61 protein-coding genes and 1 tRNA gene (2 of these 62 cut by a window edge) are annotated in these 55,441 nt (G+C 55.6%); 31 read left to right on the top strand and 31 right to left on the bottom strand.

Annotated features, from left to right (window positions below):
- The 6 genes from MY069_RS10250 to MY069_RS10225 form a co-directional block, all read right to left on the bottom strand.
- Nucleotides 1–124, bottom strand: the 5' end (the start) of a protein-coding gene (locus tag MY069_RS10250) for a C40 family peptidase (protein ID WP_482793686.1). Its footprint begins 737 nt before the window's first position; only the first 124 of its 861 coding nucleotides appear in the window; it begins with the start codon at nt 122–124; its stop codon lies beyond the left edge, outside the window.
- Between the two features lie 55 nt (nt 125–179).
- On the bottom strand, nt 180–560 hold the full coding sequence (locus MY069_RS10245; RefSeq protein WP_482793685.1) for a MarR family transcriptional regulator: 381 nt from the start codon (nt 558–560) through the stop codon (nt 180–182).
- A gap of 184 nt (nt 561–744) precedes the next feature.
- On the bottom strand, nt 745–2,343 hold the full coding sequence (gene serA, locus MY069_RS10240; protein WP_482793684.1) for a phosphoglycerate dehydrogenase: 1,599 nt from the start codon (nt 2,341–2,343) through the stop codon (nt 745–747).
- A complete protein-coding gene (locus MY069_RS10235; protein WP_482793683.1) occupies nt 2,336–2,878 on the bottom strand; it encodes a GNAT family N-acetyltransferase in 543 nt (180 codons plus the stop codon). Before MY069_RS10235 ends, serA begins: the two co-directional genes overlap by 8 nt.
- 21 nt (nt 2,879–2,899) lie before the next feature.
- A complete protein-coding gene (locus tag MY069_RS10230; protein WP_482793682.1) occupies nt 2,900–4,063 on the bottom strand; it encodes a phosphoserine transaminase in 1,164 nt (387 codons plus the stop codon).
- A gap of 140 nt (nt 4,064–4,203) precedes the next feature.
- Entirely contained in the window at nt 4,204–4,638 is a 435-nt protein-coding gene (locus MY069_RS10225; protein ID WP_482793681.1) for a response regulator, read from the bottom strand.
- A 224-nt stretch (nt 4,639–4,862) separates the two neighbouring features.
- Between MY069_RS10225 and MY069_RS10220 the strand changes: the two genes are divergently transcribed.
- Nucleotides 4,863–5,762 (top strand): 1-acyl-sn-glycerol-3-phosphate acyltransferase, encoded by a 900-nt coding sequence (locus MY069_RS10220; RefSeq protein ID WP_482793680.1) that lies wholly within the window; start codon nt 4,863–4,865, stop codon nt 5,760–5,762.
- Nucleotides 5,763–5,835: 73 nt separating this feature from the next.
- Here MY069_RS10220 and secA read toward each other — a convergent pair whose 3' ends face one another.
- Nucleotides 5,836–8,589 (bottom strand): preprotein translocase subunit SecA, encoded by a 2,754-nt coding sequence (gene secA, locus MY069_RS10215; RefSeq protein WP_482793679.1) that lies wholly within the window; start codon nt 8,587–8,589, stop codon nt 5,836–5,838.
- Nucleotides 8,590–8,762: 173 nt separating this feature from the next.
- Between secA and MY069_RS10210 the strand changes: the two genes are divergently transcribed.
- The 5 genes from MY069_RS10210 (at nt 8,763) to MY069_RS10190 (ending at nt 12,765) form a co-directional block, all read left to right on the top strand.
- A complete protein-coding gene (locus tag MY069_RS10210) occupies nt 8,763–9,674 on the top strand; it encodes a peptidylprolyl isomerase (protein WP_482793678.1) in 912 nt (303 codons plus the stop codon).
- Nucleotides 9,671–10,921, top strand: coding sequence for a bifunctional glutamate N-acetyltransferase/amino-acid acetyltransferase ArgJ (argJ, locus tag MY069_RS10205; RefSeq protein ID WP_482793677.1), 1,251 nt, complete (start codon nt 9,671–9,673; stop codon nt 10,919–10,921). Before MY069_RS10210 ends, argJ begins: the two co-directional genes overlap by 4 nt.
- Complete coding sequence (mutT, locus tag MY069_RS10200) at nt 10,918–11,325, top strand: 8-oxo-dGTP diphosphatase MutT (protein ID WP_482793676.1); 408 nt, start codon at nt 10,918–10,920, stop codon at nt 11,323–11,325. The genes argJ and mutT overlap by 4 nt, the downstream gene beginning before the upstream one ends.
- A 3-nt stretch (nt 11,326–11,328) precedes the next feature.
- A complete protein-coding gene (locus MY069_RS10195) occupies nt 11,329–11,517 on the top strand; it encodes a Flp family type IVb pilin (RefSeq protein ID WP_482793675.1) in 189 nt (62 codons plus the stop codon).
- 78 nt (nt 11,518–11,595) lie between these two features.
- Entirely contained in the window at nt 11,596–12,765 is a 1,170-nt protein-coding gene (locus MY069_RS10190; RefSeq protein WP_482793674.1) for an epoxide hydrolase family protein, read from the top strand.
- Here MY069_RS10190 and MY069_RS10185 read toward each other — a convergent pair.
- Both MY069_RS10185 and MY069_RS10180 read right to left on the bottom strand, forming a co-directional pair.
- Nucleotides 12,762–14,918 (bottom strand): penicillin acylase family protein, encoded by a 2,157-nt coding sequence (locus tag MY069_RS10185; RefSeq protein WP_482793673.1) that lies wholly within the window; start codon nt 14,916–14,918, stop codon nt 12,762–12,764. The two genes, MY069_RS10190 and MY069_RS10185, sit on opposite strands and share 4 nt — an antisense overlap.
- Nucleotides 14,915–15,607 carry a VOC family protein gene (locus MY069_RS10180; protein ID WP_482793672.1) on the bottom strand — a complete coding sequence of 231 codons (693 nt, stop codon included), beginning with the start codon at nt 15,605–15,607 and terminating at the stop codon, nt 14,915–14,917. Before MY069_RS10180 ends, MY069_RS10185 begins: the two co-directional genes overlap by 4 nt.
- Nucleotides 15,608–15,697: 90 nt before the next feature.
- Between MY069_RS10180 and MY069_RS10175 the strand changes: the two genes are divergently transcribed.
- From MY069_RS10175 to panD, 4 genes are all read left to right on the top strand, one after another.
- Nucleotides 15,698–16,858: an alpha/beta hydrolase family protein gene (locus tag MY069_RS10175; protein WP_482793671.1), complete on the top strand. Its 1,161-nt coding sequence runs from the start codon at nt 15,698–15,700 to the stop codon at nt 16,856–16,858.
- Nucleotides 16,859–16,900: 42 nt separating this feature from the next.
- Nucleotides 16,901–17,659: an SIR2 family NAD-dependent protein deacylase gene (locus MY069_RS10170; protein WP_482793670.1), complete on the top strand. Its 759-nt coding sequence runs from the start codon at nt 16,901–16,903 to the stop codon at nt 17,657–17,659.
- On the top strand, nt 17,656–17,934 hold the full coding sequence (locus MY069_RS10165) for a hypothetical protein (protein WP_482793669.1): 279 nt from the start codon (nt 17,656–17,658) through the stop codon (nt 17,932–17,934). Before MY069_RS10170 ends, MY069_RS10165 begins: the two co-directional genes overlap by 4 nt.
- A gap of 187 nt (nt 17,935–18,121) precedes the next feature.
- A complete protein-coding gene (gene panD / locus MY069_RS10160; RefSeq protein ID WP_482793668.1) occupies nt 18,122–18,487 on the top strand; it encodes an aspartate 1-decarboxylase in 366 nt (121 codons plus the stop codon).
- A gap of 63 nt (nt 18,488–18,550) precedes the next feature.
- On the opposite strand, the gene MY069_RS10155 is transcribed toward panD, so the two are convergent.
- Entirely contained in the window at nt 18,551–19,381 is an 831-nt protein-coding gene (locus MY069_RS10155; RefSeq protein ID WP_482793667.1) for an SIMPL domain-containing protein, read from the bottom strand.
- Between the two features lie 106 nt (nt 19,382–19,487).
- On the opposite strand from MY069_RS10155, the gene MY069_RS10150 reads away from it, so the two are divergent.
- Nucleotides 19,488–19,564: transfer RNA gene (locus MY069_RS10150), tRNA-Ile, on the top strand.
- Between the two features lie 74 nt (nt 19,565–19,638).
- Here MY069_RS10150 and MY069_RS10145 read toward each other — a convergent pair.
- A complete protein-coding gene (locus MY069_RS10145; protein WP_482793666.1) occupies nt 19,639–25,569 on the bottom strand; it encodes an autotransporter domain-containing protein in 5,931 nt (1,976 codons plus the stop codon).
- A gap of 189 nt (nt 25,570–25,758) precedes the next feature.
- Nucleotides 25,759–26,226: a nucleoside deaminase gene (locus MY069_RS10140; RefSeq protein WP_482793665.1), complete on the bottom strand. Its 468-nt coding sequence runs from the start codon at nt 26,224–26,226 to the stop codon at nt 25,759–25,761.
- Between the two features lie 38 nt (nt 26,227–26,264).
- On the opposite strand from MY069_RS10140, the gene rsmD reads away from it, so the two are divergent.
- Nucleotides 26,265–26,825, top strand: coding sequence for a 16S rRNA (guanine(966)-N(2))-methyltransferase RsmD (rsmD, locus tag MY069_RS10135; RefSeq protein ID WP_482793664.1), 561 nt, complete (start codon nt 26,265–26,267; stop codon nt 26,823–26,825).
- Here rsmD and MY069_RS10130 read toward each other — a convergent pair.
- On the bottom strand, nt 26,822–27,847 hold the full coding sequence (locus MY069_RS10130) for a patatin-like phospholipase family protein (RefSeq protein WP_482793663.1): 1,026 nt from the start codon (nt 27,845–27,847) through the stop codon (nt 26,822–26,824). The two genes, rsmD and MY069_RS10130, sit on opposite strands and share 4 nt — an antisense overlap.
- Before the next feature lie 81 nt (nt 27,848–27,928).
- On the opposite strand from MY069_RS10130, the gene MY069_RS10125 reads away from it, so the two are divergent.
- The gene (locus MY069_RS10125; protein WP_482793662.1) at nt 27,929–28,393 is read left to right on the top strand and encodes an NUDIX hydrolase; all 465 of its coding nucleotides are present in this window, start codon (nt 27,929–27,931) and stop codon (nt 28,391–28,393) included.
- Complete coding sequence (locus tag MY069_RS10120; RefSeq protein WP_482793661.1) at nt 28,390–29,571, top strand: mechanosensitive ion channel family protein; 1,182 nt, start codon at nt 28,390–28,392, stop codon at nt 29,569–29,571. Before MY069_RS10125 ends, MY069_RS10120 begins: the two co-directional genes overlap by 4 nt.
- A gap of 3 nt (nt 29,572–29,574) precedes the next feature.
- Here MY069_RS10120 and MY069_RS10115 read toward each other — a convergent pair whose 3' ends face one another.
- Nucleotides 29,575–29,868, bottom strand: a complete 294-nt coding sequence (locus MY069_RS10115; protein ID WP_482793660.1) for a hypothetical protein — start codon at nt 29,866–29,868, stop codon at nt 29,575–29,577.
- 68 nt (nt 29,869–29,936) lie between these two features.
- A complete protein-coding gene (locus tag MY069_RS10110) occupies nt 29,937–30,638 on the bottom strand; it encodes a TerB family tellurite resistance protein (protein WP_482793659.1) in 702 nt (233 codons plus the stop codon).
- Between the two features lie 178 nt (nt 30,639–30,816).
- Between MY069_RS10110 and MY069_RS10105 the strand changes: the two genes are divergently transcribed.
- Complete coding sequence (locus MY069_RS10105) at nt 30,817–31,383, top strand: fasciclin domain-containing protein (protein WP_482793658.1); 567 nt, start codon at nt 30,817–30,819, stop codon at nt 31,381–31,383.
- 89 nt (nt 31,384–31,472) lie between these two features.
- Here MY069_RS10105 and MY069_RS10100 read toward each other — a convergent pair whose 3' ends face one another.
- From MY069_RS10100 to MY069_RS10090, 3 genes are all read right to left on the bottom strand, one after another.
- Entirely contained in the window at nt 31,473–32,357 is an 885-nt protein-coding gene (locus MY069_RS10100; protein ID WP_482793657.1) for an ion transporter, read from the bottom strand.
- A 72-nt stretch (nt 32,358–32,429) separates the two neighbouring features.
- Nucleotides 32,430–33,170 (bottom strand): VOC family protein, encoded by a 741-nt coding sequence (locus tag MY069_RS10095; protein WP_482793656.1) that lies wholly within the window; start codon nt 33,168–33,170, stop codon nt 32,430–32,432.
- A gap of 2 nt (nt 33,171–33,172) precedes the next feature.
- Nucleotides 33,173–33,649, bottom strand: coding sequence for a YybH family protein (locus MY069_RS10090; protein ID WP_482793655.1), 477 nt, complete (start codon nt 33,647–33,649; stop codon nt 33,173–33,175).
- Between the two features lie 105 nt (nt 33,650–33,754).
- On the opposite strand from MY069_RS10090, the gene MY069_RS10085 reads away from it, so the two are divergent.
- The 4 genes from MY069_RS10085 (at nt 33,755) to MY069_RS10070 (ending at nt 36,797) form a co-directional block, all read left to right on the top strand.
- Nucleotides 33,755–34,783 carry a calcium/sodium antiporter gene (locus tag MY069_RS10085; protein WP_482793654.1) on the top strand — a complete coding sequence of 343 codons (1,029 nt, stop codon included), beginning with the start codon at nt 33,755–33,757 and terminating at the stop codon, nt 34,781–34,783.
- A 2-nt stretch (nt 34,784–34,785) separates the two neighbouring features.
- The gene (gene queF, locus MY069_RS10080) at nt 34,786–35,253 is read left to right on the top strand and encodes a preQ(1) synthase (RefSeq protein ID WP_482793653.1); all 468 of its coding nucleotides are present in this window, start codon (nt 34,786–34,788) and stop codon (nt 35,251–35,253) included.
- Nucleotides 35,254–35,325: 72 nt separating this feature from the next.
- The gene (locus tag MY069_RS10075) at nt 35,326–36,063 is read left to right on the top strand and encodes a hypothetical protein (RefSeq protein WP_482793652.1); all 738 of its coding nucleotides are present in this window, start codon (nt 35,326–35,328) and stop codon (nt 36,061–36,063) included.
- Between the two features lie 23 nt (nt 36,064–36,086).
- Nucleotides 36,087–36,797 (top strand): DUF2270 domain-containing protein, encoded by a 711-nt coding sequence (locus MY069_RS10070; RefSeq protein ID WP_482793651.1) that lies wholly within the window; start codon nt 36,087–36,089, stop codon nt 36,795–36,797.
- 20 nt (nt 36,798–36,817) lie between these two features.
- On the opposite strand, the gene MY069_RS10065 is transcribed toward MY069_RS10070, so the two are convergent.
- The 7 genes from MY069_RS10065 to MY069_RS10035 all read right to left on the bottom strand — a co-directional run bounded on the left by MY069_RS10065 (nt 36,818) and on the right by MY069_RS10035 (nt 40,737).
- Entirely contained in the window at nt 36,818–37,333 is a 516-nt protein-coding gene (locus tag MY069_RS10065) for a hypothetical protein (protein ID WP_482793650.1), read from the bottom strand.
- A gap of 71 nt (nt 37,334–37,404) precedes the next feature.
- Nucleotides 37,405–37,932, bottom strand: coding sequence for a hypothetical protein (locus tag MY069_RS10060; protein WP_482793649.1), 528 nt, complete (start codon nt 37,930–37,932; stop codon nt 37,405–37,407).
- Between the two features lie 44 nt (nt 37,933–37,976).
- Nucleotides 37,977–38,492 (bottom strand): hypothetical protein, encoded by a 516-nt coding sequence (locus tag MY069_RS10055; protein ID WP_482793648.1) that lies wholly within the window; start codon nt 38,490–38,492, stop codon nt 37,977–37,979.
- A gap of 41 nt (nt 38,493–38,533) precedes the next feature.
- Nucleotides 38,534–39,046 carry a hypothetical protein gene (locus tag MY069_RS10050; protein ID WP_482793647.1) on the bottom strand — a complete coding sequence of 171 codons (513 nt, stop codon included), beginning with the start codon at nt 39,044–39,046 and terminating at the stop codon, nt 38,534–38,536.
- A 38-nt stretch (nt 39,047–39,084) separates the two neighbouring features.
- Nucleotides 39,085–39,597 (bottom strand): hypothetical protein, encoded by a 513-nt coding sequence (locus tag MY069_RS10045; RefSeq protein WP_482793646.1) that lies wholly within the window; start codon nt 39,595–39,597, stop codon nt 39,085–39,087.
- Between the two features lie 40 nt (nt 39,598–39,637).
- Nucleotides 39,638–40,165 carry a hypothetical protein gene (locus tag MY069_RS10040; RefSeq protein WP_482793645.1) on the bottom strand — a complete coding sequence of 176 codons (528 nt, stop codon included), beginning with the start codon at nt 40,163–40,165 and terminating at the stop codon, nt 39,638–39,640.
- Nucleotides 40,166–40,206: 41 nt separating this feature from the next.
- On the bottom strand, nt 40,207–40,737 hold the full coding sequence (locus tag MY069_RS10035; RefSeq protein ID WP_482793644.1) for a hypothetical protein: 531 nt from the start codon (nt 40,735–40,737) through the stop codon (nt 40,207–40,209).
- A gap of 200 nt (nt 40,738–40,937) precedes the next feature.
- Here MY069_RS10035 and rpmE point away from each other — a divergent pair, with 200 nt between their 5' ends.
- From rpmE to MY069_RS10020, 3 genes are all read left to right on the top strand, one after another.
- On the top strand, nt 40,938–41,156 hold the full coding sequence (gene rpmE, locus MY069_RS10030) for a 50S ribosomal protein L31 (protein WP_406681795.1): 219 nt from the start codon (nt 40,938–40,940) through the stop codon (nt 41,154–41,156).
- 112 nt (nt 41,157–41,268) lie between these two features.
- Entirely contained in the window at nt 41,269–42,399 is a 1,131-nt protein-coding gene (locus MY069_RS10025; protein ID WP_482793643.1) for a DUF3137 domain-containing protein, read from the top strand.
- Nucleotides 42,400–42,529: 130 nt separating this feature from the next.
- Nucleotides 42,530–43,225 (top strand): head GIN domain-containing protein, encoded by a 696-nt coding sequence (locus tag MY069_RS10020; RefSeq protein WP_482793642.1) that lies wholly within the window; start codon nt 42,530–42,532, stop codon nt 43,223–43,225.
- Between the two features lie 6 nt (nt 43,226–43,231).
- On the opposite strand, the gene MY069_RS10015 is transcribed toward MY069_RS10020, so the two are convergent.
- From MY069_RS10015 to MY069_RS10000, 4 genes are all read right to left on the bottom strand, one after another.
- A complete protein-coding gene (locus MY069_RS10015; RefSeq protein ID WP_482793641.1) occupies nt 43,232–44,059 on the bottom strand; it encodes a polyphosphate kinase 2 family protein in 828 nt (275 codons plus the stop codon).
- A 77-nt stretch (nt 44,060–44,136) separates the two neighbouring features.
- A complete protein-coding gene (locus MY069_RS10010) occupies nt 44,137–45,057 on the bottom strand; it encodes a hypothetical protein (protein WP_482793640.1) in 921 nt (306 codons plus the stop codon).
- A 132-nt stretch (nt 45,058–45,189) separates the two neighbouring features.
- Nucleotides 45,190–45,807, bottom strand: a complete 618-nt coding sequence (gene rpsD / locus MY069_RS10005) for a 30S ribosomal protein S4 (RefSeq protein WP_482793639.1) — start codon at nt 45,805–45,807, stop codon at nt 45,190–45,192.
- A 172-nt stretch (nt 45,808–45,979) separates the two neighbouring features.
- Nucleotides 45,980–46,354: a VOC family protein gene (locus MY069_RS10000; protein WP_482793638.1), complete on the bottom strand. Its 375-nt coding sequence runs from the start codon at nt 46,352–46,354 to the stop codon at nt 45,980–45,982.
- Nucleotides 46,355–46,544: 190 nt separating this feature from the next.
- On the opposite strand from MY069_RS10000, the gene MY069_RS09995 reads away from it, so the two are divergent.
- Nucleotides 46,545–47,432, top strand: coding sequence for an SDR family NAD(P)-dependent oxidoreductase (locus tag MY069_RS09995; RefSeq protein ID WP_482793637.1), 888 nt, complete (start codon nt 46,545–46,547; stop codon nt 47,430–47,432).
- Nucleotides 47,433–47,541: 109 nt separating this feature from the next.
- Here MY069_RS09995 and MY069_RS09990 read toward each other — a convergent pair whose 3' ends face one another.
- Nucleotides 47,542–47,814, bottom strand: coding sequence for a hypothetical protein (locus MY069_RS09990; protein ID WP_482796696.1), 273 nt, complete (start codon nt 47,812–47,814; stop codon nt 47,542–47,544).
- Between MY069_RS09990 and MY069_RS09985 the strand changes: the two genes are divergently transcribed.
- From MY069_RS09985 to MY069_RS09975, 3 genes are all read left to right on the top strand, one after another.
- Nucleotides 47,813–48,769, top strand: coding sequence for a DMT family transporter (locus MY069_RS09985; protein WP_482793636.1), 957 nt, complete (start codon nt 47,813–47,815; stop codon nt 48,767–48,769). The two genes, MY069_RS09990 and MY069_RS09985, sit on opposite strands and share 2 nt — an antisense overlap.
- A gap of 168 nt (nt 48,770–48,937) precedes the next feature.
- Nucleotides 48,938–50,323 (top strand): cysteine--tRNA ligase, encoded by a 1,386-nt coding sequence (gene cysS / locus MY069_RS09980; RefSeq protein WP_482793635.1) that lies wholly within the window; start codon nt 48,938–48,940, stop codon nt 50,321–50,323.
- An 85-nt stretch (nt 50,324–50,408) separates the two neighbouring features.
- Nucleotides 50,409–50,990: a class I SAM-dependent methyltransferase gene (locus MY069_RS09975; RefSeq protein ID WP_482793634.1), complete on the top strand. Its 582-nt coding sequence runs from the start codon at nt 50,409–50,411 to the stop codon at nt 50,988–50,990.
- Between the two features lie 7 nt (nt 50,991–50,997).
- Here MY069_RS09975 and MY069_RS09970 read toward each other — a convergent pair whose 3' ends face one another.
- Entirely contained in the window at nt 50,998–51,189 is a 192-nt protein-coding gene (locus MY069_RS09970; RefSeq protein ID WP_482793633.1) for a hypothetical protein, read from the bottom strand.
- Nucleotides 51,190–51,474: 285 nt separating this feature from the next.
- Here MY069_RS09970 and MY069_RS09965 point away from each other — a divergent pair, with 285 nt between their 5' ends.
- From MY069_RS09965 to MY069_RS09945, 5 genes are all read left to right on the top strand, one after another.
- Nucleotides 51,475–52,173 carry an exopolysaccharide biosynthesis protein gene (locus MY069_RS09965; protein WP_482793632.1) on the top strand — a complete coding sequence of 233 codons (699 nt, stop codon included), beginning with the start codon at nt 51,475–51,477 and terminating at the stop codon, nt 52,171–52,173.
- On the top strand, nt 52,107–52,571 hold the full coding sequence (locus tag MY069_RS09960; protein WP_482793631.1) for an iron-sulfur cluster assembly scaffold protein: 465 nt from the start codon (nt 52,107–52,109) through the stop codon (nt 52,569–52,571). The genes MY069_RS09965 and MY069_RS09960 overlap by 67 nt, the downstream gene beginning before the upstream one ends.
- Nucleotides 52,572–52,659: 88 nt before the next feature.
- Nucleotides 52,660–52,986 (top strand): membrane protein insertion efficiency factor YidD, encoded by a 327-nt coding sequence (yidD, locus tag MY069_RS09955; protein ID WP_482793630.1) that lies wholly within the window; start codon nt 52,660–52,662, stop codon nt 52,984–52,986.
- A gap of 13 nt (nt 52,987–52,999) precedes the next feature.
- Entirely contained in the window at nt 53,000–54,976 is a 1,977-nt protein-coding gene (gene thrS, locus MY069_RS09950; RefSeq protein WP_482793629.1) for a threonine--tRNA ligase, read from the top strand.
- Nucleotides 54,977–55,441, top strand: partial view of an O-antigen ligase family protein gene (locus MY069_RS09945; protein WP_482793628.1) — the 5' end (the start) only. 819 nt of this gene lie beyond the right edge of the window; only the first 465 of its 1,284 coding nucleotides appear in the window; the start codon lies at nt 54,977–54,979; its stop codon lies off the right edge, out of view.

Here is a 55,441-nt window from a genome sequence, read left to right as displayed (position 1 = left end):
GGCTCACCTGCGTGCTCTCTGACGCAGGGGCTTTGCGCAGCGCAGCAATACCAGCATTCACCTGCATCCGCTGCCGCGAACCGCCTTCGGGAAGGGTTAGTCTTGGGTCTTGATATGATAGCAAAGCGTATCTCCAACCGATTCAAGTTAGAGATATAGACCTAAAACCAAGGAAAAGTTTAGGCGACTGCGCGGCCAAGCTCTGATGTCTGATCACTGGTGATCTCGCCAGCTTCCGCAGCTTGAATCTGTCCACCAAAAGCGCGCAGCCAATCCATGCCTTTGGTCGTGCGCTCAATATGCACGCTGCGCAGATCGTTTTCGTCAGGAATGCGCTTAATCAAGTCGTTGCGTTCAAGCACATCAAGCGCCCGCGTAACCGCAGGTTTCGCAATGTTGAGGTGGCCAGATAGGCCCCGCACCGTGTGCGGTCCAGGTGTTAGCGCAACCGTCATCAAGACCGCTTGCTGCCGGGCCGTCATATCAGACTCGTCAGACCGCACATAAGCCGTCAAAGCGCAGCGCCAGAGATCCAGAGCCTGCCTTTGTGTCATCGCCATTTTCGCTCACCTTATTTCGTTTGGTAAGCGAATCAGAATCCGATTTGCGACTCGCGTAAAGAGTCCAGAGAAATTTTTGCTGCGAAGAAAAAGCCCTCATCCGGAGCGACGTCGACGGACGAGGGCTAGCCGTTTTAGAACCACATCCTTCGACTTCGCTCAGGATGAGGAGACCAAATACAAGTTAGAAATTCAACACTCTCGCATAGCGAACATGCGGCAGTGATTTGAGCTGTTTGACCAAATCGGTGGATGGCTCGCTATCAATTCCAATCAGCGCAATCGCCTCGCCGCCCGCATCGGTGCGTCCGAGATGGAAAGTCGCGATATTGATCTCTTCTTTGCCGAGCAGCGCCCCAAGTGAACCAATGAAGCCAGGCTTATCGAGATTGTTCACGTAGAGGACGCGCGAATTGAAATCGCCTTCTAGCGCCATGCCTTTGACTTCGACGATCCGCGGTTGGCCAGCGATCAGCGTGCCCGCGAGCGAACGCCAACCGGGTTCTGGGTCGTTTTCGGTCCGTTTGGTCAGGACTTTGATACGGATCAGACTGTCATAGACCGGGCTGTCTTCGGTCTTGGTCTCCGCCAGTTTCACACCGCTCTCATTCAGCACTTCTGGCGCCGACACCATGTTCACATCACCGCGCGATGGCCGCAGCAATCCCGCTAGCGCGGCGGCGGTGAGCGGCTTGCGATTGAGCTCAGCAACCTCGCCTTCATATTCGATAACGACTTCTTCAAAGCCATAATCGCTGATCTGACCGGCAAACAAGCCGAGCTTTTCCGCCAAGGCGGCGAAAGGCTTTAAACGCGGCGCTTCGTCTGCGGTGATGGAAGGCATGTTCAGCGCATTGGTCACCGCGCCCGTCAGCAGATAATCGCTCATCTGTTCGGCAACCTGCAGGGCAACATTTTCCTGCGCTTCGGTCGTCGCCGCGCCCAGGTGCGGGGTGGCGATAAAGTTCGGAGCGCCGAATAGGACGTTTTCTTTCGCTGGTTCTTCAGCAAATACATCAAAGGCAGCCGCGCCGATATGGCCGGACTTCAAACCTTCTGCGACCGCTGCCTCGTCGACTAGGCCGCCCCGCGCACAATTGACCAAGATCACACCCTTTTTGGTTTTTGCGAGCGCGTCAGCCGACAGGATATTGCGGGTCTGGTCGGTGAGGGGTGTGTGCAAAGTGATCGCGTCCGCACGGGCCAGCATGGCATCAAGATCCGCGGCCTTTTCTACACCAAGTTCTACCGCCCGCTCTTCTGTGAGGAACGGATCATAGGCGAGCACTTTCATCTGCAGGCCTTTGGCCCGCTCGGCGACGCGCGCACCAATATTGCCGCAACCGATCAGGCCGAGCGTTTTGTAAGAGAGTTCGGTGCCCATAAAGGCTTTTTTCGGCCACTCGCCGGCTTGGGTACCCGCATTCGCTGCTGGAATTTGCCGAGCGGCCGCAAACATCATCGCAATCGCATGCTCGGCCGTGGTCACAGCATTCCCGAACGGCGTGTTCATGACCACGACGCCTTTTCCCGTGGCGGCTTTGATATCGATATTATCGACCCCAATCCCGGCGCGGCCGATGACTTTCAAATTGTCCGCAGCAGCGATGATGTCAGCGTCTGGCTTGCACGCAGAGCGCACGACGAGGCCATCAAATTCAGGAATTTTCGCAATCAGCTCTTCCTTGCTGAGGCCAACAGCGGTTTCAGTTTCCAGGCCGCGATTTTTAAAAATATCAACGGCGGCTGGGGCGAGTTTATCTGCAATCAGAACTTTAGGCATCTGTGTCTCCAAGGCGCCAATCGGCGCGATCTAGTCTGTGAACAAGGCAGTCATCGTCTTTATCAAACAAACGACGACCGATCGGTCGGAAGCCCAGGCGCTGATAGAATCGATGGGCGTCCGTATTAGAATTCAGGGGGTCAATTAGGATGGCTTCGACAACCGGATCGGCAAAGGCGCGATTGACCGCGAGACGCATCATTTGCGTTCCATAGCCCTTGCCCAGGCAGTCTTTCTCGCCGATCCAAATATCCATGGCGCGCAAGTTTGGCGGACAGTCTGCCCCCCAATAATGTGTGCGCTCCAAAGCCGGATCGATGACCTGCATGGCGCCGATGGCCCGTCCGTTTAGTTCGGCAATGAAATAGGCGCTGGCCGGATCATCGCTGGTAATCTCTTCCAACCATTCCGCATCGTCAAAAGCCACATCAGCATTGGGATCGTCGCTGGTCGCAGCGATCACATGCGGTTCGTGATCCCATCGCTCAAGATGGGGCACGTCCGCTGGCAGAGCAGGTCGAAGCACGAGCGTCATGGCCGAAGCCTTCGGGAGCGACTACAGCGCAGCGAGTTCTTCGGCGAAGGTCCAGTCGAGCCACGGCGTCAGTTTCGCGACATCGTCCGGCTCAACGGTTGCACCGCACCAGATCCGTAATCCCGGAGGTGCTTTAGCATAGCCATTCGCATCGAAACACGCATCCTCATCTTCCAGACGCTTCATCATACGTTTGATGAAGTCGCGCTGGGTCGGCTCATCCATTTTGACAAAAGTCGGATGGACAATCGAGAAGGTCACGCCGGAATTCGAACGAACATCATCATCCGCGCAGAGGAACTCAATCCAATCGGTCTTGGCGACCCAATCCGTGAGGATCTTAAGCGAGCGATCAGAACGGGCTTTGAGGCCCTGATAACCGCCGCACTCTTCGGCCCAATCGAGGGCCTGAAGATAGTCTTCAGTACACAAAAGCGAAGGCGTATTGATCGTATTGCCTTCGAACAAGGATTCGTTGAGCTTGCCGCCTTTGGTCATGCGGAAAATCTTAGGCAGCGGGCGCTCTGGCTTACAGCTCTCGAGGCGGCGCACCGCATTCGGCGACAGGATCAGCATGCCATGGGCAGCTTCCCCGCCTAGCACTTTTTGCCAAGAATAAGTCACGACATCGAGCTTTTCCCACTCCATGTCCTGAGCAAAAACCGCTGACGTTGCATCACAGATCACAACGCGGTCTGGGTTCGGTTTGATCCAATCGGCATTCGGAACCCGAACGCCGGCCGTGGTCCCATTCCAAGTGAAAATAATGTCCGCATCGTCGCGGGCTTTTTCAAATGGCGGCAGCACGCCATAATCGCCAACATGGATGTTACAGTCGACGAGCTTCAGCTCGTTTACCGCATCGGTCACCCAATCTTTGCCGAAGCTTTCCCAGGCAAACACATCGACGGGACGCTGGCCCAACATCGACCACATGCACATTTCAACAGCGCCTGTATCAGACGCCGGCACAATCGCCACACGGTAATCCTCAGGCAGGCCGAGAATGTCTTTTGTGCGTTCAATCGCTTGTTTCAGCTTCGCTTTCGCGGTGGCTGAACGGTGCGAGCGCCCAAGCGCGGCAGATTCAAGTTTTTCGAGGGAAAATCCAGGACGCTTCGCGGTCGGCCCAGAAGAGAAAAGCGGACATGCAGGACGCACGTCGGGTTTGGCGACATCAGTCATCTGTTTGTACTCCTATCCTTACAGATAGGCTGACTCTCGTTGGGGAGAGCTGGCCCACCGCGCATATGGCGCAGGCCAGACCAGAGTGCAAGCTAAGAATACGGAATAAAGGAAAAGAGCGGATCCGCTACGGGAATTGCTTAAGCTGCAACCGCCACATCGCTCTTCGCGCCCGGCATTTGTTCGAGCAGGAAGTCGTGAAAAGATTCCGCCCGCTGGATAAAGCGGTTGAACGGAAGCTTGGCTTTAAAGATGGCAGAAGGCGCGACATTGGCTCCGCACTTTAAAGCTGTCATCACCGCTTGGTCGCGTTCTGGCTGAGCCGAACAGACGGCAATCCGGTGTTTGCCCATATTGGCGACGCGCGCGATCGTCATGTCGCCATCAAAGCTGTCTGGTAGGGTCAAGTCGAGTACAACAAGATCGAAACGTTCAAGACGCAGGCGGTTTTCCGCTTCCATCAGGGTCGTTGCCATAACGAGGTCAACCGGAACGCGCGCCCGCGCTGCTTTGTCGGCAGCCACCAACAATAACTCTCTTACCGGTTCGTGATCTTCGACCCAAAGAACTTTCATCAAAATACCCTTACGACTCTACCAGTGTTTCCCCGGCGATCCTCGCCTAGCCCTCTTCTGAAACCCACTTTGCCACCAACCGATTACAGGATGGTAAAGCGAAAGTGACCAAAGTGTTGACAATGCTACAGGTTCGGCCCCGCTGACCCCCGGCGTCGCCAAGCTGGCACGAACTGTGATAGAGTTCATATCAAGACGATGATTCCCAATGGAGACGGGACTTTATGACGAGCAAAACGCTACCAGCAGCGTCCACCCACGCGGCCTTTTTGGCTGAGCTGGAAGCGAGCGACGATCATATTGTTGATCGACTAATAAAAGAACGCTGCCCAAGTTTTGTCGATCATTGGTCCTGGCCCGTCATACGTCCCTTGCTGTATTCGGTACTCGGTTATGATCGCGCCTGCCGAACTTCAGATTATTTGCAGACACTAAATGGCGGCGACAGTTTCGACCATTTATCGACTGAACTGGCAGTTGATCTCTCTCTCAACGAGATCGAAAAAATGCCGAAAGAAGGCCGCTTGGTGGTCGCGGCCAACCATCCGACGGGATTGGCTGATGGCGTCGCGGTTTGGGACGCGTTGCGGCGCGTCCGCCGTGACATTGTATTCTTCGCCAATGCCGATGCCTTACGGGTCAATCCAGGATTTTCCGACGTTTTGATCCCGGTTGAATGGGTGATGGATAAACGCTCGCCCGCAAAAACGCGCGAAACCCTGCGGCTCGCCAAAGAAGCCTTCGCAGCTGAAAAATGCGTTGTCATCTTCCCGTCTGGAAAACTCGCCAAGAAAATTGACGGCGTCCTCACCGAACAAGACTGGATGCCGACCGTGGTCAGCCTAGCGCGGAAACACAAAGCGCCGGTCCAGCCGCTGAATTTAAAAGCCAAGAATTCGTGGCTCTATTATCTGTTCTCGCAAGTGAATGGTGAGCTGCGGGACATTACTTTGTTCCACGAGCTTCTCAATAAAAGCGGTAGCCCGTTTGAAATGACGTTCGGACCACTGATTTCGCCAGAGCGTTTAGAGGGCGATGCCAGCGCGCTCACACTGGCCCTGCGCGAATATGTGTCCGTCCATTTAGCGGACGGTCCGAAGATCGAGTTCGACCCCAACCTCTAAACACGAAAAAGGCCGCATCGTTCCGAGCGGCCTCTTCCAAACTTGTCTTCATTATTCCGGATTACGGCTCGGTTTATGCTTTTTGCGCATCCGCCGTGAGCGCTCCGTGACAATGTTTGTACTTTTTACCGGATCCGCATGGGCATGGCGCGTTGCGGGGCGTGTTGGCCCAGCTTTCTTCGGCTTGCGCCACCATGGAGTGCGGCGCTTGCTCGGCCACGTTTTGCGGTGTTCCAGGACGCTGATTGACGCCGGTATCTGGATCCAAGCTGGTTTCAAACGTTCGCTGTGGCGGGGTCGGAACAGGGCGTGGCTGTGGCGGCTGAACTTGCGCCGTCATGAGCCAACGGGTGACTTCCAAACGCATCTCTGACAGCATGTCATAGAACAGTTTGAACGCTTCTTCTTTAAACTCGTTGAGCGGGTTGCGCTGGCCGTAAGAGCGCAAGTGGATCACAGACCGCAATTGATCGATCTGCTGCAAGTGTTGGCGCCAACGGCCATCAAGGACTTGTAGCAAGATCTGTTTCTCGATCATCCGGAATTGGCCATCCGCGGCCAAGTCTGTCTTCTCATTATAGGCTTTGGTGGCAGCCTCTTCGATCCGTTGCCCGATCTCGACATTGGCCACGCCTTCTTCGCCAGCCCATTCTGCAATCGGCAGCTCGAGGCCAAGCAATTCTTTACAGCGCTCAGTGAGGCCTTCGGTATCCCAAAGCTCAGCATGCGCTTTTTCTGGCATGTGGTGCGCAACAATCCCGTCAATCACGGACTCGCGCATGCCTTCAATCTCGTCGAGCACGCTTTCGGCGCGCATGAAGTCGATGCGCTGCTCAAAGATCACTTTACGCTGATCATTGATGACATCATCATATTTCAGAACATTTTTCCGAATGTCGAAATTGCGGGTCTCGATTTTCTTTTGTGAGGTCTCGATCGCCTTGTTCATCCAAGGGTGAGTGATGCCCTCGTCTTCTTTGATGCCGAGGCCCTTCATGATTGAATTGAGACGTTCAGCCGCAAACACGCGCATCAGGTCATCATCCACCGCAATGAAGAATTTCGATTTGCCCGGGTCACCTTGGCGCCCAGTTCGGCCGCGCAGCTGATTGTCGATGCGGCGGCTTTCATGGCGCTCTGTCCCGAGGACATAGAGCCCGCCAGCTTCCAGCGCTTTTTTCTTCGCGACTTCAATCTCGGCTTTGATTTGATCGGTGATCAATTGCAGCTCGCCCTCAGATGGCTCGCTGCCGGTTTTCTCGACATGCTCGTGCACAGCTTTCGCAACGCGCATGTCCAAGTTTCCGCCGAGTTGAATATCGGTTCCGCGACCCGCCATATTGGTCGCCACAGTCACCGCGCCGGGCACACCCGCGTCGGCAACAATTTCAGCCTCTTGAGCGTGGTGTCGCGCGTTCAGGACTTTGTGCGGGATCTTCGCGGCGGTCAGATAGGTCGAGACAATCTCAGATTTTTCGATTGAGGCGGTACCAAGCAGAACTGGTTGCCCCTTGGCGCGCGCTTCACGAACTTCTTCGACAATGTCTTTATATTTCGCCGCAGCGACGCGGTAGACGACATCATCATCATCGATCCGCTGGATCGGCTTATTGGTCGGCAGCTCAAACGTCGCCAGCGAGTAGATATCGCCAAACTCGGACGCTTCAGTCATCGCCGTACCGGTCATCCCGGCCAGCTTTTCATAGAGACGGAAATAATTTTGGAATGTGATCGAGGCCAGCGTTTGGTTCTCTGGCTTAATGTCGACATTCTCTTTGGCTTCGATGGCTTGGTGCAGGCCTTCCGACAAGCGGCGGCCTTCCATCATCCGGCCAGTAAACTCGTCGATCAGCATCACCTGATCGTCTTTCACGATATAGTCTTTATCGCGATGGAACAGTTTGTGCGCTTTCAGCGCCTGGTTGGAATGGTGAACGATTGAAACGTTTGCCGGGTCCCAGAGCGAGCCGTCTAGAATGCCCTCTTCATTGAGGCGCTCTTCCATCTTTTCGAGGCCTTCCTCGGTGAAGACGACAGACCGCATCTTTTCATCGAGATCGATATCCTCATCGTCCAATTCAGGAATGAAGCGGTCAATGGAGCGATAAAGTTCAGACCGGTCATCGGTTGGGCCAGAGATAATCAGCGGCGTCCGCGCTTCGTCGATCAGGATCGAGTCAACTTCATCGACAATTGCAAAGGCGTGTCCGCGCTGAACCATCTGATCCAGCGAGTACTTCATATTATCGCGCAGATAATCGAAACCATACTCATTATTGGTGCCGTAAGTAATATCGCAAGCATACGCCGCGCGGCGATCTTCATCCGACATCCGGCCGCCGCCGGGCACTTCGCCGCGGATCACACCCGTGGTCAGACCTAGGAAACTATAGAGCTTGCCCATCCACTCCGCGTCGCGAGACGCAAGATAATCGTTCACGGTAACAACATGCACGCCTTCGCCGCGTAGCGCGTTGAGATAGACTGGAAGCGTCGCAACCAAGGTTTTGCCTTCGCCAGTCCGCATCTCTGCAATCGCGCCATTGTGCAAAACCATGCCGCCAAGCAGCTGCACATCGAAATGGCGCATGCCAAGCGCGCGTTTCGCGCCTTCACGCACAACCGCAAAAGCTTCGTCTAGAATGTCATCTAAAGTGGCGCCGTCGGCTAAACGCTTGCGAAACTCATCTGTTTTCGCGCGCAGGGCCTGATCCGAGAGCGCTTCAATCATTGGCTCAAGCGTGTTGATTTTCTGCACCCGGCGGCGCAGGGGCTTCAGTTGGCGATCATTTACAGAACCGAAAATCTTCTGAGCTAGGGACAACATCTAGGAAACTACCACGCTGTTTGAATTAACCCCAGAAATCATAAAAAACTTTCCGAGGTGTGGACGCGTCAACAAATGCATCCAAAACTGATCTCTCGACCATTGTCTCAAGCGGACTTAAGAACGCCACCGAGCTGTGTCAATTAGCCGAAAGCGGCAAAGGAATTCACATTATGCAAATGAACCGTCATTCGTTCGGCCTCGCCGGAATTATTGGCCTTGCACTGTTCAGCTTGACTGGCTGCGATCCACAATCGGACGTGCGAACCGCAACAGTTACGATTGATAGCGAAACCGCCGCGCTGGTGAATGGCGAGCCGATCTATATGATCGATGTCGAACTCGAAGCCGTCGCCCAAGGTCAAATCGAACCCAACTCGGATTTTGGTCCTGCCAATCCTGAGTTTCATCAGATCTTGGATCAGTTGATTGACCAACGTCTCTTGGCCCAAGAAGCCGAGCGGAGAACCCTCGATCAAAACCCTGAAGCCTCTCGCCGATTAGCCGCGGGACGGGAACGTCTTTTGGGAAATATTCTAGTTGAGAGCCTGGTCGCCAATGAGGTCACCGATGACGCGATCGACCGGATGTATGAAGAGCAGGTGAAGCTGCAACAGCTTGATGATCAAGTGCGGCTGCGGCAAATCATGGTCGAAACAGAAGCAGATGCCGCCTCGGTTTTTGCGGAGTTGTTGGCAGGACGCGATTTTGCTGAAGCGGCTTTGGAACATTCTCAAGACGTCCGCACTCGGCTCGAAGGTGGTGACCTTGGCTGGGTCAGCCCAAACGATTTGGCAGATCCCTTGCCGGCGCGGATTGGCGATACGGTGACCGGCGAAGCGTCCTCACCGTTTGAAACCGAAGACGGTTGGCTAATCCTAAAAGTCGATGAGCGCCGCACCACACCGCCAAAGACCAAAGCCGAAATGCGTCCGGAAATCATCACCTTCCTGACCTTCACTCAGATCAGTGACATTTTGAGAGAATTGCGCGCCCGAGCCGATATTCGCCGGCGTGACCCGGCTGAATATCTCGAGGACACCGAGCCCAATGACAGCGCAGCAGACGAAACAGAAACGCCATGAATTTGACCCCGTCCCCATTTGCGCCGGCTGAATTTCCGAACCTTCCAGCGGTCCTGGGCGTCCGTGCCGCGACCGGCTCGCGCGGATTCTATGCCAAACGCGGGGTCAACCGAGATGATGTCTTCTTATTTGAATTTACGCCAGGCACCACCTGCGCTGGCGTGTTTACTCAATCTGCGACCGCATCTGCAGACGTCCATTGGTGCCGTGATGCACTGGCGCGGGGCAAGGGCAAAGCGACTGCGCTGGTGGTAAACTCCGGGAATTCGAACGCATTTACCGGCCCCGAAGGTGTCTTGAAAAATGACGCCACACTAGCCGCGATGGTAACCGCGCTTTCGGCGGAAAAGAACCATTGTTTCCTCGGCGCCACCGGTGTGATCGGTGAACCACTCGAGGATGCCAATTATGTCGGCAGCATTGTTCCCGAACTTTCTGAGGCACTCGCCGCCCCAGACTGGGAAGCCTGCGCCAAAGCCTTCATGACCACCGACACCTATCCCAAAGGCGCCGGATTTATCCGCGACCTCGATGGCATCCCGACCGCCTTCTCGGGCATTGCCAAAGGCTCTGGTATGATCGCGCCAAATATGGCGACCATGTTGGCTTACGTCTTCACCGACGCCGCGATTGCACCAGCGCTTTTGGATGTCGCACTACGCGAGGCGTGCGGGTTGAGTTTCAATGCCATCACCGTTGATAGCGACACCTCGACCTCTGACAGTCTAATGGTGTTTGCAACCGGCGCGAATGGCGCCCCGCCAATCGAAACCGAATCCGATCCAAGGTTTGCTAGCTTCAAAACTGCCTTGAATGAGATCTGCCTCGACTTGGCCTTGTCGATTGTCAAAGACGGAGAAGGCGCGAGCAAGTTCATCACGATCGGGGTCGAGGGCGCAGACTCAGATCGATCGGCACGGACGATTGCGACCGATATCGCGAACTCTCCTTTGGTCAAAACTGCACTTGCGGCGAATGATGCCAATTGGGGCCGGGTGGTTATGGCAGCTGGAAAGTCGGGAGAACCAGTCGATCAAAACCAATTGTCGATTTGGTTCGGCGACGTTCAGGTCGCCGCACAAGGCGCGCGCGCTCAGGATTATGACGAAGCCCGCGCCACGGCCGCTGTTTCCGAGCCAGAAATCTCGATCCGCGTCAAAGTTGGAAACGGGCCGGGTAAGTCGCAGATCTATACGTGCGACCTCACCCACGCCTATGTCGACATAAACGGAGCCTATCGCACGTGAAGATCGTCTATGTCGCCGCCGCCGCGATCTTTAACCCAGAAGGCAAAATCCTCTTGGCCCAACGTCCAGAGGGAAAATCCATGGCGGGACTGTGGGAGTTCCCTGGTGGCAAGATAGAATCCGGCGAGACGCCAGAGCGTGCATTGGTGCGGGAGTTAACAGAGGAATTGGCCATTACGGTTAGCGAAGATGACCTCGAACCGATCACATTTGCCAGCCACGCTTACGAGAGTTTTCACCTTTTTATGCCACTTTATGCCGTGAAGAGATGGATAGGGACGCCGCGTCCAACTGAAGGACAAACACTCGCTTGGGTCGCACCGCAAGACTTGCACAGCTACCCAGCACCGGCCGCCGATATCCCACTTTTCGACGCGTTATTGTCTGGGGATAAAGAGCTATAAATCATGAGCACACTCTACAAAAAAACACGGGACCTGTTGCAAAATGAGTCCGGCGCGACTGCGGTAGAGTATGGTCTTCTTCTCGCGTTGATGACGCTTGCTTTAATCGGTGCCCTGAACGCGACTGGCGACGGCGCCGCCGGTAAATGGGATGATAATGCCGATCAAATCGGCACAGCGATGGACAACTAAGAGGCCAAGCTCTCGCGGCGTTCTCCCTTGACCTAAATCATTTGCGCGGCACCCTCCAAACAGACGCGGAGGGTTGAAATGAGCGCACCAACACCATTTAAAATCGATATCCCACAGGCAAAGCTCGATTCTATCCGAGCGCGCGTGGCGGCCTATCAGTGGTTTCCTGAACCTGCAGGCCTGCCCGAATGGGCGCTCGGCATGTCGACGCCAGTCCTAAAAGATATCCAATCCTACTGGCTCGACACTTATGATTGGCGAGCGGAAGAAGCGACGCTCAATCAATATCCGCAATTCATTGCCGAGATAGACGGCTTGCCGATCCACTTCCTTCACGTGGTCGGCGAGGCGCAAGGCAAGCGGCCTTTGCTACTGACCCATGGCTGGCCGGGATCTGTGTTTGAATTCTATGACTCGATTGGCCCTCTCGCCTATCCAAGCCAGCATGGCGGCAAAGCCGAAGACGCGTTTGACCTCATCATCCCATCTCTGCCCGGCTATGGTTTTTCCGGAAAACCGAAAGCCCCAATTGGACAGCGCGCCACCGCCAAGCTTTGGAACACGCTGATGTGCGACATGCTTGGCTATGACACTTATCTCGCGCAGGGCGGAGACTGGGGCGGCATGGTCACCTCTTGGCTCGGCCTCGACCATGGCACCGTAGATGGCAAAGGCGGGTGTGAGGCGATCCATCTCAATATGATCGGCCTGCGCCCGAATCCAACCCTCCCGCAATCAGACGAAGAGAGCGATTGGGTTCAGCGCGCGCAAGCGGCCATGCAAGCTGAGGGCAGCTATTTGATGCAGCAGGCGACCAAGCCGCAAACGCTCGCCATGGCACTGATGGACAGCCCGATGGGCACCGCCGCTTGGATCTTGGAGAAGTTCAACACTTGGACAGACCTCAAAGGCGGCAGCTTGTTTGATATCTATACGCGCGATCAATTGCTGACCAATTTGATGATCTATTTGGTCAATGACGCGATCGCCACCTCGGTTTGGTATTATGCCGCATTCTTCGCTGAGGGCGGTGCGACGCTGCCAGAAGGTGTGCGCTGTGAAACACCCACTGGCTTCGCGAATTTCCCAGGCGAAACGGTCTACTTTCCACCGCCTCGCTCATGGTGTGAGCGCGCTTATAATATCACGCACTGGTCCGAGATGCCGCATGGCGGTCATTTCGCCGCGATGGAAGCGCCGGACTTGTTTGTCGAAGAGATCCGCACCTGGGCGCGAACGCTAAGCTAGCGGCCAGGCCGATACGTCCGCGCTGCATTGGCCTCAACATCTTCGCGCGTCAGCAAAGCTGGGCGCCATTCTTCGGCCGCGAAGAGCGGCGCTTGATCGGCATAATGCGGGGACGATGCATCCAAAGTCGCGGCGCCATATTGGTGGATGACGTCGGCGCGCTGATTGCCCTCAGCGTCCCATTCCACCAAAGCGATCCAGGTATCGCCTGCGTTGGCCCTTAAGATCCCGTCTTCGCCAATCTCTACCGGATAAATCGCCCGCAAGATGTCCGGGCCGCCGCTGACCGGAAGGCTAACATCGCCGCGCACAAGGCGATTGATCTCACCCCATTCCGGATCGATCCGGCCATAATGCGTGTCGAGATAGGTCACCGCTTGGCGGAACGCATCGGCTGGTGTCGGCGCTGGAATACCGGTCAGTTTTTCAGTCACCGCATGGATGGTGGTGAGCACACCCAATGCTGCGTGTCGGTCGGTTTTGCCGGTTCCATAAGACCAAGCGGCCAAATGATCTGCGGCTGCCTGTAAGGCTGGATCGGCGCTCCAATCCTTCGCCAGGACAGCTTTAACCGTGCGGTCGGCAACCGACCCTTGCGCGTAGGTATTGTCGAACTTCAGTGCGAGCAGCGCCTCGCGCGTCATCGGCGTTGTGCCATCGGTCAGCTCCATGATCCGGAGCGAGCGATTGGTTTGATCGGTCTGCAAGCCCATTGAGCGTGCGAATTGTTCTGGGCGTAGATTGTCTGGCCCATCGGTGGCGCTAAACGGTTCATTATTCGCGTCAAAGACAAGCCCCGATTGCGGGTTTCGCAAAATCGGCACGCGATCATAGGGCAAATAGTCCTGCCAGATCACGTCCGAGCGATCGCCCGGCATATCTTTGGTCCAGTCCCAGCCCGCCGCGCGGTCTGGATATTGGCCATTATGGATGAGGGCCACGACGCCATCGCGATCGGCATAGACATAGTTCAGAGCCGGGACGGCATGGATCGCCATGGCGGCGTAAAACTCATCCCAATTGCGGGCTTTTGCCGTGCGCATACGCTGCTCAGTCTGGCGCATGGCGCCCATGCCCGCATAACGGATGGCATAGGTGCCGGTTTTGGTGCGGATGGCGGGGCCATGTTCAGAGGTCAGCACTTCACGCTTTGCCGGGAATGCAAACGGCCCCCAAAGTTTGACCGCCAGGTCCGCGGTTTCCACTTCCAGATCGCGCCACTCACCATCCAACCGGTACTGGTTCGGATCATCCGGATTGATGGTCAGCACATAGACATCCGCCAAATCTGGCTTGCTGACCGTGTTGGCCCAGCCGAGATAATTGTTGAAGCCGTGCAAGATACTCGGAGACCCCGGGAAAACCCCGCCATGAATGTCGAGGCCCTCTTCGGAGACCATATGCGCTTCCCACCAGGCCACGGGTCCCGTCATTGGTTGGTGCGAGTTGATGACCAGCCGTGTGGTGTCATCGCCTGAACGTTCTGGCGCAACCGCGAACGCGTTCGAGCCGCGCGGCGGCGCGGTTTTAGGTCCAATCAGCCAAGCCCCGCGCCCTGAACCCGGATCGAGGGAAATGCTCTGAACCCGCTCGTCATTATAGACGTCCAAGAGCGTTTCATCGAAGCCATAAAAGAAAGGCGTGCGAAACAGAGAGCCCGCGAAAATATCCTGCGGCTTAAACGGAAGCAGCCCTTGCCAAGTCTCGTCCAAATGCTCTGACGCATAGAGGTTCAATCCATCAGCATAGGCTTGCGCATAGGCTTTTACATCGGCCGGGACCTCGCTTTCATAGCGTTCATCAATCGTGTCCCAGACATTTAAAAGCTCGACCAGGTAATCAGTCCGGGCCGCATTCGCGCCTTTATATCGGCCAAGCACACCGCGGGTCGCGGCAACGGTTTCCTGGATTGTTTCATAATCATCTTCAGCATGCGCATAGGCCAAGCCGAAGGCCGCATCATTATCGGTTTTGCCGTAAATGTGCGGCACGCCCCAAGTGTCGCGAATGATCTCAACATCATACTGAGCCGCTGCTGTTGAGAGGTCCGCCGCGCTCGGATTTTTCGGCAGCGGGTCCCAGGTATAGACCCCAGCACCAATCACCAGGAGGCCAAACAGGGCGACAGCGCCTAACGCAATTTTTTTGATCATTGATTGTCTACTTTTACCGGAGGGTCAGCATAGGATGCGGTTTGCCAAATCACCTCATCGGGCGCTTGCAGCAGCTGCCTATACATCTCTTTCGGATAGGCTTGATGCGGCTTGTCTGGATCATAAGGCGGTTGTTTCACGCTGCCGCCTTCTCCCGCATAGGGGTCAGGCGCCATAGATTGCGCTGCTTCTTCAGCGCTGATGCCAACCTTCTCAAGAACCGACGGATCGACCCAAGCTTTTTGGTCAATCTCAGCGTCAGACGTTGCAACTTCCAAAGTCATGTTTTCAGGGCCGCCAAAATAGATCGATTGGCACATGCCATGATTGATCGGACCGATGACATTGACGCCTTTCTTTCGGATCCGGTCGCGGATCGCAAGCAATTGGTCCGGCGTGTCGACTTTGAAAGCAAGGTGCTGCATCGTGCCAGCCGCGCTCGGGCCAGCCCCAGTGCCCGAATGGGTGACGCCCATCTGCACCGGAATGTCATTCACCGCTGGCAATTCAACAATCGAGAAATAGCAATGGTCGTCTAAATGCATAAAGGCGTGGATCCCGCCGGGCACGCCATGCATGTCGAATATCGCTGAGAGTTTACACCCCAGAACATCGGAAAAGAATGCGATCTGGCTCTTAATGTCGGCTGACATGATTGCCAGGTGGTGGATACCGGTTGCTTTGATCATCCACTTGCTCCCTTGTCTTTGCGTCATACTGGACTCGTCGGTAGAAAGCGCCAAGTCTTCACCCTGCGGGAGGCCAGATGGAGGTAAGCCATGGTCGAAGTGATCCGAGAGCCCTATCTGGTGCTGCATCAAGAGACGTCTGGCTTCAAAGACGTGTATGGTGGCGCTGGCGGCACGGTGGTCGTCGAATGCATGCATATACGGCCCAAAGACGGCACGTCCAAAACCGTAATCGTGTTTTCGCACCCAATCGGTTCTGGGGCATTCCTGCCGTTAGTGTCTGCGCTGGCCTATGCCGGACATCATGTGATTTATTGCAATCCGCGCTATCGCGGCAATGACACTGCCCTGATTATGGAAAAATGCGTCGCCGACCTTGGCGCCTGTTTAAAGCATGCGCGCGAAAAGCTCGGCTATGAGGCGATCATCCTCGGCGGCTGGTCTGGCGGCGGGTCGCTGTCCCTCTTCTATCAAGACCAGGCTGAAACGCCGACCATCACCCACACGCCTGCGGGCGACGCGTATGATTTGGCCAGTATGGGCTTGCCGCCTGTGCAAGGCATCATGCTGCTCGCCGCCCACATTAGCCGCGCGATGACGCTCACTGAGTGGATCGATCCGTCCATCGCAGTCGAAGCGCGGCCCTTCGCGCGCAATCCAGAGCTCAATATTTACGACCCCAAAAATCCCAATCAGCCAGCCTATACGCCGGACTATGAAACCCGTTATCGCACCGAACAAATTGCTCGCAATCGCCGCATTACGGCCTGGGTTCAGCAAACACTAGAAGACCTCCGGAAAGCCGGCGAGGTGAACGCGGAACGCGCCTTTACGGTGCACGGCACGATGGCGGATTTGCGCTGGACCGACCCGACTCAAGACCCGTCCGATCGTCGCCCGAACACGTGTTATTTGGGCGAGCCAAAAGTCGCTAATGATGGCCCGGTTGGCCTCGCGCGGTTTTCCACGCTTCGCTCGTGGCTGAGCCAGTGGGGCTATGACACGACGAATGCGACAGGGCTTGGCAATGCGGCGCGGATCTCCTGCCCTGTGCTGGTCATCAACAATACCGCAGATCTCGCCTGTACGCCGAGCCATGCGCAGCGTCTGTTCGATGCCGTGGGACATGACGACAAAGAAACTCACGATATCAAAGACGCCGATCATTATTATATCGAACGGCCTGATCTGTTGCCGGAAGCGGTGCGGATCTGCTCGGATTGGTTGGAAAGAAAAGGCTTTGCAAATTGATTTTGAGTTGGCCTTTGCCTCCGCCTCAAGTAGCGTTCGGGTATGAATGAAGCTGCGATCTTAGCCAAACACATCGACGCCGCCGATCGCGTGGTCGTGTTCACGGGTGCGGGCATCTCGACGGAGAGCGGCATCCCCGATTTTCGCTCGCCTGGCGGGGTTTGGTCGAAAATGCAGCCAATCTATTTCCAAGATTTTGTGTCTGACCGTGAGGCCCGCCGGGAGGGTTGGCGGCGCGTGTTTGAACGCACCGCGGGCTGGGTCGGCGCAACCCCAAATGCCGGGCACCACGCAATCGCGAAACTGGTCGACATGGGCAAAGTCACATCCGTCGTGACCCAGAATGTCGACAATCTACACCAGGATGGCGGGGTGCCGGACGAGAATGTGATCGAGGTCCACGGCAACGCCTCATATGCCAAATGCCTGAATTGCGGGAAACGCTATGACTATGAAACCCTCCGCCCGCGCTGGGAAGCGGACGAAGATATTGTCTGCGATTTCTGCGCCGGGCTTTTAAAGTCGGCGACGATCTCTTTCGGCCAAGCCATGCCGGAAGACAAAATGGTGTTCGCTGAAAGTGAAGCCGTCTCTTGCGATTTGATGATCGCGATTGGGTCGTCTCTGGTCGTTTATCCCGCTGCGAATATCCCGCTTATCGCGAAACAGAATGGCGCGAAATATGTCATCATCAATCGCGAAGAGACCGAACATGACGTCTATGCAGATTTGGTGATCCATACCGAAATCGGGCCGCTTTTGCGCGAGACGATGATGGAATTAGGCACACCGCTGGAATGAGTGACGCTTGGCGAGACGCGCTCACATTCGCCGCCCTTCCTGGCGCTGCGCGGGTTCGCCTTGAACGGCGGTCTTATGTCGAAGATGGAACCCCAACCATTGACTACCGCCTCACCTCTTTCTCGGCGGACGGGGAAACGCTCGGAGATGATCGCGATTATGATCTCCTCAAAGCCGCCATGCGCCCCCTGGAAATTCTTGCGGAAAATCACGATCACAAAGATTTGAGGATCGAACTCGACTTGCAAACAGGGACCCTGTCCGGCTTCGATTAGGGTTAAAATACCCAATAATTTCAATTGCCTGCTGATGGTGCGATTAGCCCCCTTCCCCCGCTTCCACTTTTATGCTTTTTGCGCATTTCTTGCACTGCACAATAACCCTTTACCCAAGGGTAGGCAGTACCCATATATGCATAGCAGGCGGGGCCTGCCACGTAGATTTCGATAGGGAGGGCGAGCTTTGCTGGTCAACATGTTGAAAGGTAAATTGCACGCAGCGACCGTGACGCAGTGCGATGTATATTATGAAGGATCGGTCTCTATCGACCAGGATTTGCTCGACGCCGCGGGGATTTTGCCGCACGAGCGTGTCGACATTTGGAACATTACCAATGGCGAACGGATCTCCACCTATGCGATTGAAGCCCCACGCGGCTCTCGCACGATTGGGATCAATGGCGGCGCCGCCCGCAAATTTGCGCTGGGCGACCGCGTCGTCATCGCAGCTTTTGTCCAAATGGAAGCCGAACTTGCCCGCCAACATCAGCCGCAAGTCGCGCTGATGGACGAGCATAATGAGATCAAAACGCCAAGCGCCGCCTATTAAGCAGCGCCCGGTTTTGAGGGTAGAAATGTAGCGTTTGAAAGCCCGCCTATTTGGCGGGTTTTCTTATTCCGCGGTTTTGCGAAGCTCAAACGTCACATTCACACTGACCGAATAGCCAACTTCTCCGCTGGCAATCGGCGTCGAACTTTCCGCACTGCGCGCCTGTGCCATCATCGCCATGGGTTGCGGACTATAGCCGCCACTCTCAGAGATCGTGACCACACGCGCCACTTCATAGCCAGACGCCGCCGCATACAGTTCCGCGCGCGCAATCGCTTCTTTCATGGCGATATCGCGGGCCGCATTTTTCGCCGCCCGATCATCTTCAAGCGCAAAGCGGAGGCCGCTAAACGTGTTGCCACCCGCGCTCACCAGCGCATCCATCGTCTCACCCAACGTGTCCAGGTCGCGCACACGTACCGTGAGCTGGTTCGAGGCTTGATACCCGGTGAGGCGCGGCGGCTGGCCGGATTGACGGTTCGAATAATCATATTGCGGTTGCAGCGAGAAATTCGAAGTCTGCATATCCTTGCGGTCGACATTCGCTGCTTCGAGCGCTTCGAACACGCCATTCATGGCCGTCGCATTGGCCGACATCGCGGTCTGCGCGGTTTCGCCCTGGGTTTGTACGCCCGCATTCAAGAAGGCGATGTCCGGCTCGCGGTTGACCGAGCCTTCCGCTGAAATGCTCAGCGTGGTCTCGGGCTGGATGGAGTTCGGATGGCTTGTCTGAATGGGATCAGCATTTGGCGTCACGGTCGGCACGGGCGCAGCATCTGACCCGGTCAGTGACGTCCCGCCAACATCCTCTGGTCCGCCGCCGCAGGCCCCAAGCACAAGCATTGCTGCCACCATGGATCCGCCCACCAAATTGCGTTTCGATCTTATCTTCATCTGGTCCCTCCTTGAGACTGTTGAAAAACTTGCAGTCTCTATTCAATTGAGCCATTGCGACGAGAACAAGTCTAGCGTTTTATGCTAGCGTTCATGTTGAGAACATGGGCCTGTAGCTCAGTTGGTTAGAGCGGACCGCTCATAACGGTCTGGTCGGGGGTTCAAGTCCCTCCGGGCCCACCATTTCTTTTTCATCCAATCAAAAAGGCCGCAGAGGATTGCTCTGCGGCCTTTTGGTTTTTGCATCGCGCGCGGGGTTAGAACCTGAACGTTACCCCGGCCCAGCCAGCGTGTTCGGTGAAATTGTCGCTGCGTGTGGTGTCATAGCGGATGTGGCCGAATATGGAGTCGGTGAATTCTACTTTCGCATCGGCACCGACCACGACCCGGTCGCTGTCCAATTTGGCAGAGCCGGGGCGGAACACCGCGCCGGGGACGACCAAGCTGGCGGCACCCGTAATATCCGTGTCGCCAGAGACGTTCTCCCAGAGCACTCTGGCGCCGGTTTCGATTTGCATGTCGCCAAACAGGGTCGCGATATAGCTGCCTTGCGCGCCGGCCCCGAGCAGGATTTGCTGCGCGGTTTCGGCCTCATAGGTCAGGTTCAAGATCCCTGCCCCGCTCTCTTTGAACCGGTTATAGGTGCCGGTGGTCAAGTTTGCGGTGATCAGCGGGCCGAAACCGACGCCTTGCGGCGCCTCACCCGACCACATCAAGTCATAATAGGCTTCGGTCTTGAAGCTTGAGGCTTTGCCTTCGGTTTCTGCTACTGCGATGGCCGGGCCGCTTGGCATCACGAAGACGCGTTGCAGATCATAATCCTGCCAAGCGTGAGAGGCTGCAGCGGCGAGGAAGAGCGCGTTCAGCTCAGCGTTTACAAAGCCGCCCAGATGCACGCTATCGACTTCGCCGTGCGAGAAGCCGCTATCGAGATCGGCCTCGGTGAAGCCCGTCGACAGACCAAACAGGATCGGCATGCCATTCTGCACAAACAGGTGCTGGGCGCCGAAGCTGAATCCAGACGTGCCGCCATCCCAACCATATTGGTCATCGGAATTGCCGACATCATATTGGCCGCCCAGTCCGGTGGTCCAGAAGCTCCAATCACCATTCGTCATGCCATTATGGCGTCGCTGCATGAGATTGTCGGCGAACAAGTCGCTGGCAAACATGCCGGCCATCAAGGCTGACGGCGCGAGCTCTTTTGGCGACAGGAGCGGCTCTTCAGGCTCTGCCGGCTCGACCGGGTCGACTGGTTCTTCGCCACCAGGGTCAGGATTTGGTTCAGGTTCAGGCGTTGGCTCGGGCTCGGGCTCAGGCTCGGGCTCGGGGTCGGGCTCTGGCTCGGGCTCGGGCTCGGGCGTAGGATCGGGGTCCGGCGTTGGGTCTGGATTAGGATCCGGGGTGGGATCTGGTCCGGGCGGAGTTGGCGAGACGGGCGCCGCTGGGATGTTCACAATCGTCGCTGTGTTGCCGCTCACATTGACCGCAAAGTCTACGTCCATCATGTTATCTGTAATGGTTGCGAATTTGCCTGTGACGCCCATTTGCGCGTTTAGGAATTCATAATCTGTCGCTGTGTTTGGCAAGGAGAGAATAATGATCTCCAAGGTGCCGCCAAGGGAGGCGGTTCCGGAGATATCGAAAAAGTCGCCACGGCCGCGCTGGCCATCATATTCAATCGGGAGTGCCCCGGTCGAGCCTTGGGTGAAATTCCCGGTGAGATTGAACCGGCCTGGCGACGAGCCGATATTCAGCGTGCCATCATTGACGAGATTGCCGGTAAAGAACGACCCATCTCGAGCATTCAGCACAGCACCCATGGCGATCATGCCGGTGGCCGCCTCAAGCGTGGCGTTCTCGGCCAGGATGGTCGTGCCCGTGTTGAAATTGGCATTGCTCCAGCCGGTATGCGTGCCAGCCAAAGTGAAATTGTCGCCATCGAAATTGATGATCTCAAATTCTTGGATCGAGTCATTCGTGCCGCCAGAATTGGTCAGCGTTTTGGCCGTCATGCTGGTAATTTTGACCGTATCGGTATTATCGCCGCCAAACACGGTCGCGCCTGGGCCAATCGTGCCGCCAAAACTGAACGTGTCATTGCCGGTGCCCATCAAGACATCGGCCAAGACTGAGCCGTCGAGCTTCAGTGTGTCTGCGGTTATTGCCCGTTCCGTAACGTTGGGAAGAGGGTTCGTATCAACGCCTTCAAATACGATCGCACCGCCGGCGGTCGCAGAAACCGAGCCGTCACTGGTAATCGTAACATTGGCGCCTGCGCGCGTCATGATCTCAACGGTGGGTTCATGCGAGTTGGTCGATTGACCATCCACAGCCCCGGTTATTGTCAGATTTGTGGCTTCGGTTCCTTCGTTACGGAGCTCCACCGTGGAATAATAACCGACAGTTGCGCCTGTGACATCGTTCACCGTGACGTCGATCGCACCAGCGCTTGCGCCCTTGGATGTGATTTCCAGCCCTTTATATCCCGCTGTAATTGCGCCGGTGACGTTTATATCAATCACGCCCCCTTCGCTGTGTGCAGCAATCCCGGTTGTGCCCGATGTAATGTCGCCAGCGCTTCGGATGGTGATATTTCCGGCGCCGCTGTCAGCATCAACACCGCGCGCCGCAGTCGACTCGACGGCGCCCACAAGATTGAGATTGATCGATCCGCCGTCACTTTCAGCACGGATGGCGGTGTTTTTCGCGCTGACATCGCCGATTGCGGTGCCCTCTATCGTCCCGCCCATATTGATGTCTCCGTCGCCGCTATAGGCATACAGACCCGCATAGTTTGGGCGTGGACCATAAAGAGGATTATTCGGGTCCGTATATAAAGTCTGCCGAGGGGCAGACACATTTTCAATTGTGATATTGCCGCCACCGCTTTTGGCATAGAGCGCTTTTCCAACAAAATCGTCCAGCGCACCGGGGGGAAGGCTCTCAAGGGCGCCAGCCCCGCTGACAGTCCCAATGTTTCGAATCTCAATATTCCCACCAGCGGATTGCGTCACGAGGCCCGCTAATACGTTTCCAGACACCTGCGCTAAGTCTTGAACGGTGATATCGCCATTATTGGTTTTCAGAAGCGCACCGACGCCCCGTGAACCGACACCTCCGCTGCTGGCGCCAGACAGCGTAATCGTTTCGCCATCCTCCGTCGTTTCTAGGGTCGCACCGATGGCCCCCCCTGAAATTGAATAGCCGGCCTCGACATTGACCAGGATGGACCCTGCACCTTTATGTTCGACGTCGAGCCCTGTTTCCCGTGCTTGAACAGACTTGTTTGCGTTAATGGTGACATTCCCGCTACCATTGGCCTCCACATCAATGCCGGTTTTACCGACGCGAATGCGATCATTCGCTGTAATATTGATGGCCCCGCTCATGTCGCCGCCAAAAGCTTTGATTCCAGTTGTGGTGTTGCTTCCGTATGGGAGGGTTTGATCGAACTCATCTGAAACAATCGATGCCGTTTGTGGGGCAGCAGGATCGAATGGCAGCGCCTCGGTCGTGATCGTCAAATCGCCGGTGTAATTCTTAGCGTCTATCCCGGTGTCGGCGTCGACGATGCGGCCGCGTAAAGTAATGTCGAGACCAGACCCGCCATCATTCTTGCCATAGATGCCGCGCGTACTGCCCCCATTGAGCACGCCATCAGCTTCAATCGTCGCGGCGCCCGTGCCATAGTGTTTTAAGTGGATGCCATCTGTCTTTGCCGTGATGTTTCCAGCCGCCTTGATCGTAGACGTTCCGGTCCCGCCTTTATTCTCGGCGAAGATGCCCGAGCCACCCGCATTAATATTGCCGTTCGCCGTGATGGTGAGATTTGTGGTGGAGGCGGCATTATTAACTTTGATCCCATCCTTATTCATGCCTTTGGTGGCATTGACCGCTCCTGCGGTAATCGTCGTCTCGCCAGCGCCGTCATTCTTGGCGTAAATAGCATGGTCGCCAGCATCGACTGTGCCGGTCGCTGTGATACTAATGTCTGTGCCGGACGAGGTATTGGCGGCATAGATCCCATATCCATATGTGGTCGTGACCGCAGCCGCGTTGATGGTCGTCTTGCCGCTGCCCTGATTCCAGGCGAAAATGCCCCGGTCGGCAGCGTCAACAAGGTCCGTCGTGGTGATGCTGAGATCTGTGGCATTTGCGTAATTGCGGGCATATAGGCCGTCTTTGCCGGAGGATCTGATGGCTGCGGCGTTAATCGTGGTGGCGCCTGTGCCGCGATTCTTACTGTTAATCCCAACAACGCCCGCCTCGATCGCACCGGCGACCCGGATATTGACCGCCCCGCCATCGCTACTTGCATCGATGCCGGTACCGGTGGTGAAGATATCGCCAATCGCACTGTTCGGGTTGGTGTCGTCGGCGCCGATATTGATGCTGCCCGTGCCGCTAATCGCGCGGATGCCATTGGCGCTGCGGATATTTGCCGTGGTCGCGTCATTATCGTGATCAAACTCAGGAATAGCGACATTCTGGATCGAGATATCATTGCCGTCGCCAGTATACGTGTAACTGCCGGTTGGATCACTAGTGTTTGAATCGAGAATTGGTTGACGCTGCCGCGCATCGGCATCAATCGCCCAGCTGCCTTCGCTGGTGACGCTGTCTATGTTCTGGATCGTAATCGTGCCGCCGGATGAGCGCGCATAAATGCCCTGCTCTGAACCGCCGGCGACATTGGCCAGGTTCTGAATCACGATCGGGCCGTTATTGGCGATCTCTTCGATGCCCTTCGCCGAGCCAGAGATACTGCCATAGAGTTTGCCGGTCGTCTGATCGACATAGCCCTGGATGGTCGAGCCAACGCCATCCGCCGTGGTGATTAGCGAGACCGCATCATAGGCGTAGAATGCGCTATAGTTGTCGGTAATGCCATTGCTGATGATCGAGCCATTTTTGCCGAGCGTGATCGAGGCGCCTTGCCGACCGCTATGCGCAGCCAGGATGCTTTCTTGTCCTGTTTCCACCGCGCCGTTGACGGTGATATTAAGCTCTGACGTGCTGGCGGCGGTTTTCGCATCTATGCTGGTGCCCTTCACGGCAGAAATATCGGTAACCGTGATGTCGGTTTTGCCCGTGCCATCATGGCGCGACTCGATCGCCGCTCCGCCACCACCAATCGTTATCCCCATAATATCAAGTGGCAGGGAGGTAATTTTACCCGAAGCGGTGATGATTTGATCGGTGGTATTGGCGCCGTTGCTGACCGCAATAAGAGGCGTGTTCGAAACACTTTGCCTTGTGATCGGTCCGTTAAGTGTGACCAAGGTTTGTCCCGCAGCCGGGTTGTTGGCCAGGTCCAAAGTCTGGCCATCATTTATAATCTCGGCAAGCCTAGCCTTATTCCCATATACTTCGCCCAGGGTCACTTTGACGCCATTTACATTGGCTTGACCGTCAACGACGAGCGGTCCTTGGGCGAGCTTCGCAATATCGACATCGATTATGCCCGTACTATTACTCACAGCACTGACCGTTCCCGTGATCGACCCCGTCGACGTGATCTTCAAATCGCCATTACCGCCTACAATATTTGCACGCACTGCATTGTCGGTGGCGTTTGGGTCGTCTGGATCATAGTCTCCAGCTTTGATCGCGCCACTATTGGAGAGGGTGAGGTTCCCATCGGTCGTTTTTAGATAAACAGCCTGGCCGCGATTGTCGTAATTGCCACCATACGGAATACCAATCGTGCCATCTGCGGGCGTTTGAACTTGCGAACCCGCATTAATGGTCAGGCTTTGATGACCAGCTCCATTCAGGCTGATCGCTGGGGTCTGGCGGTTACCCGACGCTGGCAGCGATGCAGAGACATGCGTCTGGGTCGTGCCATCGCCGATGATGACGCTGGCATTGCTTGCGGTTGAGTCGATCGGATCGATAACGCCTTGCATGTAGTCCTGCACGCAGGTGACGGTTTCGTCATCGTCGAAGTTTCCATTGCCGCTGGTCGTTGGATCGTTGGGATTGTCATCCATACAGCCATTCGGCGGCAAAGCTTGCGCCTCGGCGCGTACGCCATAGAAGCCTCCAGGCGCGACTAAAGCAATGATCCCGGCCGAGGCAGCGAGCATTAATTTATTGCGCAGGGGCGCCTTGGGTGACTCGGCCAATGGCTGGGTGTCAGACTCCGCGGGTGACGCCGGATGACGCTTAAGTGACTTCTCCATGAGACCCCTCTTTCCAGGCAATTTCTTGTCTGGGGCGAATAGAGAAGAAGAAATTCGCGCTGTCTTTCTCGCAGCGTCTCAATCTCAGAAAGATTGGCGAAAATGGGTGCTTTTTTCGGGGCTGATGTTGCGCAACGGCAGAGAAAATTATCTCAGTGTCTCAAGGTTTACGGCCTGTTAAGGTCCGACTCAGGCTTTGCCGCGACGTGCCTTGAAGAAGCCGCGAAGCAGGGCGCCGGACGCCTCTGCATGGGTGTGATCTTGGACAATGTCCGGACGCCAATGGCAGGTTGGCTGATCAAAGAATTTTGGGCCGTGCAGCACCGCGCCGCCCTTCGGATCATCAGCCGCGAAGACCAGTTTTTCGATCCGCGCAAAACTGATCGCTCCGGCACACATCGCGCAAGGTTCGAGCGTCACATAGAGATGTAGTCCAGGCAGCCGATAATTGCTCAAGCGCGCCGCCGCCGCCCGCAAAGCTCTGATTTCGGCATGCGCGGTTGGGTCATGATCAGCAATCGGCTGATTGTGCGCTTCGGCAATGATCGTGTCACTCTCAGGATCATAGATCACCGCGCCGACGGGCACTTCGCCCAACTTTGCGGCCTGCTCAGCCAGCTCTAAAGCGCGCTGCATGGGATCTTGTATGGACGTCATCTCTTTCCCATCGCGCCGCAAGCGCCTAAAGGCAAGCCATGCGGATCGTAGCAGGACAGTTTAAAGGGCGACCGATCCAGGCGCCAAAGAGTGATGCAACGCGGCCAACATCTGATCGTGCGCGCGAAAGCCTATTCAATATCCTAGCTCATGCCGACTGGGCGCCGGAGCTGGATGGTGCTCGTGTGATCGACCTGTTTGCGGGCTCCGGCGCGCTCGGATTAGAGGCGCTGTCCCGCGGCGCCGGCTATTGTCTTTTCGTCGAAACCGCCCATGCCGCACGCGGCGCCATTCGGCAGAATATTGAAGCGCTGGGCCTGTTTGGCGCGACGCGTATTCATCGTCGCAGCGCTACAGAATTGGGCGAGCGCCCGGCAGGGATTGGCGCCCCATTTGACGTGGTTTTTATCGACCCGCCGTACAAGAAAGGGCTGGTTACGCCGTGTTTACAGGCGCTCAAAACGGGCGATTGGTTGTCCGAACGTGCCTTGGCGGTGGTCGAAACCGCTGCGGATGAGACGCAAGAACTCGACGGCTGGACCTGCGTTTCTGAGCGCAGCATCGGTGCAGCTAAGCTCTGGTTCTTGCAGCCAGCTTAGTCCTGCAAGAATTCCTTTTGGAGATCGACACTCGACTCGCCACTGCCGAGATAATGCGCGCAGGAGCCGAGCCAGCGCTCTGCCTCTGCCCGGCCCTTGTCGCGTAAATCCGTGAGGAAGGTCCAACTCGTATCATATTTGGTTTGCAGTGAGAGGTCCCGCAGCACCTGGCCGCCGCGTAGGGCATGAATGGTGAGGCGGCGATACTGCTTCATCATCGTCTCTTTCAGCATGCCATCATCGAGAAGCTTCTGAACAAAAGCGATGGCGCGCAGCTCGCCGATGAGCGAGGCGTTAAAGCTGATCTCGTTCAGCCGGTCCATAATTTCCGGCACGCGCTTTGGCACGCCGAGGCGCGAGATCGGGTTGAGCAAAACGAGCAAGACATCACGCGGCGCCTTGGCATAGATCAGCGGGAACAGGCTGGGATTGCCCAGATAGCCGCCATCCCAATAGGCCTGACCATTGATTTCAACCGCCCGAAAAGTTTGCGGCAAACAGGCGGAGGCCAGCACCGCATCGCGCGAGATCTCACCATCTTGGAAGACTTTGACTCGGCCCGTTTCGACATTGGTCGCCGATAAAAAGAGATCAAGCGGCGCCGCATGGACCGCGTCGAAATCGACCGCTTCATCCAAAGCATCGCGCAGAGGATTAATGTCGAAGGGATTGAACTCGTAGGGGCTCGCAATGCTGGTAAACGCCATCGCGGCCTGGAAAGGTCCGAACGGTAAAGCCGTAAAGGGCGAGTTGGCCCAAGAGAAAGCCGAAAAGGGCGCGCCCTTTTGCGAGACAGTGCGCCAATAGCGCTCCAGATTCTCTTTTGCGCCATCCGCGCCGCCTTGGGTGAGGCCCGCCGCGAACGCCACCGCATTGGTCGCGCCTGCCGAGGTCGCTGTGATTGCTTTAATCGTCAGCCCAGACTCTTCGACAAGGCGATCGAGGACGCCCCAGGTGAAGGCGCCATGAGCCCCGCCGCCCTGTAAGGCCAGGCTAATTGCTGTGTCTTTTTGTTTTGCCATCACGCGCCTTCGATCATTAGCGACCCCTTTGGCACAAACTGTTTACGAGGTCTTCAAGACAATCTGTGCAATCTGCCTGCCATGCGAACCCCTGCCACTCCTGTTCACGACCTTCGTCCCGTTCCGGCCGTAGGCGTCGTTTGTTTTCGGGATAACCAGGTTTTGCTGATCCGCCGCGGCACGCCACCTAAACAAGGCGAATGGTCTCTGCCCGGTGGCCGGGTTGAGCCTGGCGAGCCGGTCCGCGACGCTGCCTTGCGCGAGTTGAAAGAAGAAACGGGTGTCGACGCTGAGTTGTTAGATCTGATCGATGTGGTGGACGCGATCTTTGAGAACCGCAGCGGCGACCTCATCACACGCCATTATGTTTTGATTGATTTCGTCGCCACTTGGCGCAGTGGCGAGCCAATCGCTGGAGATGACGCCGCAGACGCACGGTTTTTTCACCTTTCTGATCTAAGCTCGCTCGACATGTGGGACGAGACGCTGCGCGTTATCGACGCCGCAGCGTCACGGCTCGGACTTGAGCGTGAGGGCAGACAATGAGCTTCTGGCACTTGATGACATTCCCAATCTTGCAACAGATGCAAGAGACTGCGCCGGATGAGAGCGGTGATCCGATTGAAGCGATCACTGAAACCACTGCCCAAGCCACTGAAGCGGCGACTGAATTTGTCGATTGGATCGGATCTGGCGAACTTGAAGCCCTGATCGCGCTCGGGCTCGTGGTGTCGCTCACCTTCGCACAGATTTGCGCGCGTTGGGCGATCCTGAAAGGCATTGTCCGTCTGCCGCAAAGTGATGAGTTCTCCTTCACCGCCCTTCTTCAGCGCGTGGTGAAAAGCTTCCATACCTATTTCATGGTGATGATCGCCTTCGCGCTGACAGATGCGATGCTTGGGCTGCCGCAAGCCGTCTCAGTGATTGTCAAAGTTTTCTTTGTGCTCGCGGCGATCTTGCAGATTGCTGAATGGGTACAGGAATTTGCCGTCTCGTTTATCCGCCGCAACGTGGCGCGCTCGAGCGGCGATGCACGGGCGCTCGCCTCCGCATTCAATATCATTAAGTGGTTTATCTCAGTTGCGGTCTGGTCGGTCGCGCTGCTGCTCATTCTCGACAATGTCGGCGCCGATGTCACCGCGCTGCTCGCCGGTCTCGGTATTGGTGGTATCGCCATAGGTATTGCCGCCCAAGGTACATTCCGGGACCTGTTCTCGTCTCTGTCGATTGTCATCGATAAACCATTTCAGGTTGGCGACACAGTTCGCTATGGAGAGAGCTGGGGGATCATCGAAGATATTGGCCTCAAGACCACTCGCATCCGCGCCAAGTCTGGCGAGCAAATGATTATTTCAAACACCAATCTCTTGAATTATGAGATCCACAATATGCAGCGCATGTCCCGCCGTCGGATCGAAACTGTGTTTGGGGTGATCTATCAAACCGATCCGGAGCTTGCAGACCAGGTGCCTGAGATTGTTGCCGAGATTGTGAAAAACGTGCCGGCGGTCGATTTTGAATATTGCGGCATGGCGGCGTTCGGACCGAGCTCGCTCGATTATGAGCTCGTCTTCTATTCGCTACATCCTGAGTTTAATCGCTCAATGGCGGCGCGATCACGCGTCTTGCTAGCTCTGTTTCGCGAGTTGCAGAATCACGGATTGGAATTCGCTTATCCAACGCAAACATTGTTTGTTGAAGGTTTGGCAGAGAAAGCCGCTTAGGCCCTATTCGACGGTCCAGCCGCGCGGTGTCTTTTTGGCCTCTAGCGTAACCGTGCCATTGTCTGCCGTTTCCTGATAACGCGTCTGCGTCCGGTCAGTCCGGGAGCCAGATAGCCGAAGCATGAGCGCATAAGCTGCCAGCGCAATGCCAGCAGCGGCAGTTGCCACGGCGAGAATGCCAGCCATAATCACGATCGCGATTGCCAGCAGCCCCTTTACGCACAGGTTTCCCATTCGGCGCAGCAGCGCGAAGAGATTATTCGGAAATCCGAAAGGCGCAGTATGTGTAGCGGTCATAGCTTCCTCGTTAGCCAATAGATGGCGTGCAAGAGCGGTGCCGTCAATGTTTAGATTATGACCGTTGATCAATTTGCCGCGATGAGACCGCGTTCTGCTCGAATGCGAGCATAGGCGCTCGTAATGGTTGCAGCTTTCTCATGCGCCGCGTGTTCAAACTCGCGCGGGGCGCCATTTTGAATGACGCGGTCTGGGTGATTGTCAGCCATGAGGCGTCGATAGACGCGCCGGATTTCATCAAACTCCGCATCATGCGCGACCCCGAGCACATGATAAGGGTCGTTACGGTCTGGCCCCATGTGGCCCGCTTTGATCCGCCGAAACGTCGCTTCGCTAAACCCGAACGCGGTTGCAACGGTCTGCAAATAGGTCATCTCATCTTCAGTCACCACGCCATCGGCCGTGGCAATCATAAACAAACCATCAAGGACACCTTCGAGCAGACACGGTCGCGCCGCGTATTTGCGGCCAATCTTGCGGGCATAAGACTCATAGCCTTTGACCGTTTGTTGGGCGAGGTTGAATACTCGGCGAACGGCGGCCGCATCCTTAGGCGCGGTTTGAAATACCCGCGAGAACACCATGATCTCATCATCGGTGACCCGGCCATCAGCTTTCGCCATTTTCGCGCCAAGGCCGACAACAGCCGCGGTGAAGCCGACATCATTCGGATCTGGCGCGCATTCCAGGTCAGCCGGGACGGGCTCATCGACCACGTCCACGTCAAATAAGCGCTTACCGCTTTCAATCAGACGCTGCCACAAGTTCATGAGCACACCTATAACGCGTATTTCAGGAAAGTGTGAATGAGCGAAACTGACACGCCCCTTAAGCGGTCTGAATACGATTCATTAAATTCGAGTCATCAATAATCTATTTTATATACGATAGCGTATCTTATATGACACCGAAATGGTTCGGGTCTTTATTCATAACGGAGGCTTCCCCGTGAAACTCGCTACTCTCGTAATCTCAGCTGGCCTGCTCGCTGCCCCAGCATTCGCCGACACCTGTTCTTCTAAAACCGCGACGCATCGCGTTGATGCAAGCTACACAACGGCGGTCGCTGGTGAAGGATATACAAAAGCCAAGTCAGACATTGTCGACACCGCCGCGGCGGCTGGCTCATTCACGACTCTACTCGCGGCGGCCGAGGCTGCTGGCTTGGTTGACGCGCTGAAAGGTGACGGCCCGCTGACCGTATTCGCACCTACAGATGACGCTTTCGCGGCTCTGCCAGCTGGTACCGTCGAAACCCTTCTACTGCCAGAAAACAAAGACGCGCTTGCCGACGTTCTGAAGCTCCACGTGATCGCGGGCTCGAAAGTCAAATCAGCGGATCTTGCCGGTCAGCAGATCACAGCGACCACACTGAATGGTGATTTGAGTGTTGATGGAACTGATGGTGTTGTCCTGACTGCACCCGGTTCAACGGCGACCGTTGTTGCGGCAGATGTCGGCGCCTCAAACGGCGTGATCCATGTGATCGATACGGTTCTGCTGCCAGCAAGCTAAGCTGCCAGCCGGTTAAAAATGGGAAGCGCTGCGTCCCCCCCATCCTACGCTTCCCATCGTCCCGCCAGACTTGCACTGGCGGGACACTTTTATTTGGGCGGCAGGTTTGCCTTTTCGGCCCGCAATTCCGCAACTTCTGCTTTCAGCTCTTGCAGCAAGACCAGAATTTCATCGCGCTCTTTGTCGGCCGAGCCAAATTCCTCATCCATCTCTTCTTCGATTTCCTCGAGATGCTCTTCGGTCGCAGCACGCTGCTCAGCCGCCAATGCATCGACGATAAGCGCGATAAACAAGTTCAAGACCGCGAAACTGGCAATGAAGATGAAAATCAGAAAGAAGAATGGCGCATAGGGATTGCCGTCATCGACAACTTTTTGAACGACTTCGAACCGCCAGCCATCCATGGTCATAACTTGGAACAGGGAATAGGCCGAGCTTGGGAGGTCTCCAAACAATTGCACCACTTCTGGATTATCTGTGTCGCCAAACAGGTTGGTCGCCATGACCGCACCGACGTAGGTTAGCAGCGCAAGCACGGCGAGGATGGCGCCCATACCGGGCAGGGCGTTGAGCAAAGCTTCAGTGATCCGGCGCATCATTGGAACGATGTGCAGCAGCCGCAAAATTCGTAAGACCCGCATCGCGCGCAGCACCGAGAAGGCCGCCCCGCCGGGAACAAGAGAAATGCCGACCACCAAAAAGTCGAACCAGTTCCACCCGGACTTGAAGAAATTCAGCCGATAGACGGACAGCTTGAGAGCGATTTCGACACAAAACACAATCGTCACGGCTTGGTCGAACCAACTGAGCGAAGACACAAATTCTGGCGACAAGATTCGGTCATAGGTCAGGATGCCGAGGATGATCGCATTGACGATGATCAATGTGGTGATGAAATTCCGGAACAGCTTCCCTTCAATGAAGGATTCCACGCGCGAATTGCTGGTCTCAAGATCAAGCGTACCTTGTTTCATACCGAAACCCTTTATCGCGCTCGCCGCCGGGCGATTCTCTGCCCTCGCGTTTTAGCGTCCCTTGCGAGAGGATCAATCTGTCAGAATCTCAACCTGCACACCAGCGAACAGAAAGCTTGATCCGTCGACAGCAAACCCGGTGCTTTGCGCCCGTTTCAGACAGGCCTCCGGGTCAGGATGGATCAACGTGTATTTGCTTAAATAGTCCCGATCGCCCGGCACAATGCGAACCGCGCCGTCTAGGAGCGCAATCTCCCAAATACCATGCCCAACAGATGTCGGCGCAACGCCCAGTACACCACCCCAGCGCGCGGCTAAGTCTTGCGGATTTGATGCTGTCACTTCCAGAAGTTTCAACGCACCTGGGCGCACGGCGCTCTGCCAATTTGGTCCGCCCCAACGCCAAGACCCTGCAGGCCGCGCCTCATCAATCGAAACAATTGCCGCGCCAATATCCGCGGGGTGCAGATGGGTCGCCGAGATATCTTTCAGGTCAACATCCCAGACGCGGCGAATGCCATTCGCATCGACGTGTTCTCTGACCCGCTCAAGATTGTCCGTCTGAAAGATCGCCATGTAGCCGCCGCGGCCTTGGCTGCGATCGATGAAGCGTCCAGCGGCGGTCTTTTCCTCAACCGGGACGACCACTTCCAAAAATTGGTCTCCCAGCGCGAATACGCCATTGGTGAGGCCAAACTCGCTGACGCCTGGGTCAACGAACCCTGTACCCAGATCCAGGATTTGGCGCAGCTGCTCAATATCGTCGGCATCATAGGACGCGAATACGAGTTGCCGGAGTCGAGGAAAGGTCATGGTCAATCTGCCGAAGTTGTTGTGTCGCTGACAATTTTCCAACCGCCATCCATATCTCTGAACACGAGCGTGAACAGACCGGAAGGATTGTCGTCCCCGCGCGCTAATGCCCAGCCGCCATGCACCACAGCCGCATCATCGCTGAGCATGTTCACTTCTAGCCCTGAAAAGGTCAGTTCCCCCATCAAAGCGCGGTTAGAGTAATTGGTGTGATAGCGATCGCGGGTTTCTTGCCAGCCTCTTGTGACGGTGCCCCCAGACGCAAAGCGCAGATCAGGAGATTGCCAATAATCCTGCATAAAGGCATCGATGTCGCCCGCATTCCAAGCCGCTTGCTGACGGGTGAGTACATCAATGATGGCCGTTTCATCGGTCGCTTCGCTACCGATCAATTGCGTATCATTGACGTTTACGTTGACGGCGCAGGCCGGGAGCGCACACGCCATCAGCATCGCCGCCACACATGATCTAAACTGCATTCGGACCTCCCTCAGGACTATCTCTCCGTGGCGAAATCATTTACCCGCTTGGACATCTTGGCAAGTGCGTCCATATCAAAGCCTAGAATTTCGGAGCCATATTCCATGATGATGATCCTCTTGATCCTTGGCGGGTTCGTTCTCCTATTCATTGGAGGCGAGGCACTGGTCAGGGGGTCGGTTGGCATTGCGCGCAAAGTTGGCATGTCCGAATTGGTGATCGGCCTGACATTGGTTGGCTTCGGCACCAGCCTGCCGGAGCTGGTGACCAGCTTGCAAGCGCTTAGCGAAGGCGCCACAGGCCTTTCGATTGGCAATGTGATCGGATCAAACGTCGCCAATATCATGCTGGTGATTGGCGCCGCAGCCTTTGTCCGTGCGATCACCACCAATCCAGCGGCCCTAGCGCGAGATGGCGCTTTTATGGTTGGGGTGACCGTCTTGTTCGCGGTGATCGTTTGGATTGACGGGTTCACCCGCACTACCGGGATCGCCTTTACCGCTTTGCTGGTCGTTTATCTCGTTGTGTCTGTAATCTTGGATCGCAGGGCAAACAGCGCCGCTGGCAACATGCATAGCGGCGAAGCAGAAGAGTTTGAACATGACGACCCGACCTGGCTGTCTATCGTTATGACCATTGGCGGCATTGCCGGTGTCATCATTGGCGCCCGGTTCTTGGTCTCTGGCGGCTCTGATGCGGCCCGCCTATTCGGCGTTTCAGAAACCGTGATCGGCATCTCAATCGTCGCGATTGGCACCAGCCTGCCAGAGCTCGTGACCTCCATCGTCGCCGCCCGCAAAGGCAAAGCCGACGTCGCGCTTGGCAATGTGCTGGGCTCAAATGTGTTCAACATTCTCGGCATTCTCGGCGTTTCCGCTATCGTCTTCCCGTTCACGCTCATCGAGACAAGTGCAGTTGGCGTGCCGCTTGAAGTTGCGGCGATGCAATTTGGTCAGGCCGCAAGCATCGTAACTTGGACAGATATGGGCGCACTCTTCCTGTCTGTGTTCTTGTTATTCGTCTTCGCTTTCACGGGCCGCAAGCTCGCCCGCTGGGAAGGCGGCGTCCTTTTGGCCGCTTACTTCCTCTATATCGGCATGCGGTTTGACCTCATTCCAACCATTGCGGGGTGACCATGTCTGACAAGTCGATTTATGACGGTCTTGATCAACTCGGACAGCAAACGGGCGCGCCTGCCTCGCCTGACGAAGCCAAGCTTGAACGTGTGCCCAATCCGCACGCGGATACGCTTTATCTGGCGCGCTTTGTTGCCCCAGAATTCACCTCGCTTTGCCCCGTGACGAACCAGCCGGACTTTGCCCACTTGGTCATCGATTATGCGCCGGGCGATTGGCTGGTTGAGAGCAAGAGCTTGAAGCTCTTCCTGACCAGTTTCCGTAATCATGGCGGCTTTCATGAAGACTGCACACTGCGCGTCGGCAAAGAGATTGCGACCCTGCTGGATCCACGCTGGCTACGGATCAGCGGCTATTGGTATCCACGCGGCGGCATTCCAATTGATGTGTTCTGGCAAACCGGCCCCGTTCCCGAGGGCCTTTATGTTCCCGACACCGGCGTCGCGCCTTATCGCGGCCGCGGCTAAATCTCTGAAATCTTTCCATTACTCAGCTTCCGTTCAGCCTTCGCGCTGTACCGGTTGCGTATGAAATGGCTGATGGCATTCTTCTTAGGGATCTCGCTCGGCGTGCCGCTGGCAGCTGCGGAGCCGCCTGAGTGCGCTCAATCTGAAACCGCTTGTGTGCTTGATGCCGCTTGGAGCGCTGCGCTCATTCTCGATGAAGACAAGCGCCTGCGTTTGGCGCCAGCCTTCTTGGAGATCGCCGCACTTTCAGGCGAGGCAGAGGTGATCGAGAAATGGGAATCGCGGTTTGAACGCCAGATCAGTGACGCCCCAACCTATCCAGATTATGGATGGCAGGTGGCTGAACCAATCCTCGAGGCAAAGGGTGTTGACGCTCTGCTATCTCTGGCCAAACGCCGTGCGGATCCACTCAATTTCGGGCGCGCTGATGTCTTGCTATCGGCAGGCACCCATTATCAATCCACCAAGCCGAAGACCGCTTTGCAGATCAATCAGGCGATGCTCGAGATGATGGCGACAGCCTCCTCCTTCGAAAAACCAAACCTCGCCCATGCCGCCGCAGAGCTTGCCATGGTGCGCTGTGACGCAGATCTCATGCAGGATGCATTGCGATCAACCGATGCACCAGATAATTTGCGATACGCGTTTTGGCGGTCACGCATTTCTGGCAATGCAATGCGCCTGGTAAGCGAAGTTCGGGCGATTAAAAACGAAGATGATACTCGCGACATTCGACGCGTTTTGGATGGCTACCGCGCCATTTTAGAACATGGTTACTGCGATCAACAGAAAAGCGAGATTGGCGGCTGAGCGATTCAGCTTATACTTTCAGCATGATAGACGCCGATCAGGATCCACCAGAAGCCATTTGCGGCAGCGCCGAAGTCGGCGCGCTTGCACACTTATATCGCGCTGAAGTCTATCGCTCGACGATTTGGCGTCAGCGTTTGGACATGACAACCAATTGGGCTGTCGTGTCGACGGGTATCGCGTTCTCTGTGAGTTTCGCGAATGAGCAAGCCTCGCCTTTGCCGATCGTCTTGGTCGGCTTGCTGTCGGCCATGTTCCTCATCCTAGAAGCGCGCCGCTATCGTTATTTCTATGTCTGGAAATTCCGCGCGCGGATGATCGAGATCACAAATTATGTGCCAATCCTGCGAGGTGATGGCGCGCAAATCGCGATGGATAAAGGCACGGCCCTGTCCGACGATTATATGCGCCCGCGTCACCGCATATCGGCGATGCGCGCCATCGGCCGACGCCTACGCCGCAACTATGGCTGGCTCTTTCTGATCCAAGGCGTTGCCTATTATGCAAAAATTGGCATGCACCCGAGCGATGTCAGCTCGTGGTCAGAGTTCCTGTATCGTGCGCATATTGGCCCTATCCCAGGCTGGCTCGCGCTCGTTGCTGGCATAGTATTCCATGCCGGATGGATCACGTTTGCCCTTTACACTTGGCGTTTAGACAAAGCGGACAAGCGGATCACAGCCGATTATCTCGACCCTGAATTGGCGTCTGGCGTCGCCGAGGATGGCGTTTAGGCTGCTTGGCGGCTTGGACGCTATTTAGGCCCGGCCACCCGGCCGCTATCGCATTCATAGCCGAGCGCATATTTCGAAGTGGTGCCTTTCTTGCGACCATGGAAGATCTTGCATGAGCCGGTGCCATTTAAAATGGTTTTGATCTCTTCGCAGCTTATTCTGGCCGGATCGACGGGCCCGTTCTTTTCTTGGACCATGGCTTTAATCGACTCAAAGCCATTTTCCTTCTTGGCTTTTTTACTCAAATTCATCGTCGCATTCTCGCCAAGCCCGAGCGAGAGCTTATTGCCGACACGGTCGCCATTATCGTCGCGGGCTGAGATCCACAGATAGCTCGCCATCGTGGTCTGGTCGAGCGACGTGCCGCCCGAAGACCCACTCGCCTCGCCTGTTTTGTTGCGAAACTTGATGTTACATTTGTTGCCATTCACCGCACATTTGGTTTCAGAGATATCACATTCAGCACTGGCCATGGGGACCGCCAAGCTTCCTGCTATGAGAAAGGCTGTGCTGGCTAAGAGGGTTTGCGCTTTCATGGATAACTCCCTGAGCGTGTTGATTCCGAATGGAGGATGACGTGGCCGGCGGGCGCAGCGATTGAACCGCGCTATCTCACATGAGCTTCTGTTGGACCGCCAACATTTCCGCCATCACATTGATAACCAAGGAAGTAATTCACCGTGGCGCCTTTGGTTTTCTGACCGTGGAAGACTTTGCAGGTGCCATTGCCGTTCAAAACGGCTTTGACGTCCTCACAGGACATGGTGGCGGGATAAACCACACCGCCATAGGCATCTGATGCCAGTTGCACATCGTGAAAATTCTTGTTGGCCTTCTTGTCGATATTCATCGTATTGCTGGCGCCTGCAACAATGGTCAGTTTATTGCCGGCTTTGCTGCCATCGCGTTTGCGGGCTTTGACCACCACGGTTTGAGCCGAAGAGGTTTGGTTGATATTCGAGCTGCCATCAGACCCGCTCGTATCGCTGGTGCGGTTCTTAAACTTGATATTACACTTGCCACCATTCACTGCGCATTTGGTGTCAGAGATATCGCACGCGGCGCTGGCGAGCGGAGCAGCAAATGCGCTGGCCATGAGGATTACGGCGCTCGTCAAAACGGCTTTATGTTTCATGAGAGACTCCAGGTTTTTTTCTGAAATAAAAGTTTGAGACTGGCTCAGTCTTTTGGACCGGCGACATTGCTGCCATCGCATTGATAGCCGAGCTGATATTCCATGCTTTCGGCGCCATAAGCTGGCTCGCCATGGAATATCTTGCAGGTGCCATTGCCATTCAGGACCGCTTGAATGTCGGTGCAGCTCATGGTGACGCCATCGACCCGGGCCATGGCGGGGGATGTGATGCGGATTTTGGTGAAATTCTTTTTCGCCTTCTTATCCATATTCATCGTATTGCTGGCACCGGCATCAATGGTCAGCGCATTGCCAGCCGTGTTGCCATTATCTTTGACCGCTTTGACTTTCACAGTCTGCGCCGAGGAGGTTTGTTTGAGATCCGTGCCGGCCGACGATCCGCTCGAAACGCCGGTTTGATTGCGGAACTTAATATTACATTTTCCGCCATTCACGGCGCATTTGGTTTGCGAGATATCGCAAGTGGCGCTTGCCAAAGGCACCGCCAAAAGGCTGGAAACACCGAGAACGAGGACACTGCTGAATATGCGAGAATTCATTGGATACTCCACTATTGAAAAAATCGGGACGCGGACGGGGATTAGAACGAGCCGTTGACCTTCCCGCCATCGCACTGATAGCCAAGGCCAAGCTGCAAACGACCCTGTTCTTGCTTTGCGCCGTGAAAGACTTTGCAGGTGCCATTGCCGTTCAAAACGGCTTTGACGGCCGCACAGGACATGCCGACAGAATCGACGGATCCAACTAAGTCTTTGGACGAGATGCCAATGAATTCGAAATTCTTCTTGGCTTTCTTTTCGATATTCATCGTGTTGCTCGCGCCAGCGGTAATGGACAGCGTATTTCCTGCTTTAGAGTCATCCGCTCTGATCGCCCTGACCAAAATGGTTTGGGCCGAAGAGGTTTGTTTAATATTCGAGCCGTCACCGGAACCGCTTGCATCGCCGGTGCGGTTCTTGAACTTGATATTACACTTACCACCATTCACCGCGCATTTGGTGTCAGAGATATCGCACGCTGCGTTTGCCATAGGGGCCGCAACCATGCCGGATAGGCCAAGCGCGAGCGCGCCTAATAGGAATCGATGGGTCATTCGAAGCTCCGTTCGTTTGAGATGAAAAATGCCCCGGCTCAATCTGGCCCACCGACATCGCCGCCATCGCATTGATAGCCAATGATGCCCTCGACCTCGCCGCCTTGCTTGCGGGTGCCGTGGAAGAGTTTGCAAATGCCCGTGCCGTTCAGCGTCTCGATAATGTCGGCGCAGTTCATATAACTGCCATCGTACATGACCGGGGCATTGTCTGAGGTGATGCGGATGCCATCGAAGCCTTTCTTGGCTTTCTTGGCGACATTCATGGTCTTCTCGTCCCAAGCCTGAATGATCAGCTTATTGCCGACTCTATTATTGTTCTTGTCGACGGCTTTGACTGAAACAGCTTGCGCGGCGGAATTTTGGGTCAACGAAGAGCTGCCATCCGAGCCACCCGTATCGCCGCTTCGGTTCTTGAAGTGTATATTACACTTACCGCCATTCTGGGCGCATTTGGTTTCAGAGATGTCGCAATCCGCGCTCGCCACCGGCGCGACGAGCGCGCCAGCCGTTTGAAAAAAAGCGCTGGCCAAAACAGTTTTCTGTTTCATGATGAGCATCAGAGTCCTTCGATTAGGCCTGAAAAACGGGTTAGGTGGCGTTTGGATCAATTGGACCACCGACATCGCCGCCGTCGCACTGATAGCCGAGTCTACCTTGCGTATCGCCGCCAGGTGTCCAGAGGCCTTGGAAGACTTTGCAGGTACCGGTGCCGTTGAGTGTTTCGATAATCTCGGCGCAGCTCATCCGAACGCCTTCATACATTTTCGGGGCATTGTGAGAGGTGATCCGGATCCCGTCGAAGCCTTTCTTGGCCTTTTTTTCCATATTCATGGTCTTGGAAGAGCTGACCGGAATGCTGAGCTTATTGCCGACTTTATTATTCTTCTCGTCGACGGCTTTAACTTCGATGGTCTGGGCGGCCGATCTTTGATCTAGACTGGAACTCCCATCCGAGCCCCCTGTGTCGCCCGTGCGGTTCTTGAAGTGGATATTGCACTTGCCGCCATTCAGCGCGCATTTGGTCTGAGAGATGTCACACTCAGCGCTTGCCAAGGGCGCGGCTAAAAGGCTTGAGAGGCCGAACGCGATGCCGCTAATGAGGGTTCGAGAGATCATCAAAAACTCCGATCTTGAGAAAGCCATTTGGAAACCAGGCCTTAGTCCGGCCCCCCGACATCACCGCCATCGCATTGGTACCCAAGATGCGTTGAACCCAGGTTGAGGCCGCGATCTCCTTCGTCATGGGCATAATCGCCTTGGAAGATTTTGCAGATGCCGGTGCCGTTCAGGGTTTCGATAATATCGTCGCAACCCATCTTAACGCCTTCATACCACCCCCCAGCATTGCCAGACGTGATTTTGATCGCATGGAAGCCTTTCTTGGCCTTTTTATCGATGTTCATCGTCTTCTTGGCGCCCGCCTGAATGGTCAGCTTATTGCCGACTTTATCATTCTTCTTATCAACCGCTTTAACCTGAACAGATTGAGCGGCGGAACTTTGCTTCATGGCAGAACTCCCATCCGAGCCCCCTGAATCGCCCGTGCGGTTCTTGAAGTGAATGTTGCACTTGCCGCCATTCAGCGCGCATTTTGTCTGAGAGATATCGCACTCTGCCGTCGCGGCGGGCGCGATCGTGCCAATGGCGAGTGCGCACAGGGCAGAGCTTATCAGGGTCGGCAGTCGCATAGATCAGGTCCTCCAGGCTTCGCCCCAAGACATCAAACCCTGCCGCGGCGTTCTACTGTCAGATCCGCCAGCCGCCTGAGAACACCGCGCCCTGACTCAATTGCCTTGCGCTTGCCCGTCCCTTCCTGTATGTCCGCGCTTTCGAGAATTCAGGGCCGGTCAGTAATCGTCCCATAACAGACTCTAAGAGGCACCCCGCGATGAAAGCCGAAGGCCATCCAGATTATCACTTCATCACCGTCGTTATGACTGACGGGACGGAGTATCAGACCCGCTCTACATGGGGCAAAGAAGGCGATCGACTCGTCCTCGATATTGACTCAAGCTCACACCCTGCTTGGACCGGCGATCGCAATGCGAACCTGGACCGCGGCGGCCGCGTGTCTCGCTTCAAAGACAAGTTCAAAGGCTTTATGTAAGCCGTTCGCCTATTGGCGATTTTGACAATGAAAAGCTCGCATCCTCGGATGCGGGCTTTTTTTTCGCGACCAGCGCCATACACTATCCGCAAAGGATATGAGGGACGCAAATATGGCGGGACGCAAAACGCAGATCGAGCCCAAGTCTTGGGACGATTTGGAACAACGTCCCGGTTTTTCTGGCCTGCGCAATATTGCCGAGCGGGATACGCTCCCGAAGCTCAATGACGCCATCCCGCGGCGCGCCGAAACCAGCCCCATCAATGCCCTGTATGGCGGCGGCTGTTTTGTGGCGGCGATTGGGCTCGTCCTATTGGTTGCCCTCAGCTCAACCTTCGGACCGCTCGGATTTATCGCGGCCATCATTATCGGGTTTTTCCTCGCGCGGCCGAGCATCGAGAAAATCGCGCGTATCCAAATCGATCGAATGATCAAAGACCTTGCCTTTCGCGATGCCGTTTTTACGCCTTTGGCCGGTCATCTCGGCCTCACCTATATTGCGGCACCGGGCGGCGGGCAGAGCATTGTCGCGCAGCAAAGCAAGGAAGGTCTGTTCCAAGCCAGTTTCAAAAAACTCCATGCCGCACTCGAAGAATATCGCGGGCAAGACGAGGCTGTCGCCGCGGCGCGGGCGTCAGGCTTGGTTGAACTCGCGACCGTGATCCATATTGGCGGCGCAGATGAAGCGACTAAGAAAGCCCGCGAGACCGGCCTCACCCGACTTGAGGACGGCTTCTCCGGCGAACATACCGGACTGCATTTTGATGCGTTTGAAGTGGTTCGGTCTCCACGCCGCACCGATGACGGAACCGTATATGAGGCTGAGCATGCGCTTTTGATTGTACTTAAACTTCCGCGACCTTTGCAAAGCACAACGCAAGTTCGGTCCAGGAAAATCGGCTGGCACAAGCCGGGCGACGCGGAACGCCTCGAACATGTTCGCCTTGAATCGAATGAGTTTGAAGACGATTTTAGAGTCCGTTCAAATGATCAAGTCGAAGCGCGCTTTGTCTTCACTCCCGATGTGATGCAACGCATCCTCGAACTCGCCCATGGCGAACCGATCCGCGCTACCGCTCAAGGCGACCATTTGGTCGTCGCCTTTGAAGGCCCGAACCGATTTGATCTGACCAGCGAAGACACCGGCCTTGAAGGCGATGCCGCGATCCGCCTCGCTATCGGACAAATCGGTGAAATGTTGGACTTGGTCGAGGCGGTCGGCGATCTCTTCGGCATTGAGTGAACGGCAAATTCGAGTAACCAACAGAACAAAGACCACATTTGTAGTCAAAATCGATTGACTTATTGTTTTTCGATATATACATGAGGGAGGCGTTCAGGATCCCAAACCCTGTTTAATGGAGCGAACCCTCATGATCCGCACTTTTACTGTCGCCAGCCTTTTTGCGCTGGGCTTTGCTGGCGCTGCCAGTGCCGAAACCCGTACTTATGATGTCGGGTCGTTTACAAATATCGATATCTCTGCCGGCCTCGATCTCAGTTTTGAGCAAGGTGCAGCCGGTCCGGTTACCGTCGAAAACAAGAAAGGCGATTTCAGCGATATCGAAGTCGAGGTCAGAGGCGACACGCTGGTGCTGAAGCGCAAGAAGAACAATTGGGGCTGGGGCCGGAAACGCGAGCGTTATGGCATCACAGTTAGCGCGCCGGTGATTAGCGGCGTAGAAGCCTCATCCGGCTCTGATGTGATGGGTCGGGGGATGAGCGGCTCGACCGTTTCGATTGATGTTTCTTCTGGCGCAGATGTCACTATTACCGGCGTTGATGGCGGCACCGTCATTATTGAAACCTCAAGCGGCTCAGACGCTTCAATCTCCGGCACCTGCGAAACGGTACGTGCCGATTCTTCTTCCGGTTCAGACATCGAAGCGCGTGATCTGATTTGCCAAAATGGCGAGGCCGATGCGTCCAGCGGATCTGACATCTCGATCCATGTCACCGGCAGCGTCAATGCTGACGCTTCGAGTGGTGCGGATGTCAATGTCTATGGCGGCCCGACCGATGTCACCAGCGACAAATCGAGCGGCGGATCTGTCTCCATCAGAGGCTAAGTGCGCTTAGTCGAACTGAAAATCGTCTGCCTTATAGCCCGGATCAGGCCAAGAGAGGTTCATATCCTCCAGCGCGCCACGAACGATCCGGGCAATCATTGCATTGCGCCGCGTGCGGCTGTCAGCGGGCACCACATACCAAGGCGCGTGCTCGGTTGAACAGCGCTGTACCGCGGTTTCATAAGCGCCCATAAAGTCAGGCCAGAGCTTACGGTCTTCCAAATCACCTGGATTGAACTTCCACAATTTGTGAGGCTCTTCCAGACGCTCACGAAGCCGAATGCCTTGCTCTTCATAGCCAACATTCAGCATGAACTTTAGCACCGTCACGCCGTTCTCGCTGAGGTGTTTTTCGAACGCGTTGATCTGCTCATAACGCTGCTCGACTTTTTCCGCCGGGGCGAAGTTGCGGACCTTTACGACCAGCACATCTTCATAATGTGAGCGATCGAAGACCCCAATCCGGCCTTTACGTGGTACGGCATCATGAATGCGCCAGAGATAATCATGCGCGAGTTCAGTTTTGCTCGGCGCTTTAAAGGCACGCACCTGCATGCCGAGCGGACTGGTATCGGCAAAGACATTACGGATAACGCCGCTTTTGCCGGCCGTATCCATGCCCTGTAACACGACCAACAAGGCCCGGTCTCGATTGGCATAGAGCCTATCTTGCAGCTCATTAATCGCCTTAGCATCGTCTTTCAGACTGTCTTTGGCATCATCCTTGTCTTCGAACAGAGAGCGATCGCCGGAATCGCGTTTTGAGAGGTCAAAGGATTTGCCGGGCGCGGCGATGAGGGCCGCTTTGACATCAGATATCTTAGGTTGGGGCACTCGCTATCCTCCTGACGAGATGACACAAAAAAGCTGCGGCATGACAGCGTGGCTTTGAAGTTTCCGCAAGTGCTGGCTTACTCTTCTTTTTTCAATTCATACACAACGACGCCGAAAAAGCAGGGTTCGCTTGAGCATTCTGTCATTGTCACTTCAAGCTCGTGGTCGCTGAGGGGACGAGCTGAGAACTCGAACCCTGCCACTGCCGTTCGCTCGGTCTCTTCTTCAACGGTCTCCATATTCGACGAGAACATGGCTGCATTGAGCTTTAAACCAATCGCATCGCAATCCTGATCGCACATCGCATACGCGGCATAGTGCTCGAAATCGACGAGATCTTTCAATTCAATCGTTTGGCTTGCGCCTGCCATGAGCATTCCTTTTTGCTCATTCACTTTCTCAACCACATAATTGTTATTGCGCGCAGTCTCGAGCATAGCCGCGTGCACATTTTCGAGCTGAACATCGACCACATCCTCAAAGCTCGTGGCCGAAGAGGAATCCGTTGAGGCTGAGCTCGGCGATTTAGCCTCTGGATCGGTTTTGAACACACCGATTCCATAGAAGCAAAAATCTGCGCTGCAGCTCACCATGTCGAGGTCGAGCTTGTAATGATCGCTGTCTGCGTCGGTTCGAAACTCCAGGACTGGGGCATCATCATCTTCGATGTCGGTATCGAGCGTCTCGCCGTCATCATTCTCGATTTGCATATCGATGTCGGAGCAATCTCTATCGCAGACGCCAACAATCAAATAGCCCGTATTCGGCTCAAGGTCGGTCAGATAGTATATGCCATTCCGATCATTGTCGGTGACGCTGATGGTGCGGTCGACCAATTCCATCTGCCGGTCAGCCGCCTCCATGATCGGTTTCATACGCGATTCAACATCATTCAACTGTCCCAAAACGATGTCCAAATATGCGCTATTGTCTGCAGTCACTATTGGTGTGGCGGTCATTCCAGCGATCAACGCCATGACCGTAAGTCGTTTCAACATGAGCTCTTACTTCCCCCTTTTCTTAAGGCCACCGACCACGGTTCCTAAATGAGAGCAAGCGGCGCAGTGGCGTTGAACACAAAAAAACCCCTGCCGAAGCAGGGGTTTGGAATTTCGATTTTCGTCTTCGTCTTATGAAGAATAGTATTCGACGACCTGGGCAGGTTCCATCTGGACCGGGTATGGGACGTCAGAAAGCTCTGGCATCCGAACATAGGTCGCGGTCATCGCTTTAGGGTCGACCTCGATATATTCTGGCAGGTCGCGCTCTGGCGAGCCAAGAGCTTCCAGAACCAGCGCCATGTTGCGAGACTTTTCACGAACCTGGACAACGTCGCCTGGCTTCAGACGGTAAGAGCCGATATTGGTCTTTACGCCGTTCACAGTGACGTGGCCGTGATTGACGAACTGGCGCGCTGCGAAAATCGTCGGCACGAACTTCGAACGGTAAACAAAGGCGTCGAGACGAGACTCGAGCAGACCGATCAGAAGCTCCGCGGTGTTACCTTTCCGGCGGGCGGCTTCAACAAAAGTCGCGCGGAACTGTTTCTCAGTGATGTCGCCATAGTGAAACTTGAGTTTCTGCTTGGCCATCAACTGCATCCCAAAGTCAGAGACTTTACCACGGCGATTAGGACCGTGCTGACCTGGCTTGTTTGGGCGCTTATTGACTGGTGATTTGGGGCGTCCCCAGATGTTCTCGCCAACACGGCGATCAATCTTGTACTTCGCCGAGTGACGACGTGACATATTAGACCTCAATTTTTGACGTGGGCTGGTTACTCTCCAAATGAAAGCAACGATTACAACGGCAGCACCACACCGACCCGTCCTGAAGCGGCGTCTAAAACAGGATTAGAGGCCAAGAGTCAAGCGCCAGCACGCACGTCTTTGCATGCTGACGCCTATCGAGAAGCAGCGATTAGGTCTTGAGTTCAAACAGGCCTATCGAGTTGCCATCTAAATCACGCGCATAGCAGAAATGACCGGCAGGGATTTCGATATTCTCAGACTCGACCTTCCCGCCCGCCGCTTCGACCCGGGCGCGGGTCTCAGCCAGCGTATCTGGAACGACGAGGTGAATGGTCGAGCCGGCTTCAGAAGGTGTGCCGGGATAGAGGTGCCCTGAAACCCCGCCTTCGTCATCAGAGACAGGAAAGGTGACGATCGGGTTCGGACCGCCATCGACCGTGGTCAGCTCCATATTGAAGACTTTTCCGTAGAAAGCTATCGAAGCGTCGAGATCGGTCACGGGGATTTCGAACCAGCAGGCAAAGTGTTGGGGCTTGTAGGTCATATTGGTCGCTTTCTTTGGCTGTGATTGAGGCCTCTGAGATACCAGTCCTCAAGTGACAATCTCTGTCAGCAAAGCCGAGCCTCGTGTCGAACATGCCATTAAAACGGTTCGGCGATTAACGCGGCGGACCGTCTTGACGATACCCATCTGATCCCGCCCCATACTCCTAAAGACAGACAAGGAGGAATGCATGGCGGATTTAACAGGCAAGGTGGCGGTGATTACAGGCGCTGCGAGCGGCATCGGCGCCTCCGGTGTCGAAGTCTTCGTGAAGGCAGGTGCGCAAGTGGTCGCCGCTGACTTGCAAGACGATAAAGGGGCCGCGCTCGTGGCCCGATTTGGCGAAGACAAAGTCGCTTACCAGCATTGCGACGTCACCGACCCCAAATCACTGGAAGCGCTGATGCAGTCGGCTGTCGACACATTTGGCGGGCTCGACATTCTTTGGAACAATGCTGGCAGTGGCGGCACTTCAAGTTCGGTCGAAGAGCTCGATCTTGATGGCTATGATTTCACCATGGACCTGCTTTTAAAGTCAGTCTTTGCCGGAACTCATTTTGCCGTGCCGCACATGAAGGCGCGCGGCGGCGGCAGTGTGATCAATACCTCCTCTATTTCTGCGGTCTGTGCGGGGTATGCCCCGATCACTTATTCTGTCGCGAAAAAAGCCGTGGCGTATTTCTCAAAAATGGCCGCGGCCGAACTGTCCAAATACAAAATCCGGGTCAACGCAATCTTGCCAGGCTTTATCGCCACATCGATCTTCGGCGCCTCGCTCGGACTGTCGCGCGAACAGGCGGATCAAATGGCCGAAATGGTCGCTCAAGCGGGCGGCGCCATGCAGCCGATTGGGCGCACTGGCAAAGGCGCTGACATCGCCGAAATGGCGGCCTTCTTGAGTTCTGATACAGCCGGCTTTGTCACCGGTGGCGAGTTCGTGGTCGATGGCGGAATGACCGTCGGACCGCCGCATAGCTGGGATGATGAAATTGGCGGTCCACTCTTGGATGCGCTCGGGATTACGCCCGAACAGGCCGAGCAAATGGCAACAGCCATGCGCAGCGGACAGGGCAGTTAAACCGGTTGGAACGGAATTTAGCCCTCATCCTGAGCGAAGTCGGAGGACGAGGGCGGCGCGTATCACAAACACATCCTTCGACGTCGCTCAGCATGAGGACATGTTGGACTTAGGCCGCGAGGCCCGGAATTGCTTCCACCTGTTTGAGCAAATCTTCAGCGGTTGCAGATCGCGCGACTTCCGTGCCGCGATCATCAAATAGCACAAATTCGCCGTTTGACTTGCGCAACGGAAACCGGCGCCAGTGCGCGCGGGTGCGGTAGAGCGTGATTTCACTCGGCGCTTCGCCCGTGGCGGACCACCCAGTCCAAACATGATCCGCTGGAATAGAACGCCAAAGTTGGTCAATGGCGTTAAGGTCGGCAACAGAGAAGGTAGACATGTCAGACAAGGAGGAAGGATCCGGTTACCAAGGCGTTAAGACTGCGAAGCTTTCAGGGAACTTGCAAGGCGCGTTCCTAATGATCCTGTCAGGCGTCGGGTTCACAATCTATCTCCTTCTCAACAAGCTTCTATCCTCTGATGTTCACCCTGTCTTTTTGGCTTTTTGGCGAGCGTTTCTTGGCTTGGTCATGGCCATTCCATTTGTCGCCGCGATTGGTTTCTCCAAATTGCGGACCAAGCGACCCGGCTTATTGCTACTCCGCAGCCTCTCAGGGACGCTTGGCTTTACCCTCGCCATTGTCGCGGTGTCGGACTTTTTCACGCTGACCTTGGCCCAATTTAACGCGATCAGTTTTACGCGCCCGCTTTTTGTCACTCTGCTGGCCGCCATTGCATTGCGCGAATTTGTCGGTCCGCATCGTTGGGCAGCGTTGGTGGTTGGGTTCTTAGGCGTATTGGTGATGGTCATGCCTGGCCTGTTTTTCTTTTGGCAGCCAGGCGCGCTTGATCTCACAGGCTTTGACCTTGGCAGTTTGGTGGCACTGATCAGCGCGTTTGGACTTGCCGCCGCCATTGTCATGGTGAAATTTCTAAGCGCGGAGCTGCCTGCCATGGTCTTGCTGCTCTATGCCAATCTGCTTTCCAGCCTCCTCTTAGCACCCTTCGTCTATGTATTTTGGCAAGATGTCTCGCTCCAAGATTGGGGCTTGATCCTGGCCATGAGCGGGTTCGGGTTCGCCTCTCAATTCTGCTTCATCTATGCAATGAGCATTGGCGATGCGTCTTTCCTTTCACCGATGGACTATTTGCGCTTGCCCATGGCGGCGGCAGCAGACTTTTGGGTGTTCCGCTTGATCCCCGGAGTCAGCGTCTGGGTCGGCGCCGCGATCATCGTCGTCTCGACCTTCTATATTGGCTGGCGCGAACGCCGGAATGCCAAACTGAAGCGGTAAGCTTTAACCGGCCATTGCCAAATCTCATTTAGACGCCTAAGCCAGCGCCAATTGAAGGAGCCGGCGATGCTGAAGCACGTCATCTGTTGCGTCTGTATTTGCGGCTAAGACCCACCCGTCTTAGCCCCGCATCGCCTTGCCCTTTTTTCCCAGACAGACGAGCCTGACATGTCTATTCGCCTTTACGATACGCTGAGCCGCGAAAAGCGCGTTTTCAAACCTCAAGACCCAAACCGTGTGACCATGTATGTCTGCGGTCCGACGGTTTATAATCGCGCGCATATCGGCAATTTCCGGCCCGTCATTGTGTTCGATACTTTGTTTCGTTTGCTGCGCTCCGCCTATGGCGAAGATGCGGTCGTCTATGCGCGGAATGTAACCGATATCGAAGACAAGATCATCGCCGCCTCGCAAGACACGGGCGAGACGATTGAAGCGATCACCCAGAAATACGCCAAAATCTATGATCAGGACGCCGCAGCGGTGAAAGCCTTGCCGCCGACTGTGATTCCTTGGGCGACCGAACATGTTGGCGAAATGCTCGACATTATCGAAGCGCTGGAGCGTAAAGGTTATGCCTATGCAACGGAGGCCGGCGTGTTCTTCAACGTGCCGCAAATGAGCGATTATGGTCGGCTCTCCAAGCGCAACTTGAAAGATAATCAAGCCGGGGCTCGCGTGGATGTGGATCTCGGCAAACGCGACGCCGCTGATTTCGCGCTTTGGAAATTCGCCAAGCCAGGTGAGCCAGAAGACGCCATTTGGGACAGCAAATGGGGCCGGGGTCGACCAGGCTGGCACATTGAATGCTCAGCCATGGCAGCCAAACATCTCGGCAAAACAATCGACATTCATGGCGGCGGGATCGACTTGCAATTCCCGCATCATGAGAATGAAATCGCCCAATCAGAATGCGCCCATGGCGAGACCATGGCCAATTATTGGATGCATAATGGCTTCCTCGATATGGCCGGTGAGAAAATGTCGAAATCGCTCGGCAATGTCGTTTTGCTGAACGATTTGCTCAAAGACTGGGACGGCGAAGTGATCCGTTTTGCCATGCTGAGCGGTCATTATCGCGCGCCGCTCGATTGGACGACGGATTTGCTCGAGCAGGCCAAAGCGACGCTCAACCGGATTTATGGGTCGCTCCGCCGGGTCTGGGACGCGGAAGGCGGCCAAGCCCGCGATCGCGGTGTTCGGGACGCGTTGAAAGATGATCTCAACACGCCGATTGCGCTTGCGGAATTATCTCGCCTCTCTGGCGCTGCAAACGGCGCGGCGGACCGGAAAGATCAAGCCGCCATGGCGGAAGCGCGTGCCGACCTACTCGCAGCTGGCGCCTTGCTGGGGCTGTTGACCAATTCTCCGGCGGAATGGGAGCAAGGCGGTGACAGTGATGAGAATGCCCGCATCGATGCGCTGGTCGCGGCGCGGGTGCAAGCGCGCGCTGATAAGGACTGGGCCGAAGCCGACCGGATCCGCGATGAGCTCGCCGCGAAAGGTATTGAAATCATGGACGGCGCGACCGGCGCGACGTGGCGGCGGGTTTAGACGTCGCTATCTGACCGAGCCGCAGTCGACTGGTGTCCTCTTAGTCTAAATCCGTAAGGAGATAGCGGCGAAGGAGCGGCTAGAGATGCCCGATACGAATGATCCATCCAATGGCTATGACGCGATTGCGGACACATATATCCAGGTCCGAAGTCGAGCGGGGCGTGTCGTGGTGGCCGATTGGGCCAATAAACTTCCGAGTGGTGCCTCCGTATTGGACCTTGGTGCAGGATATGGCGAACCATACATGTCGGTCTTGTTGGATGCGGATTTGTCCATTTCAGCGATAGACGCTTCACCGAGCATGGTGTCCGCTTTTCGAATGCGGTTCCCCACAATCGACATTGCATGCGAGCCCGTGGAGAGCTCGCACTTTTTTAACAAGTCCTTCGATGCGGTGCTTGCAGTCGGATTGATTTTTTTGTTGCCAGAATCCGCGCAAAAGAAGCTCATCGAGAAAGTTGCCAAGGCTATGAAACCGGGAGGCAGGTTTCTAATGTCGGCACCCATCGAGGCTGGCACATGGGATGATCTGTTGACCTCCCGATTGTCCATTTCGCTCGGCGAGGACGTATATCGTGCGCAATTGAGCCGGGTGGGGTTCAGTCACATTGAAAACGTCAATGACGACGCCGGGTCTCACTATTATAGCGCTGTAAAGGAATGATGCCGGTTTAGGCGCTGCGCGGTTCACGCATTTCTAATGCGGCGCGGCGCAAAGCCGCTTCCGCTGTGGTTAGGCTCGCTTCGAGGTCTTGCAACGTCTCTTTCGACACATGCAATATCTCGTCTTTGGCCCAAACCACGGCGCGCAACATGTCTGCGATATATTCTATATCGGTCGAGCCTAGCGTCTGTTCACTCATTATACGTCCCTCGGCGAACTCTTTCGCCTAAATCGCGAGGGGGCCCTACAGGTTTCCCGTGAACAGGGAAACGGCTCTTTTGCAGCACCCAGCAAATAATTACAGTTGAACTATGTCGTTTCACTCCGAAGACCAGACAAAATCGCAAAAATATTTACTGAAATCACAGTATACTAACGCCCTCCACATCACGAATTTTGACCTTATCGGTAAGTACAGGCATTGTGCGGCCCTGGCGTCGGCAAACAAATTGTCAGGCCTAACGCTTTTAGCGTAAACAGCCCCATGACTCAGGTCCGAAACCTCCGTACGCTTTTACAATCGCTCTGCTCTGAGACCGATGGCGAGACGGTTTCGGTTGGGGATTTGCTAAATGCGGTTGGGCGGCGCTCTTATGGACCGGTTATTCTCTTGCTTGGCTTTATCGCGATTAGCCCGCTGACGATTATTCCAGGCGCGAATGTATTAGTGGCGCTGATCACGTTGATCTTTGCTATGCAAATGGTCATCGGGCGACCCTATCCCTGGATCCCACGGAAGGCCCTGGAATTCAGCTTTCCGCGCAAGCATATGGTGGCGGGGGTCGCGATGGCGGATAAATATGTCGCGCAAGTGGACCGGTTTCTGAAACCGCGCTTGGTGTTTCTAACAAGACCGCCCTTTGTAAACCTTGTCGCGCTCGCTTGCGTCGGCGCCGCGCTCGTAACGCTGCCGCTATCCTTTGTGCCGCTCGGTCCGGTCATCCCCAGCCTGGCCATCTTACTCTTTGGCCTCGCGATTACCGCGCGCGATGGGTTTGTGATTGTGCTCGCCGGCGCCAGCCTGGTGGGTGCGTGTTATGTTCTGATGCGCGTTTGGGCACTTCTGCCCTTCGTCCAGGGCTTGATTTTAGGGCGGTTCAGCGCGACATGGGCCTCATGGTCGATCTATACCACAACCGCGTCCTCGAACTGGCAGCCGACATTCCCAATGTCGGATCGCTAGCCGATGCGCACGGATCAGCGACCAAAGTCTCTCGCATTTGCGGCTCTACCGTGCGCGTCGATGTCAAACTCGCAGACGATGGTGAGACCGTTACAGCCATCGCCGTCGACCCAAAAGCCTGCGCCCTCGGCCAAGCCGCGACGGCGATCCTTGCCGAGCACGCCATCGGCGCGACTTATGCCGAGCTGGTCGAAGTACGGGACGCTTTAAAAGCGATGCTCAAAGATGGCGCTGAACCGCCAAAAGGCAGATTCTGGGAGTTGCGCCACCTGGAAGGCGTTCGCGATTATCCGCCACGCCACGCTTCGACCATGTTGGCTTTTGAAGCGATCTTGGACGCCATCGAGACCACCCGAACCAGTCGGGCTGCGGCAGCTGACGCGCTGCCCGCGGCCTAACTCAGCGCACATCAGGGCCAGCGCCCTATTCGCCTGAGGTCAAAGCGTTTAAACCCGTTTTCAAGGAATCAATTGGGACACCCGTCTAATGTCCGGCTTTCGCCGCTCTCTCATGTACGGACTGCTTCGAGTCTATAAACTGACTCTCTCTCCGGTCTTCATGCTGTTTGGCATTCGCTGCCGGCATGAACCGACTTGCAGTCAATATTGTGCCGAATGCGTTTCACGCCACGGTTTTTGGAGAGGCGGATGGATGTCGCTGGCACGGTTTCAGCGATGTCGGCCCGGCGGTTCGCGCGGCTATGATCCGGTTCCACTGAAAACAGAACACACCCCCTTTTGGGCACCTTGGCGTTACGGAGATTGGGCTTTGACAGAACGCCCATTTCCTGGTCATGGGCCTGATAAGAAATGAAAAGACGACGAAGATGATTAAAGTCACGCTTCCAGACGGCGCCGTACGAGAATACGAAGACGGTGCGCGTCCTTATGATGTCGCGGTGAGTATCTCAAACTCACTCGCGAAAAAAGCGCTCGCAGCGAAAGTTGATGGCGAGCTCTATGACCTGATGCGCCCTCTTGAGGGCGATGTTGAGCTCGCCTTGGTCACGGCGAAGGATCCAGAAGGGTTAGAGCTGATCCGCCATGATGCGGCGCACATTCTCGCCCAAGCGGTTCAAGAAATGTATCCCGGCACACAGGTCACAATTGGGCCCGTGATCGATGATGGATTCTATTACGACTTCGCCAGAGAAGAGCCATTCTCGTCAGAAGACTTCGAGAAAATCGAAAAGAAAATGGCCGAGATTGTCGATGCCGATTATCCGATCGTGCGCGAAGTTTGGGACAAGGACCAAGCCATCGAGACATTCAAATCGATCGGCGAGGATTACAAAGCTCAGATCATTGATGACATCATCCCGCCCGGCGAGGCGATTACGGTCTATAAGCAAGGCGATTGGTTCGACTTGTGCCGCGGGCCGCATTTGCCGAGCACTGGCAAATTGCCAAAAGCGTTCAAGCTGATGAAGCTGGCCGGTGCCTATTGGCGCGGCGACAGCAATAATGAAATGCTACAGCGCATGTACGGCACGGCTTGGACCAATGAGAAAGAGCTCAAGGCCTATTTGAATCGCTTGGAAGAAGCGGAAAAGCGCGATCATCGTAAGCTCGCGACACAGCTCGATCTGTTCCACCTCGATGGTGAAGCCGCCGCCGGGTCTGTGTTCTGGCACCCGAAAGGCTTCCAGGTTTGGTTGCAGGTCGAGGCCTATATCCGTCGGCGCCTTGCCGAGGAAGGCTATGATGAGATCAAGACACCGCAGCTAATGGACGCCGCGCAATGGGAGAAGTCCGGCCACTGGGGCAAGTTCCGCGAGAACATGTTCGTCGTGCCCGACTTCATTCCCGATGGCGAAGGTGAGGTGAAAGTCCCCGCCGACGCGAAACTGATGGCGATTAAGCCGATGAACTGCCCGGCACATGTCGAAGTATTCAAATCGGGCCAGAAATCCTATCGCGATCTGCCATTGCGGCTCGCGGAGTTCGGCTGCTGCCACCGCAACGAACCGCACGGCGCCCTGCACGGCATTATGCGTGTCCGCCAATTCACCCAGGATGACGCGCACATTTTCTGTCGCGAGGATCAAATCATCTCAGAGACAGAGCGTTTTTGCGCTTTGTTACAAAGCGTCTATGACGATTTCGGTTTTACGGATGTCGCCGTCAAACTCTCGACACGGCCAGACGTCCGCGCTGGTTCTGACGAGATTTGGGATCGCGCTGAGGCCGATCTTGAAGAAGCGATCAAACATACCGGCCTGCCCTATGAGATCATGCCGGGCGAAGGCGCATTTTATGGGCCGAAACTCGAGTTCCAACTCACCGACGCGATTGGCCGAGTCTGGCAATGTGGAACGTTGCAACTTGATTTCGTATTGCCCGAACGGCTTGGCGCGGAATATACGGCCGAAAGCGGCGAGAAGGCACGTCCGGTCATGCTTCACCGCGCGATCCTCGGATCGATGGAGCGGTTCCTTGGCATCCTGATTGAGGAATTTTCAGGTGCATTCCCGCTCTGGTTAGCGCCCGTGCAAGTCGTTGTCGCGACGATTTCGGAGAGCTCTGACGCTTATGCCGAACAGGTCGCCGAAGAGCTACGCGCGGCTGGCTTACGGGTCGAAACCGATCTTCGGTCAGAGAAGATCAATTACAAAGTACGTGAACACTCGGTGCAAAAAGTGCCGGTGATCGCGGTGGTTGGTCAGCGTGAAGCCGAAGAGCGAAAGATGGCACTCCGCCGGTTTGGTTCGAAGGCGCAAGAAATCGTGACGCTCGATGAAGGCAAAGCGATGCTCGTGCAAGAAGCGCTCGCGCCTGATCTTAAGCGCGAAGAGATCGCCTAAATGCGTTTGGGCCAGCGAACGTTCGCGCCGATCCTTGCGGCCATGCTCGTTCTCTGGCCCATCATCGCTTATATGGGTGCGCAGGGTTATTCGGCCGCAGTCGCGATCGCGGCGCTTTTGGGCCTGTTCTTCGCCCGCCGTCCGGACATTGATCGTCTATTCCTAACTGGGACGGCCTTTGCGCTTTGGGTCGTCATCGCAAGTCTCTGGGGGCCGGATGCCGAGGGCCTATTTGTGGGTGATGTCGGGTCCGGATCGTTCTCGCTCGAAATGCCGGGCATCCGATTTGCGCTGACTGCGCTCGCAGGCTTAGGGGTTTTTGTTGCGCTTCAGTCTGTTGGTTCTGGCGCGGCGACCCGAAGTTTAAAGGTTATTGTTGGCGCCGGATGGGTGCAATTTGGCGGTGTCGTCATCACCGCTCTGTTCATGGCGCAAGTGCTAGCGCTGCTCGCGCCGATCAGCGAT

This window comes from Hyphomonas sp. ske169 (assembly GCF_056850855.1).
The sequence above is the reverse complement of the archived record's forward strand: the minus strand, read 5'-3'. Positions and strand labels throughout refer to the sequence as shown.

Bases quoted from the DNA above. Each gene is read 5' to 3' on its own strand.
- MY069_RS10245 (WP_482793685.1), bottom strand. From the start codon at position 560: ATGGCGATGACACAAAGGCAGGCTCTGGATCTCTGGCGCTGCGCTTTG.
- serA (WP_482793684.1), bottom strand. From the start codon at position 2,343: ATGCCTAAAGTTCTGATTGCAGATAAACTCGCCCCAGCCGCCGTTGAT.
- MY069_RS10235 (WP_482793683.1), bottom strand. From the start codon at position 2,878: ATGACGCTCGTGCTTCGACCTGCTCTGCCAGCGGACGTGCCCCATCTT.
- MY069_RS10230 (WP_482793682.1), bottom strand. From the start codon at position 4,063: ATGACTGATGTCGCCAAACCCGACGTGCGTCCTGCATGTCCGCTTTTC.
- MY069_RS10225 (WP_482793681.1), bottom strand. From the start codon at position 4,638: ATGAAAGTTCTTTGGGTCGAAGATCACGAACCGGTAAGAGAGTTATTG.
- MY069_RS10220 (WP_482793680.1), top strand. From the start codon at position 4,863: ATGACGAGCAAAACGCTACCAGCAGCGTCCACCCACGCGGCCTTTTTG.
- secA (WP_482793679.1), bottom strand. From the start codon at position 8,589: ATGTTGTCCCTAGCTCAGAAGATTTTCGGTTCTGTAAATGATCGCCAA.
- MY069_RS10210 (WP_482793678.1), top strand. From the start codon at position 8,763: ATGCAAATGAACCGTCATTCGTTCGGCCTCGCCGGAATTATTGGCCTT.
- argJ (WP_482793677.1), top strand. From the start codon at position 9,671: ATGAATTTGACCCCGTCCCCATTTGCGCCGGCTGAATTTCCGAACCTT.
- MY069_RS10195 (WP_482793675.1), top strand. From the start codon at position 11,329: ATGAGCACACTCTACAAAAAAACACGGGACCTGTTGCAAAATGAGTCC.
- MY069_RS10190 (WP_482793674.1), top strand. From the start codon at position 11,596: ATGAGCGCACCAACACCATTTAAAATCGATATCCCACAGGCAAAGCTC.
- MY069_RS10185 (WP_482793673.1), bottom strand. From the start codon at position 14,918: ATGATCAAAAAAATTGCGTTAGGCGCTGTCGCCCTGTTTGGCCTCCTG.
- MY069_RS10180 (WP_482793672.1), bottom strand. From the start codon at position 15,607: ATGATCAAAGCAACCGGTATCCACCACCTGGCAATCATGTCAGCCGAC.
- MY069_RS10175 (WP_482793671.1), top strand. From the start codon at position 15,698: ATGGTCGAAGTGATCCGAGAGCCCTATCTGGTGCTGCATCAAGAGACG.
- MY069_RS10170 (WP_482793670.1), top strand. From the start codon at position 16,901: ATGAATGAAGCTGCGATCTTAGCCAAACACATCGACGCCGCCGATCGC.
- MY069_RS10165 (WP_482793669.1), top strand. From the start codon at position 17,656: ATGAGTGACGCTTGGCGAGACGCGCTCACATTCGCCGCCCTTCCTGGC.
- MY069_RS10155 (WP_482793667.1), bottom strand. From the start codon at position 19,381: ATGAAGATAAGATCGAAACGCAATTTGGTGGGCGGATCCATGGTGGCA.
- MY069_RS10145 (WP_482793666.1), bottom strand. From the start codon at position 25,569: ATGGAGAAGTCACTTAAGCGTCATCCGGCGTCACCCGCGGAGTCTGAC.
- MY069_RS10140 (WP_482793665.1), bottom strand. From the start codon at position 26,226: ATGACGTCCATACAAGATCCCATGCAGCGCGCTTTAGAGCTGGCTGAG.
- rsmD (WP_482793664.1), top strand. From the start codon at position 26,265: ATGCGGATCGTAGCAGGACAGTTTAAAGGGCGACCGATCCAGGCGCCA.
- MY069_RS10130 (WP_482793663.1), bottom strand. From the start codon at position 27,847: ATGGCAAAACAAAAAGACACAGCAATTAGCCTGGCCTTACAGGGCGGC.
- MY069_RS10125 (WP_482793662.1), top strand. From the start codon at position 27,929: ATGCGAACCCCTGCCACTCCTGTTCACGACCTTCGTCCCGTTCCGGCC.
- MY069_RS10120 (WP_482793661.1), top strand. From the start codon at position 28,390: ATGAGCTTCTGGCACTTGATGACATTCCCAATCTTGCAACAGATGCAA.
- MY069_RS10115 (WP_482793660.1), bottom strand. From the start codon at position 29,868: ATGACCGCTACACATACTGCGCCTTTCGGATTTCCGAATAATCTCTTC.
- MY069_RS10110 (WP_482793659.1), bottom strand. From the start codon at position 30,638: ATGAACTTGTGGCAGCGTCTGATTGAAAGCGGTAAGCGCTTATTTGAC.
- MY069_RS10100 (WP_482793657.1), bottom strand. From the start codon at position 32,357: ATGAAACAAGGTACGCTTGATCTTGAGACCAGCAATTCGCGCGTGGAA.
- MY069_RS10095 (WP_482793656.1), bottom strand. From the start codon at position 33,170: ATGACCTTTCCTCGACTCCGGCAACTCGTATTCGCGTCCTATGATGCC.
- MY069_RS10090 (WP_482793655.1), bottom strand. From the start codon at position 33,649: ATGCAGTTTAGATCATGTGTGGCGGCGATGCTGATGGCGTGTGCGCTC.
- MY069_RS10085 (WP_482793654.1), top strand. From the start codon at position 33,755: ATGATGATGATCCTCTTGATCCTTGGCGGGTTCGTTCTCCTATTCATT.
- queF (WP_482793653.1), top strand. From the start codon at position 34,786: ATGTCTGACAAGTCGATTTATGACGGTCTTGATCAACTCGGACAGCAA.
- MY069_RS10075 (WP_482793652.1), top strand. From the start codon at position 35,326: ATGGCATTCTTCTTAGGGATCTCGCTCGGCGTGCCGCTGGCAGCTGCG.
- MY069_RS10070 (WP_482793651.1), top strand. From the start codon at position 36,087: ATGATAGACGCCGATCAGGATCCACCAGAAGCCATTTGCGGCAGCGCC.
- MY069_RS10065 (WP_482793650.1), bottom strand. From the start codon at position 37,333: ATGAAAGCGCAAACCCTCTTAGCCAGCACAGCCTTTCTCATAGCAGGA.
- MY069_RS10060 (WP_482793649.1), bottom strand. From the start codon at position 37,932: ATGAAACATAAAGCCGTTTTGACGAGCGCCGTAATCCTCATGGCCAGC.
- MY069_RS10055 (WP_482793648.1), bottom strand. From the start codon at position 38,492: ATGAATTCTCGCATATTCAGCAGTGTCCTCGTTCTCGGTGTTTCCAGC.
- MY069_RS10050 (WP_482793647.1), bottom strand. From the start codon at position 39,046: ATGACCCATCGATTCCTATTAGGCGCGCTCGCGCTTGGCCTATCCGGC.
- MY069_RS10045 (WP_482793646.1), bottom strand. From the start codon at position 39,597: ATGAAACAGAAAACTGTTTTGGCCAGCGCTTTTTTTCAAACGGCTGGC.
- MY069_RS10040 (WP_482793645.1), bottom strand. From the start codon at position 40,165: ATGATCTCTCGAACCCTCATTAGCGGCATCGCGTTCGGCCTCTCAAGC.
- MY069_RS10035 (WP_482793644.1), bottom strand. From the start codon at position 40,737: ATGCGACTGCCGACCCTGATAAGCTCTGCCCTGTGCGCACTCGCCATT.
- rpmE (WP_406681795.1), top strand. From the start codon at position 40,938: ATGAAAGCCGAAGGCCATCCAGATTATCACTTCATCACCGTCGTTATG.
- MY069_RS10025 (WP_482793643.1), top strand. From the start codon at position 41,269: ATGGCGGGACGCAAAACGCAGATCGAGCCCAAGTCTTGGGACGATTTG.
- MY069_RS10020 (WP_482793642.1), top strand. From the start codon at position 42,530: ATGATCCGCACTTTTACTGTCGCCAGCCTTTTTGCGCTGGGCTTTGCT.
- MY069_RS10010 (WP_482793640.1), bottom strand. From the start codon at position 45,057: ATGTTGAAACGACTTACGGTCATGGCGTTGATCGCTGGAATGACCGCC.
- rpsD (WP_482793639.1), bottom strand. From the start codon at position 45,807: ATGTCACGTCGTCACTCGGCGAAGTACAAGATTGATCGCCGTGTTGGC.
- MY069_RS10000 (WP_482793638.1), bottom strand. From the start codon at position 46,354: ATGACCTACAAGCCCCAACACTTTGCCTGCTGGTTCGAAATCCCCGTG.
- MY069_RS09995 (WP_482793637.1), top strand. From the start codon at position 46,545: ATGGCGGATTTAACAGGCAAGGTGGCGGTGATTACAGGCGCTGCGAGC.
- MY069_RS09985 (WP_482793636.1), top strand. From the start codon at position 47,813: ATGTCAGACAAGGAGGAAGGATCCGGTTACCAAGGCGTTAAGACTGCG.
- MY069_RS09990 (WP_482796696.1), bottom strand. From the start codon at position 47,814: ATGTCTACCTTCTCTGTTGCCGACCTTAACGCCATTGACCAACTTTGG.
- cysS (WP_482793635.1), top strand. From the start codon at position 48,938: ATGTCTATTCGCCTTTACGATACGCTGAGCCGCGAAAAGCGCGTTTTC.
- MY069_RS09975 (WP_482793634.1), top strand. From the start codon at position 50,409: ATGCCCGATACGAATGATCCATCCAATGGCTATGACGCGATTGCGGAC.
- MY069_RS09970 (WP_482793633.1), bottom strand. From the start codon at position 51,189: ATGAGTGAACAGACGCTAGGCTCGACCGATATAGAATATATCGCAGAC.
- MY069_RS09965 (WP_482793632.1), top strand. From the start codon at position 51,475: ATGACTCAGGTCCGAAACCTCCGTACGCTTTTACAATCGCTCTGCTCT.
- MY069_RS09960 (WP_482793631.1), top strand. From the start codon at position 52,107: ATGGTCGATCTATACCACAACCGCGTCCTCGAACTGGCAGCCGACATT.
- yidD (WP_482793630.1), top strand. From the start codon at position 52,660: ATGTCCGGCTTTCGCCGCTCTCTCATGTACGGACTGCTTCGAGTCTAT.
- thrS (WP_482793629.1), top strand. From the start codon at position 53,000: ATGATTAAAGTCACGCTTCCAGACGGCGCCGTACGAGAATACGAAGAC.